This window comes from Nocardia sp. NPDC004568 (assembly GCF_040609955.1).
Lineage (GTDB): Bacteria > Actinomycetota > Actinomycetes > Mycobacteriales > Mycobacteriaceae > Nocardia.
This window is the reverse complement of record NZ_JBEXLL010000042.1, coordinates 1-57,671: the sequence shown is the minus strand read 5'-3', so window position 1 is coordinate 57,671 and position 57,671 is coordinate 1. Positions and strand designations below refer to the sequence as shown.

Annotated in this window: 30 protein-coding genes and 2 pseudogenes (1 of these 32 running past the window's edge); 10 read left to right on the top strand and 22 right to left on the bottom strand. The window is 65.4% G+C overall.

Translation table 11 applies throughout. The features are described 5' to 3' along the window. From ABZV91_RS19480 to ABZV91_RS19470, 3 genes and pseudogenes are all read right to left on the bottom strand, one after another. Positions 1–420 carry the 5' end (the start) of a hypothetical protein gene (locus tag ABZV91_RS19480; protein WP_355243367.1) on the bottom strand. The gene continues 579 nt to the left of window position 1, outside the view, so the window shows 420 of its 999 coding nt (coding positions 1–420); it begins with the start codon at positions 418–420; its stop codon lies beyond the left edge, outside the window. A 121-nt stretch (positions 421–541) separates the two neighbouring features. After that, positions 542–709 (bottom strand): annotated as a pseudogene (locus ABZV91_RS19475) (IPT/TIG domain-containing protein); the annotation flags it as partial. After that, the gene (locus tag ABZV91_RS19470) at positions 694–987 is read right to left on the bottom strand and encodes an IPT/TIG domain-containing protein (protein WP_355243379.1); all 294 of its coding nucleotides are present in this window, start codon (positions 985–987) and stop codon (positions 694–696) included. The pseudogene ABZV91_RS19475 and the gene ABZV91_RS19470, both read right to left, overlap by 16 nt. A 162-nt stretch (positions 988–1,149) precedes the next feature. Here ABZV91_RS19470 and ABZV91_RS19465 point away from each other — a divergent pair, with 162 nt between their 5' ends. After that, positions 1,150–2,694 carry an acyl-CoA carboxylase subunit beta gene (locus ABZV91_RS19465; protein ID WP_355243364.1) on the top strand — a complete coding sequence of 515 codons (1,545 nt, stop codon included), beginning with the start codon at positions 1,150–1,152 and terminating at the stop codon, positions 2,692–2,694. 833 nt (positions 2,695–3,527) lie between these two features. Here ABZV91_RS19465 and ABZV91_RS19460 read toward each other — a convergent pair. Further along, the gene (locus ABZV91_RS19460) at positions 3,528–4,250 is read right to left on the bottom strand and encodes a hypothetical protein (protein WP_355243361.1); all 723 of its coding nucleotides are present in this window, start codon (positions 4,248–4,250) and stop codon (positions 3,528–3,530) included. Positions 4,251–6,688: 2,438 nt separating this feature from the next. After that, on the bottom strand, positions 6,689–7,738 hold the full coding sequence (locus ABZV91_RS19455) for an acyl-CoA desaturase (protein ID WP_355243358.1): 1,050 nt from the start codon (positions 7,736–7,738) through the stop codon (positions 6,689–6,691). Positions 7,739–8,186: 448 nt separating this feature from the next. On the opposite strand from ABZV91_RS19455, the gene ABZV91_RS19450 reads away from it, so the two are divergent. Next, on the top strand, positions 8,187–9,332 hold the full coding sequence (locus tag ABZV91_RS19450; protein ID WP_355243355.1) for a class I SAM-dependent methyltransferase: 1,146 nt from the start codon (positions 8,187–8,189) through the stop codon (positions 9,330–9,332). Between the two features lie 428 nt (positions 9,333–9,760). Continuing rightward, a complete protein-coding gene (locus ABZV91_RS19445; protein ID WP_355243376.1) occupies positions 9,761–11,074 on the top strand; it encodes an MFS transporter in 1,314 nt (437 codons plus the stop codon). A 294-nt stretch (positions 11,075–11,368) separates the two neighbouring features. Here ABZV91_RS19445 and ABZV91_RS19440 read toward each other — a convergent pair whose 3' ends face one another. The 4 genes from ABZV91_RS19440 to ABZV91_RS19425 all read right to left on the bottom strand — a co-directional run bounded on the left by ABZV91_RS19440 (position 11,369) and on the right by ABZV91_RS19425 (position 16,143). Next, complete coding sequence (locus ABZV91_RS19440; protein ID WP_355243353.1) at positions 11,369–11,950, bottom strand: TetR family transcriptional regulator; 582 nt, start codon at positions 11,948–11,950, stop codon at positions 11,369–11,371. A gap of 4 nt (positions 11,951–11,954) precedes the next feature. Continuing rightward, entirely contained in the window at positions 11,955–14,162 is a 2,208-nt protein-coding gene (locus tag ABZV91_RS19435; RefSeq protein ID WP_355243350.1) for an MMPL family transporter, read from the bottom strand. A gap of 161 nt (positions 14,163–14,323) precedes the next feature. Then, positions 14,324–15,250 (bottom strand): ABC transporter permease, encoded by a 927-nt coding sequence (locus ABZV91_RS19430; protein ID WP_355243347.1) that lies wholly within the window; start codon positions 15,248–15,250, stop codon positions 14,324–14,326. Further along, complete coding sequence (locus ABZV91_RS19425) at positions 15,247–16,143, bottom strand: ABC transporter ATP-binding protein (protein ID WP_355243344.1); 897 nt, start codon at positions 16,141–16,143, stop codon at positions 15,247–15,249. The genes ABZV91_RS19430 and ABZV91_RS19425 overlap by 4 nt, the downstream gene beginning before the upstream one ends. Before the next feature lie 122 nt (positions 16,144–16,265). Here ABZV91_RS19425 and ABZV91_RS19420 point away from each other — a divergent pair, with 122 nt between their 5' ends. Next, positions 16,266–17,474, top strand: a complete 1,209-nt coding sequence (locus tag ABZV91_RS19420) for a histidine kinase (protein WP_355243341.1) — start codon at positions 16,266–16,268, stop codon at positions 17,472–17,474. Next, complete coding sequence (locus ABZV91_RS19415) at positions 17,471–18,178, top strand: response regulator transcription factor (protein WP_355243340.1); 708 nt, start codon at positions 17,471–17,473, stop codon at positions 18,176–18,178. Before ABZV91_RS19420 ends, ABZV91_RS19415 begins: the two co-directional genes overlap by 4 nt. Positions 18,179–19,058: 880 nt before the next feature. Here the strand turns inward: ABZV91_RS19415 and ABZV91_RS19410 are convergent. From ABZV91_RS19410 to ABZV91_RS19380, 7 genes are all read right to left on the bottom strand, one after another. Beyond that, positions 19,059–20,144 carry a serine hydrolase domain-containing protein gene (locus tag ABZV91_RS19410; protein ID WP_355243338.1) on the bottom strand — a complete coding sequence of 362 codons (1,086 nt, stop codon included), beginning with the start codon at positions 20,142–20,144 and terminating at the stop codon, positions 19,059–19,061. 5 nt (positions 20,145–20,149) lie between these two features. Then, positions 20,150–20,671 (bottom strand): pyridoxamine 5'-phosphate oxidase family protein, encoded by a 522-nt coding sequence (locus tag ABZV91_RS19405; RefSeq protein ID WP_355243335.1) that lies wholly within the window; start codon positions 20,669–20,671, stop codon positions 20,150–20,152. Positions 20,672–21,198: 527 nt separating this feature from the next. Then, complete coding sequence (locus tag ABZV91_RS19400) at positions 21,199–23,163, bottom strand: TNT domain-containing protein (protein WP_355243332.1); 1,965 nt, start codon at positions 23,161–23,163, stop codon at positions 21,199–21,201. A 623-nt stretch (positions 23,164–23,786) separates the two neighbouring features. After that, a complete protein-coding gene (locus ABZV91_RS19395) occupies positions 23,787–36,620 on the bottom strand; it encodes a GNAT family N-acetyltransferase (RefSeq protein WP_355243329.1) in 12,834 nt (4,277 codons plus the stop codon). Then, complete coding sequence (locus tag ABZV91_RS19390; RefSeq protein ID WP_355243326.1) at positions 36,617–37,282, bottom strand: hypothetical protein; 666 nt, start codon at positions 37,280–37,282, stop codon at positions 36,617–36,619. The genes ABZV91_RS19395 and ABZV91_RS19390 overlap by 4 nt, the downstream gene beginning before the upstream one ends. A 1,091-nt stretch (positions 37,283–38,373) precedes the next feature. Beyond that, a complete protein-coding gene (locus ABZV91_RS19385; RefSeq protein ID WP_355243323.1) occupies positions 38,374–38,775 on the bottom strand; it encodes a hypothetical protein in 402 nt (133 codons plus the stop codon). Positions 38,776–38,785: 10 nt separating this feature from the next. Then, on the bottom strand, positions 38,786–39,397 hold the full coding sequence (locus ABZV91_RS19380) for a cytochrome P450 (RefSeq protein WP_355243373.1): 612 nt from the start codon (positions 39,395–39,397) through the stop codon (positions 38,786–38,788). A gap of 683 nt (positions 39,398–40,080) precedes the next feature. On the opposite strand from ABZV91_RS19380, the gene ABZV91_RS19375 reads away from it, so the two are divergent. The 3 genes from ABZV91_RS19375 (at position 40,081) to ABZV91_RS19365 (ending at position 44,626) form a co-directional block, all read left to right on the top strand. Continuing rightward, positions 40,081–41,736 carry a hypothetical protein gene (locus ABZV91_RS19375; protein WP_355243320.1) on the top strand — a complete coding sequence of 552 codons (1,656 nt, stop codon included), beginning with the start codon at positions 40,081–40,083 and terminating at the stop codon, positions 41,734–41,736. 248 nt (positions 41,737–41,984) lie between these two features. Further along, positions 41,985–43,970: an adenylate/guanylate cyclase domain-containing protein gene (locus ABZV91_RS19370; RefSeq protein ID WP_355243317.1), complete on the top strand. Its 1,986-nt coding sequence runs from the start codon at positions 41,985–41,987 to the stop codon at positions 43,968–43,970. Then, the gene (locus tag ABZV91_RS19365; RefSeq protein WP_355243314.1) at positions 43,964–44,626 is read left to right on the top strand and encodes a Crp/Fnr family transcriptional regulator; all 663 of its coding nucleotides are present in this window, start codon (positions 43,964–43,966) and stop codon (positions 44,624–44,626) included. The genes ABZV91_RS19370 and ABZV91_RS19365 overlap by 7 nt, the downstream gene beginning before the upstream one ends. On the opposite strand, the gene ABZV91_RS19360 is transcribed toward ABZV91_RS19365, so the two are convergent. Both ABZV91_RS19360 and ABZV91_RS19355 read right to left on the bottom strand, forming a co-directional pair. Continuing rightward, a complete protein-coding gene (locus tag ABZV91_RS19360) occupies positions 44,583–44,819 on the bottom strand; it encodes a hypothetical protein (RefSeq protein ID WP_355243310.1) in 237 nt (78 codons plus the stop codon). The genes ABZV91_RS19365 and ABZV91_RS19360 overlap by 44 nt on opposite strands. Before the next feature lie 42 nt (positions 44,820–44,861). After that, positions 44,862–45,503 carry a DUF6875 domain-containing protein gene (locus tag ABZV91_RS19355; RefSeq protein WP_355243307.1) on the bottom strand — a complete coding sequence of 214 codons (642 nt, stop codon included), beginning with the start codon at positions 45,501–45,503 and terminating at the stop codon, positions 44,862–44,864. Positions 45,504–45,675: 172 nt separating this feature from the next. Here ABZV91_RS19355 and ABZV91_RS19350 point away from each other — a divergent pair, with 172 nt between their 5' ends. Further along, complete coding sequence (locus ABZV91_RS19350) at positions 45,676–49,566, top strand: amino acid adenylation domain-containing protein (RefSeq protein ID WP_355243304.1); 3,891 nt, start codon at positions 45,676–45,678, stop codon at positions 49,564–49,566. 230 nt (positions 49,567–49,796) lie between these two features. On the opposite strand, the gene ABZV91_RS19345 is transcribed toward ABZV91_RS19350, so the two are convergent. The 4 genes from ABZV91_RS19345 to ABZV91_RS19330 are packed head-to-tail and all read right to left on the bottom strand — an operon-like array spanning position 49,797 to position 56,436. After that, positions 49,797–50,960 carry a Wadjet anti-phage system protein JetD domain-containing protein gene (locus ABZV91_RS19345; protein WP_355243301.1) on the bottom strand — a complete coding sequence of 388 codons (1,164 nt, stop codon included), beginning with the start codon at positions 50,958–50,960 and terminating at the stop codon, positions 49,797–49,799. A 1-nt stretch (position 50,961) separates the two neighbouring features. Next, on the bottom strand, positions 50,962–54,354 hold the full coding sequence (locus ABZV91_RS19340; RefSeq protein WP_355243298.1) for an ATP-binding protein: 3,393 nt from the start codon (positions 54,352–54,354) through the stop codon (positions 50,962–50,964). Beyond that, complete coding sequence (locus tag ABZV91_RS19335; RefSeq protein ID WP_355243296.1) at positions 54,354–54,968, bottom strand: DUF4194 domain-containing protein; 615 nt, start codon at positions 54,966–54,968, stop codon at positions 54,354–54,356. Before ABZV91_RS19335 ends, ABZV91_RS19340 begins: the two co-directional genes overlap by 1 nt. A 1-nt stretch (position 54,969) precedes the next feature. Continuing rightward, positions 54,970–56,436 (bottom strand): DUF3375 domain-containing protein, encoded by a 1,467-nt coding sequence (locus ABZV91_RS19330; RefSeq protein ID WP_355243294.1) that lies wholly within the window; start codon positions 56,434–56,436, stop codon positions 54,970–54,972. A gap of 274 nt (positions 56,437–56,710) precedes the next feature. Between ABZV91_RS19330 and ABZV91_RS19325 the strand changes: the two are divergent. After that, positions 56,711–57,671, top strand: a pseudogene (locus tag ABZV91_RS19325) (IS3 family transposase); the annotation flags it as partial.

The window sequence follows — 57,671 nt, the reverse complement described above, 5'->3', positions numbered from 1 at the left end:
CCGGCGCGCGAAACCCGCCGGCCGGCCGTCGTCCACCGGGTCGGTCAGCGCGAACGACGGGTGCACGAGAAGCGCTTCGCCGGTGACCGTCTCGGCGCCGAAGAAGGCCTCGAGAACGACGTCGACGTCGGCGGCGTCCGCGGGGTAGGGCCGGCCGGGGCCCGGCGACGAGCTGGCGATCTGGAACAACCCTTCGACCGTCCAGCCCGGGAACATCTTCTCCAGTACGCGGCAGTGATAGTCGCGGGGCAGTCCGATCATCCGGCCGGAAAGCCACTGGTAGTACTGGGCTTTCGCCGGCCCGTGGCCCGGTGGGATGGGCGGGTCGAGCCGGGCCGCGCACCGGTCGTACGCGGCCAAGAAGTCCGGATGGTTCTTCAGGTGCCGTTCGGTCAACAGGACCTTCAGCACAGTGGCCATCGAAACCCCCTTTACCCCTGCAGTCTCCGTCCACTGTGCCGGAGACTCGAGCACCGCTGGTCCGACCACGGCGAGGCCGGGCCGCCGACCGCGAACTGCCGACGATCCGGTCCCTCAGATGTCACATATAGGTGTAGCCGAGTCCGTTACTGGTTCCGCCCGAGCCCGTGACGGTGGCCTGCACCGTACCCACGGATCCGGCGGGGGCGACCGCGGTGATCCGGGTACCGGAGTCGACCGTGAACACAGTCGCGGTATTACCGAACCGCACCGTCAGCGGGCCGGTGAAACCGGTACCGGTGAGGGTGACGTTGTTTCCTCCGGCGGCCGGGCCCGAGGCCGGAGCGACCCCCGCGCCGTGGTGACGGTGACCTGCGCGGCACCGGCCGAACCGCCGGGGGCGATGGCCGTGATCCGGGTGGGGGAATCGAGGGTGAAGGTGGTGGCGGTCGCGCCGAAGCGGACAGTGGTGGGGCCGGCGAAACCCGTGCCCGTGATGGTCACGCTGGTGCCCCCGGTGGTGGGGCCTGAGGTTGGGGAGAGAGAAGTTTTGGTCCGTTTTCCGATGGTCGGCGTGGCGGCGTAACCGGAGCGGCGCCACTCGATCGAACGACGCGAACGGCAGACGGTGAGAGCTCACAAACCCGGACGCCCGCGAGTCCGGGTACGGTGACATCCGCCCGCCGATCACGGCGCGGTATTTCCTGCTGAGAAATGGGGATGGGCTCGATGATCTCTACCGCCGAAAAACTGGCCGACCTGCGTAAGAAGCTGGAGCTCGCGCAGGAGCCGGCCGGCGAGGCGGGGGCCGCCAAACGCGCGCGTAAGGGCATTCCGTCCGCTCGCGACCGCATCGAGATGCTGCTGGATCCGGGCACCTTCGTGGAGATCGGTGCGCTCGTGCGGAATCCTGCGGACAAGGACGCCCTCTACGGCGACGGGGTGGTGACCGGACGGGGGCTGGTGGACGGCCGGCCGGTCGCCGTGTTCTCCCATGATCAGACCGTGTACGGCGGCAGCATCGGCGAGATGTTCGGCCGCAAGGTCGCCGCGATCATGGATCTGGCCGGGCGGATGGGCTGCCCGCTGATCGGTATCAACGATTCCGGCGGTGCGCGCGTCCAGGAGGCCGTGACGTCGCTGCGCTGGTACGGCGAGCTGGCCACCAAGATGGAACCGCTCTCCGGTGCGGTACCCATGGTCTCGCTCATCCTGGGCAACTGCGCGGCCGGCGCGGTCTACCAGCCGATCTGCACCGATGTCGTGGTCGCCACGAAGAGCGCGCACATGTTCGTCACCGGGCCCAAGATCATCGAGGACGCCATCGGTGAAAAGGTGGACATGGAGGAGCTGGGCGGCGCCTACAACCAGGCCGCCTACGGCAATATCCATCATGTGGCCGAGGACGAGGCGGCCGCCTTCGCGTGGGTCCGCAATTACCTGAGCTACCTGCCGTCCAGCGCTGTCGAGTTGCCGCCGATCGTGAACCCCGGGCTGGAGCCGAAGGTCACCGAATCCGATCTGAGCCTGAACACGCTGGTTCCCGACTCGGACAACGCGGTCTACGATATGCACGACGTGCTGTTGCGCATCTTCGACGACGGTGAGTTCCACGAGATCGGCGCGGCCGCCACCCAGAACCTGATCACCGGTTTCGCCCGCGTCGACGGTCACCCGGTGGGTGTGGTCGCCAACCAGCCGACCGTGCTGGCGGGTGCGCTCGACGCGAAGGCCGGGGACAAGGCCGCGCATTTCATCCACATCTGCAACGCCTTCGAGATCCCGCTGGTGCTGGTGGTCGACACCCCCGGCTTCCTGCCCGGTGTGGAACAGGAGAAAGTGGGCGTCATCAAGCGCGGCGGCCGGTTCCTCTTCGCCTACGTGGAGGCGACTGTCCCCAAGGTGACCGTGGTGGTCCGCAAGGCCTACGGCGGCGGCTGGGCGGTCATGGGCGCCAAAGCTCTCGGCTGCGATATCTACCTGGCCTGGCCCACCGCGCGTATCGCCGTGATGGGTGCCGAGAGCGCGGTGGGCCTGACTCAGCGCAAGGTCCTCGACGCGACCCCCGAAGATCAGCGCGCGGCACTCCGGCAGCAGATGATCGACTTCTACAACGCGACCGTCGCGACCCCGTGGATCGCGGCCGAGCGCGGCTATATCGACAGTGTGATCGAGCCCTCGGCCACCCGCCTGGAACTCCGGCGGGCCCTGCACCTGCTCCGCGACAAGAAGGTCATCCGCTACCCGCGCAAGCACCACCTGCTGCCGCTGTAGGGTCCCGGCGACCGTCGGCACAGGGCGGGCGGCGGTCCGGATCCCGGTCGTGCCGGCGTCTCGGGCCGGTGCGACCGGCTGCCGCGGGCCGGCCCGGCCGCGCGGACAGCGGTTCGGGGGCGGGCAATGTAACGAAAACGCATCGGCGGGCGAAAGACGTAGTAGCGCACGCATTTCACCGCGGCGCGTGGGATTCGGCAGTACTCCGTACGCGGATACCGTTCGATGACCAGGACCGACAACCGAGAAAGATCGATATGCCTGGCTTTTTGAAATACATCCTGCTGCTGAACATGCTGGGCATGCTCTCCGGTTCCTATTACTGATCCGGCTGGAGCACGGTCGGATCCGGTGATGGATGCCGTCGCCGGCGAGTAGATGACACTCGATGGGGACGGCGGGAGGCCGCGGATCACCAGTGCGCCTCTCGCCGTCCGTCCGAGCACTACGACCACCTCGGGACAGGTCCGACCGCGAAGCCCTTCGGTGCGCCGGTCCGCGGCCTGAACCTCGGCCGCCCACCCGCGGTATTCCCCTTTCGCACGACACGGCGGCCGCACGACCCCGCCGTCCCATCGCGCGGGGGCACTGTCACGAGGCCGGGTTGTCGACCCCACGGACCCGAGATCGCGGCCACTTCCCGCAGCGCACTGCCCGGTTCGACGTCGCTCACCGGGCCCGAGTTCTCGATGACCGGGCTGATCAGCGGCGGTGTGCGCCGCGAACTCGGTAGCGCCGCACCGGGCCGGCCGAGCGGGCGTCGCCGGTCGCCGGATGCGCGCCGGGCGGGCCGATCGACGCGCTGCGACCGCGGGGGCAGCGCCTTGCGCCGGTCAGACGGGCATGGTCGCGTCACCGGACTCGTCACTCGGCGAACCGGGACCGGCCACACCGGTGCTCGCCTCCGCGGGCCCGGGCGGTTCGATACCGGGCGGACGTCGGAAACCGGCGAACCGACCGAGTTCACCGGCGCCATCGGCCATCACATCCGCGATCGGGGTCAACTCGCCCTTGATGATGACATCCACGACGCCCCCTTCCGGATCGCCTTCCTTACGTTGCACACGTACCAGGCCCGAGCCGTTGTCGAAGGTGATGAGATCGCCGCTCGCCAGATCGTTCGGTTCGACCGGTTCCAAGGCTTTCTCGTCGAGCCATTCGGCGTCCGTACCGGCGTAAGCGGCTTTCCCATCGGTACTTTCCTTGTTGCCGTATGCCGTTTCGTACGCCTGGGCGACACTCGGCCACACCCGCTCGGTGACACCGTCAGCGGTATGGGTGTAGGGGATGCGTCCGTCCTCGTCTCGCGCCTTCTCGCCGGACGGAGCCACCGTCTGCGGTGCGTTCGTCTCGTCCGACGGTCCAGGATCGGCCTCCGCCGCCTCGCCCGGCAATTGCTGGACCGGCGGTGTCGCCGCCGCTTGTGGCGCGGGCTGCGAAGTAGGTGGCGGACTCCCCCGCTGCGGACCGGAATCTTCGTGCCTGTCGCGGTCGTCTTCCCGGTCCACGTCCGAGTCGGGCTCGGTGAAGCCGGGATCCTGAAGATTCGACATCATCAAGGGAAGCATGAGGCCGGACGGGTCGAATTGTTGCCCGCCGCCGGCGGGGACCGCGGCGGACGGCTGGTTCCCGACAGGGCTCGGAGACGCGTTGTCGTGCGCGCGGGGGATTTCCGCCGCCGAGTCGTCCGACGAGTCGCTGCCGGAACCGATGTCCGGGGCGATACCACCCTCGGAACCGAGGCCAGGATCGAGGGAACCTGTTCCGGCGGGCCCCGTGGGACCCGGAGCCGCCACGGCGGCCCACGACCCGGGATTCGAGGCCGCAGCTCGGGAACTCGGAGCCGCGGCAGCAACCTGCGGAGTTGAACCCGGAGCCGCGACGGCGGCCGGCGAACCCGAGCTCGGAGCCGCAGCAGCGGCCTGGGAATCCGACCTACTGCTCTCCGAACCCGAATCCATACTCCCGGAGGTCTCCGAATCCGGATCCGAAGCCGAACCCTCCGAACTGGATCCCTCCGAACTCGCACTGGATTCCGAGTCCACGAAAGTATCCCAGGCGTACAGACCAGCCCCCACGGCGACTGCGCCGCCGGCAAAGGCGCCGACCGCCTGGCGGGTCCGGGCGGCACCCGAACCACTCCCGGACCCGGCACCCGAACCACTGCCGGACCCGGCACCCGAACCACTGCCGGACCCCGCATCCGAACCGTCCCCACGCCTACCAGCATTCGAACCACTGTCGGCGTCCGACGACCTCGCGCGCCCAGCGGCTTCCGAATCCGCAGGTCTGCCGGCATCCGGCGCACTTCCACGTCTACCGGCATCCGGATCCGCACCGGCACGATTGCGGTCGGGGAGACCCGGCTCGTGCATGGCCACCACTTCGTCCCGTGTTCCCCGCGCACTCGTCCGGTTCGCCTCGCTGTCCTGGGGCGCCTGTTCCTCTGCCTCCCTGACCAGGCGCTCCCGCTCCACCCGTGCCTGTTCCCGCGCCTCCTCGTCCAAGCGGCGCTGGCGCTCCTCTTCGAGACGTGCTTGTTCCCGCGCCTCTCTCTCCACGCGTGCCCGCTCCTCCGCCAGCGCCTGGCCGTGCGCCCTCTCCCGTGCCGAATCCAGGCGTGCCTGTTCCTTCGTCACGTCGCGCTCCAACTCCTGGATCTCCCGCGCCACCCGTTGCCGTTCATTCGCCAGTTCTTCGGCCATCCAATGGGCGTTGTTCCGCGCCCCGGACAGATCGCGCAGCGTCCTTGCTTCCCAGTAGCTGTAACGGGTTTCCAGGACCGACCAGCGCGGCTGGGCCGGCACATCGTTCCGGTCGGCGGTGCCGTCCGGCGCGGTGTCGTTCCACTCCCGTTGTCGTTGTCTTCGCACCTCGGCCCGTCGTGTCCTGAGTTCCTCTCGCCGTGTCCTCAGTTCCTCCAGGCTGCATCTTTCCTCGTGCACCCTGTTCTGCGCGCCTCGCAATTCCGCGATATCGCGCTCGCTGTGGTTAGGCACCCAAACCTGCCCATCCCAGGCGAGCCGACGTTCAATGAGCCTGTTCAGCGAGTCGGTGATCTCCGAATGTTCTCGCTCGGCCCGCTCGAGCCTCGTCGTGAGCCCCCGCGATCCCGGTCTCTCCTCCAACCGCATTGCGAGTGTCCACCGTCGTCGCTCCAGCTCCCGAAGCCGGGACCGAAGCGTGAACTCCCGGGTGAGGTCGATGATCGCCCTGTGCGCCGGACTCGCATCGGCCGGGGGCAGGCCGTCGTCGAGTCCTGTTCGCCGAGCCGGGTTGTCGGCGCCCGCAACCGTTGCGGCTCCCCGACGTTCTTGGTCCGCGGTGGCGCGCGTACGACGTGACCACCCCGACGCGAGCCGGTGGAGCGCAGGGTCCAGCCGTCCGAATGTCGCTCGCGCGATATCGTTCAATTTCGACACGAGGCACTCATCAGCCGGACGCCCCACCTCGGAAAAGGCACTTCGGCCGTGTTACTTCCTCATACAAGCAACAGGGCACCCCACCGTGGCCGACACCGATCTCGTTCGATCCGACAGCTGAACCTCGCACCGTACCGTCACCGCGCGAAACACCGCTCATATCAACACTTCCTGTACTGATACCGCTGTTCTCTCGTCGTGCCGCTCCGCCCGGGATACCGAGCGTACTGTCGTGCTTGCGAAGGGCGCAGCGCGGCGCGATCCCACCTCGCCTGCAGTAGCCGATCGACATAGCTTTCCCCTGGTTGACGACCAAACCATACTGACCGAATCGCGGCCGACCCCTCAACTATGGGAATTCGGACCTGGACTACTGTCGGCGCCCGGTTGCTTCGCGCCGGCGGCAATCGAGCCCGGCGGCGTGGGTGGATCGCGCCGTGGCGGCGGCCGGCCGCTGGCCCATCACCGCGCCTTGCGCCGGCTCGCACCGCGCCCGGCAGTGATACGACACCGATGATCCGAGCAGCAGACGGCTCGAGCCGACCGGCGAATGTATGCGAGGCCGGGGTCTGTCAGTCGTCGGCGCGCAGTGGTGCGCCGACGCGGTACAAATGGTTCAGCGCCTCCCGGTACGACGTGATCAGCCCGGTCTCGTGGTAGGGCACACCGATCTCGGCGCAATAGGCGCGTACGATCCGTTGTGCACGAGGAAGATTCGGTGTCGGCATACTCGGGAACAGATGGTGTTCGATCTGATAGTTGAGCCCGCCGAGCGCGATATCGGTCAGGACGCCACCCCGGACATTGCGGGAGGTCAGCACCTGCCGGCGCAGATAGTCCGGGCGGTCGTCACCGGTGAGGGTCGGCATACCCTTGTGGTTCGGAGCGAAGATACTGCCCATGTACAGGCCGAACAGGGCTTTGTGGACGACGATGAACACGACAGCCTTGTCGGCGGGCAGTACCGCGAACACCGCGGCCAGATAGGCGGCGAAGTGGCCGATGAGCAGCGCGCCTTCCACCCCGCGGTGCCCGACCGAGCGATTGCCGAGGGCTCGGATACCCGCCATATGGAGGTTGAGGCCCTCCAGAAGCAGTAGCGGGAAGAACAGGTACGCCTGCGCCCTGCCGATGAGGCGGGGCAGTCCGCGGCTGGCACGCGCCTGCCGTTGTGACCAGACCAAGATGTCGGGCGCGACATCGGGGTCGAGTTCCTCGTGGTTCGGGTTGGCGTGATGCCGGGTGTGCTTGTCCTGCCACCAGCCGTAGCCCAGACCTATGCCCGCATTGCCGACGATGCGGCCCATGAGCTCCGTCGGCCGCCGGAGCCGGAACACCTGGCGGTGCGCGACATCGTGCATGACAAGGGCGACCTGAGCGCAGATCACGGCCATGAACGCCGCCACCGCGAGCGTCCACCACGAATCACCGATCACGACGAACGCCGCCCAACCGGCCACGAAAGCGAACCCGACCAGGCCGAGCCGGACGGCGTAGTAGGCGGGCCGCCGGTTCATCAGTCCCGCGTCGGAGATCCGGCGCAGTAGGCGGGCGTAGTCACCGCGGTCGCCGCGCCGCGCCGCCCGTGGTGGTGATCCCGGAATCAGAGCCGGTGTCGTCATAACAATTCCTTGGGAGTCGGGTTCGGGGCCGCCCGCCCGCTACCGGCGCTGTCCGGTCGATGTCGATCGGTGATCCAGCGGCTACTGCTCGGTGCGGGACAGTGGAGCGATGTCGTCGAACCGACGCTATCGACGGAAATCTCGACGCCGGTAAGCCCACCGTACGGGGTCGGCTCGCACTGTGGGGTGATATTCGCGAGGTGCGCGGTCACGACGATCCCGCGAGCCCGACCGACTGTGGTGCGGCAGCGGATCTGTGCGATGCTGGGATGACGGATGAGAGGAATCGACCGTGATCATGGGCATGGTGTTGGGGCGATCGCCGCTTCCCCGCTTCGACGTGGGCGCGGTCCGGCCGGTCATCGTACTGATCAGCGACTGATTCTGCCGCACTCCCGGGTCGGAGCGTTGCCGCCCGCAGGTACCTTCGTTCCCTCAGGAGTACGTCATGTCCACGATAGGTTGGACCGAGCACGGATCGTCTCTTCTCGCCCGATGGCATTCCGAGAACGGCGCACCCCCGCCCGAACACGTTGTCGTCGTGGACGACCGCATCACCGCCCGGGCCGCTTACAGCCTGGCGAAGGCGGGCACGGGTCTGCTCTGGCGCGGCGATTTCCACAATGCCCGCCAGCTCGTGCAGGCCGTGGAGCGCCGCCGGCAACGGGCTCCGCGCGCCGCGCGTTCCGGCAGCGACCCGGCCGCGCTCTTCCACGATCACCGCGCCGCACGCGCCGCGCGCGCCGAACTGCTCGGCCGGGTGCTCGTCGTGCTGGAAGGCGACCACTCGCTGCTGTTGCGGCGCGCACCGGACGTCCGGCCGGCCTGCGACCACGCGTACGGCGTGCCCACCGCGGATCCGCCGCACGAGCGGATCTGTGTCTCGCTGCCCGAACTCCTCGGTGTCCTCAGCGCCTACCAGTGGCATCGTCGAGGGGTCGACATTCCGGTACTGGGCGCGCGCATCCATCCGGACTACGGCGTCTTCTCCCCCGTTCGCGGCGAGTATATCGATCTGGTCCACCGCGCGCCCTTTCCGGCGGGCGCCGACCAGCCGCTGGTGTTCGATCTCGGTACCGGCACCGGAGTGCTGGCCGCCGTCCTCGCCCGCCGGGGTGCCCGGGTGGTGGCCACCGATATCAACCCCCGCGCCGTCAGCTGCGCACGTGCGAACATGGCCCGCCTCGGCCTCACCGCCCGCGTGCGGATCTCCGAGGCCGACCTGTGGCCGAGCGGGCGAGCCGATCTGATAGTGTGCAACCCGCCGTGGCTCCCGGCGGAGCCGACCTCCGCCCTGGAGCTGGGCGTCTACGATCGCGGATCCGATATGCTCCACCGCTTCCTGGACGGCCTCCAAGACCATCTCACCGCGTCCGGTGAGGCGTGGCTGGTCCTATCGGATCTCGCCGAGCGGCTCGGATTGCGAAGGCGTGAGGAACTTCTCGCCCGCATCGCCGCGGCCGGTCTCCGCGTGGCGGGCCGTCACGACACTACGCCGCGGCATCCCCGGGCCGCGGACACGACCGATCCACTCCACGCGGCCCGGCGGTCCGAGGTTACGTCGCTGTGGCGATTGGTACGGAACTCTCGGTAGGACATTCGATACCGATCGGTATCGTAGCGGGGTTATATCGATGCCCAGGCGGCGCGCATCGGTAACCCGCCCTACTCCACGCATGCGCCGCAATGGGGTGCGTCGGCAGCTGCTCGAAGCGGCCGCGGAGATATTCGGCCGCTGAACTCATCGCTGTGGTGATCCGGGAGCGTGTGCGGGAACCGCGTATTGCTCGACCGGCTGCCCGCACCGGGGTGCCCACGGGCCGCCGACTTCTTTCACCGACCGGAAGAATTTTCCGGCCCCGCCTCCGGGCCGTGCGCCCTACCTGCACACTGAGTGCGGAGCCGTGCGGGATTCCGGTCCCGCGCACTCCGAGTACGGGTGAACGAGAGGGATCACTTATGTCCGAAACCACGACCTCGGATCCGGCCGCCCCCGACGGGCGGGCACCGGCCACCGAATCGATGTCCTCGCGGGCGGCGACCCGCCGCGCGGTCTGGAACACGCTGCGCGGATCGTCGGGCAACCTCGTCGAGTGGTACGACGTCTACGTCTACACGGTGTTCGCCTCGTACTTCGAAAGCCACTTCTTCGACTCCGCGGACAAGAACTCCACCGTCTACGTGTACGCGATCTTCGCTGTCACGTTCCTCATGCGTCCGGTCGGCTCGTGGTTCTTCGGCCGCTACGCCGACCGGCGCGGCCGGCGCGCGGCGCTCACCTTCAGTGTCTCGCTGATGGCAGCGTGTTCGCTGGTGATCGCGCTCGTGCCGGGACGCGAGACGATCGGTGTGGGCGCGGCCGTGATCCTGATCCTGTGCCGGCTGGTGCAGGGCTTCGCGACCGGCGGCGAGTACGGCGCGTCGGCCACCTATATGTCCGAGGCGGCCACCCGGGAACGCCGCGGTTTCTTCTCCTCCTTCCAGTACGTGACCCTCATCGGTGGCCATGTCCTGGCCCAGCTCACGCTGCTGGTGCTGCAGGTGTTCATGGACAAGCAGGAGATCTCCGATTCCGGCTGGCGGATCGCCTTCTTCATCGGGGGTGTGGCCGCGATCGTGGTGTTCTGGCTGCGCCGGAGCATGGACGAATCGCTGACCACCGAACAGCTCGAAGCGGTGCGGCGGGGCGAGGATTCCGAATCGGGCTCCCTGCGCGTACTGCTGGCGCAGTACTGGCGGCCGCTGCTGGTGTGCTTCCTGGTCACCATGGGTGGCACGCTGGCGTTCTACACCTACAGCGTGAACGCCCCGGCCATGGTCAAGACCGCGTTCGACGGCCACGGGATGACGGCCACCTGGATCAACCTCACCGGACTGATCTTCCTCATGCTGTTGCAGCCGGTCGGCGGACTGGTCAGCGACAAGGTGGGCCGCAAACCCGTCCTGGTGTTCTTCGGCATCGGCGGTGTCCTCTACACCTGGTTCCTCATCACCTTCCTCCAGGACGCCACCTCGGTGGCGGCGACACTGGTGGTGACCTGCGTCGGCTACGTGCTGCTCACCGGCTATACGTCGATCAACGCCATCGTCAAGGCCGAACTGTTCCCCTCGCACATCCGGGCCCTGGGAGTCGGTGTCGGATACGCCCTGGCCAATTCGGTGTTCGGCGGCACCGCGCCGATGATCTATCAGGCCGCGAAGAACGGCGGACAGGTGCCGTGGTTCATCGGGTACGTGACGATCGTCATCGGTATCTCGCTGATCGTCTACCTCTTCGTACTGAAGAACAAGACCGAGACCGCGCTGGACAAGGAGCAGGGGCGCGCGTTCGGGTAGCGGCGCCACACCCCGTACGCCGATCGGGTGCTTCTCCGGCGGACCACCTGATCGGTGTACGCCGGGCGGTCCTGTTCGGTTATGGGCCGCTCGGCTCCAGGGGTCCGAGACGCCAGGGGTCCGATCAGGGGTGCGAGTCCGGGTTTCGGAGTTCGGGGCGCCCGAGGTCCGGGGTCCACGGGTCCGGGATTCGGGGCGCCGGCCCCGGGGCCGGGATTGCCGGGGCCGGGTCCTGGGGGCCGATGGTCCGGAACCCGGGGGTCCGGGACGGTGGCTCGACCCGAACGCTCTCTCTCAGAGCGGCATTCCGTTCGCGAGGAATTCCAATGCCTCGTCGACCACGGCGTAGATGTCCTCGCCGCTCTCGATGGCTCGCAGATAGGCCATCAGCGCGACACCCGCCACCGCGCCGCTCCAGTACCGGACCCGGCGATCGTCCGGCTCCCGGCCGGTGCGGCGGGCAACGGCCTCGATGAACTGCGGCAGATCCGTCTCTACTTTCTGTGCCACGGCAGCACGGAGTTCCGGCACGGTGGCGATGAGTTTCATCCGGGTGGTCTCCAGCGCGGCCAGGTCCTGTTCGGTGTTGGCGAGCACGGCGAGCAGCGCATTGCGGCCGGCTTCCAGGGGAGAGAGTTCGGCGGGTTCGGCGAGGAACTTGTCCAGGAAGAGGGGGTCCACACGGTCGAAGAGCACCGTGTCCGGTTTGGTCGGGAAATAGCGGAACAGCGTGCTCGGTGATACCTCGGCGGCCGCGGCCACCTCCTCGAGCGTGGTGTTGGCGTACCCCTTCTCCCGGTAGAGGCGCAGTGCGTGATCCTGGATGGCTTCACGCGTCCGCTTCTTCTTGAGTTCTCGCAGCCCACCGGTGCTCATGGCTTCATCCTGCCGAACCTTCCGCCGGCTGGACAACGCGGTGGGGCGGCGGGCCCGCCGCCGTGCGCAGCTTCTCGCCTTCGACGTCCGGATTCGGCAGTATCCGATCCAGCCGACGCGGCAGCCACCAGGCCTTGTCGCCGACGAGGGCGAGTACCGCCGGGACGATGGTCATCCGCACCACGAAGGCGTCGATCGCGACTGCCGCCGCCAGCGCGACACCGATCTGCACGATATCGCTCGCCTCGCCGGTGGCGAACCCGGCGAACACACTCACCATGATGATCGCGGCCGCGGACACCACGCGCGCGCCGTGACCGAAACCGGCGCGGACCGCCGAGGCGGCCGAGGCGCCGTGGACGTACTCTTCCCGCATCCGGGTCACCAGGAACACCTCGTAGTCCATGGCAAGCCCGAAGACGACGCCGATGATGAAGATCGGCAGCATGCTCACCACGACATCGGTGTCGCGGATTCCCAGCCACTCCAGATGACCCCATTGGAACGTGGCCACCAGGACACCGAAGGTCGCCGCCACGGTGAGCAGGAAACCGACCGTGGCCTTCAGCGGTACGACGATCGAGCGGAACACCGTCATCAGCAGCAGGAACGACAGACCGACCACCACCAGGAGGTAGATCCACAGGGCGTCCGCCATCCGGTCGCTGAAATCGATGATGACGGCGGCGGTTCCGGTGACCGCGATCCGGGCGCCGAAACCGGCGACGCTGTCGGCGATACCGCCGCGCAGCCGCTGAACCAGTTGCTCGGTCTGTTCGCTGTCGGGTCCACTCCCCGGAACCACCCCGATGATGGCCGTATCACCGGCCGGGTTGAATTCCGGCGGTGCGGCCATGGCGACCCCTTCGGTTCCGGCCAGGGCCGCGTGCACCCGCCGCGCGGCGTCCTCGGGCTGTGGCGCGTCCGCGAGGTCGACGACCACCAGCAGCGGTCCGTTGAACCCCGGGCCGAACCCTTCCGCCACCGCGTCGTAGGCCTGGCGCTGTGTCGAATGCTCGGGATAGGTCCCCTGGTCCGGGACACCGAGGCGCAGGTCCAGCGCCGGCAGTGTCAGGACACCGAGTCCGAGGAGCGCGACAATCAATGTCGCCACCGGCCGGCGGGTGGTCAGCATCGCCCAGCGCTGCGCGAGAGTGCGCCGGCCCGCTGCGGCGAGCGCGGCGCTTTCGGTCGATTGCCGGCGCCGACCGCGCGGCAACACCCGCCGCCCGGCGAACCCGAGCAGTGCCGGCAGCAGGGTGAGGGCCACCAGCACGGCGACGACCACGGTCACCGCGGCCGCGACTCCCATTTCGGTGAGCAGGCCGATCCCCACGACGCCGAGTCCGAGGAGCGCGATCACCACGGTCAGGCCGGCGAAGAGAACGGCGGATCCGGCGGTGCCCGCCGCCCGGCCGATCGCCTCCTCGAGGTCGGGGGTGCGGGTCAGCTCATGGGTGTAGCGGGACACGATGAACAGCGCGTAGTCGATGCCGACGGCGAGACCGAGCATGAGCGCGAGGATCGGGGTCGTGACGCCGAGGTCGAGAAAAGCGGTGGCCGCGAGAATCCCCAGCAGGCCGACCGCGACCCCGGTCAGCCCGGTGACCAACGACATCCCCGCGGCGACCAGCGACCCCAGCGTGACCACGAGAACCACCGCGGCGATGAGCAATCCGAGGAGTTCCGTGCTCACATCCGGCATCAGCTCCATCACGTCGCCGCCCACCGCGACCCGCAGGTCGGCCGAACCGCTGCGTTCGACCAGATCCATGAGTTCCTGGCGACTGGAGTCACGTACTGCCTCGAAGGACACCGCGTAGGTCACCTCGGCGACGGCGATGCGCTGATCCGGCGAGATCAGGCCGCTGTCCAACGGGTTGCGCACCGCCGCCACCTCGGCTGCACCCGCGACCCGGTCGACCACCTCGGTGATCTGCCGGCGCAGCGCGGGATCGGTCACCGTGCCGTTCTCGGCGACGAACACGATCTGGGCGGACCCGCCGTCCAGGGGCATCTCGGCGAACCGCTCCGCCAGCAGATCGAAGGCTTCCTGGGATTGCGTGCCGGGCAGGCTGAAGGACGTCGCGGACGGGGAGGCCAGGGTGGCGGCGCCCACCCCCAGGACGGCCACGAGCAGTACCCAGAGCAGGAGTACGAGTCGTCGAGCGCGAAAACCGAACCGCCCGATCCGATACAGCAGGGTCGACATGACAGCCTCTCGAAAATGGTAGCTACTGTTTTATGACAGTAGCTACCATTTCCGTCCTGGGCAATGCCTTCTCCCCGCCGGACGAAATCGGCTGCCACAGCAGCGAACGACCGACCCGAAGTACTCGGATCGGTCGCGCTGTCCCGCGGCATGCGATGGTTTCAAACCAGATCGCGCCGGCGGATCAACCAGAGAGTGGTTCCGGCGAAGACGACGAGGTATGCCCCGAGCACCGCGAACGACTCGCCCCGCGAGAGGACATCGAGGACCCCCGGCGTCGCCGGGCCGTCGACCGTGCGCATCGACCCCGCCAGCGAACCGGCGGCTGTGCCGGGCAGGTAATCGGTGAGCGGGCGGATGGGATCGAAGACGGCCGCGACCCCGCGCAACAGGTTCTCCACCACCAGCACCCAGACCAGGCCCAGCCCGACCGCAAGGGCCGGACCACGGGCGACGGCGCCGATCAGCACGCCGGCCAGCGTCCACATACCCAGGATGGCCGTCCCGGAGACGACTCCTATCAGGGCGTCACCGAGTGTGGGCAGCGCGGTGGACTGTGCTTCGGTCAGCGCGATCAGCGCCGCCACCGCGAGGTCCACCGCGAAGGCGGTCAGCACCAGGGCGACCACCACGAGTGTCAGTGAGACGAAGACCCCGCCGATCGCCTTCGTCCGCGCCGGGCCCTGGGTGAACGCGGTCTTCCAGGTGCCCCAGCCGTACCCGCTGCCGATCACCAGCGCGCCGAGGATCAGCATCAGCGCCCCACCGAACAGCGCCATGCCCTGGGTGAACACCTCCGGGACCGCGGCGGGGAGCAGCTGCCGCAGCAGTACCTCCCGCGGCGCACTGTCGGACATACCGTTGGAGTCGCCGGTCACGTAGGCGAGATAGTTGAACAGGTAGGCGAAGGTCAGGTTCAGCAGAATCCAGCTGCCGAGGATGATCCAGAACGCCGGCCACTTGCGCAGCCGCAGCAGTTCCGCCCTCGTGCACGCCAGGAGATCGCCCAGCACCCCTCGATTCCGCGTGTCATTGTGTGTGCCGGCGTATTTCGCATCGGTCCGGTCGATGGCAGTCGTGGGGTTCATCGCATGTGCTCCGTGATCTCGAAGAAGACGTCCTCCAGGGACTTTTCGTCACTACGCAGTTCGAGCAGGTCGGCACCGGACTCGACCACCGCGCGGGCGATGGCCGGAGCCCGCTCCGGGCCGGCCTCGATCCGGATACCACCGGCGGTCACCAGCGCGGAACGCTCCCCGACCACCCCGCGCACTGCGGAGAATGCCCGGTCGAGCGGGTCGGCCCGCAATACCAGTGACGATCCGCCGCGCAATTCGGCGACCGTGGACTCGGCCAGCAGCCGCCCGTCGGAGATCACCCCGACCCGGTCACAGATCTCCTGCACCTCGCTGAGCATGTGGCTGGACAGCAGGACGGTGTGCCCGTCGGCGGCGAGATCGATGATCAACTGCCGCATATCCGCCATCCCCGCGGGGTCGAGCCCGTTCGTGGGCTCGTCCAGGACCAGCAGATCCGGCCGGCCGAGCAGGGCGGCGCCGACACCGAGCCGCTGCTTCATACCCAGCGAATAGGTGCGGAACTTGTCACCGGCGCGGTCGGCCAGACCGACACGGTCCAGCGCCTCGGCCACTGCGCCCTCGCCCAGGCCACGATAGCGGGCCAATGTCCGCAGGTTGTCCCGGCCGGACAGGTACGGGTAGAAGCCCGGGCCCTCGATCAGCACCCCGACGCGACGCGCGGTCGCCGGGTCGCCGGGCGAACGCCCGAGTACCTTCGCCGATCCCGAACTGGGTCGGATCAGCCCGACCAGCATCCGCAGAGTGGTGGTCTTGCCTGCCCCGTTGGGGCCGAGGAAACCGTAGATCTCGCCGGCGTCGACGCGCATTCCGACGGCATCGACGGCGGTGTGCTCGCCGTACCTCTTGGTCAACTTCTCGGTGACCACGATCGAATGTGTCATGACTCGAGCATCCGCCGCGGCCGACCCGCGCACATCCGCCGCGAGGCGACTGTTCGACTACGCGCCGCGGCGGACGACACGGGCGCCGGACCACGTTAGGTTGCCCATATGGTGAGGCAACGATGAGCGCGATACCGGGGCCGGTGCGCGTTTCCCGGTGGGATGTCGCGATAGCGGTGGGCATCGCGGTCATCCAGCTCGTCGGCGGTCGCGGTGCCAATCTCGCCAACGGCCAGCAGACTCTGGACGCACTCGGCTATGTCCTGCTGCTCATCGGCCCGGTGGCGCTGGTGCTGCGGCGCCGGTATCCGCTGCCGGTGTTCATGGTGACGCTGCTGGCGGCGGCCGGGTACACCGCGCTGGGCTTCGGTTACGGCCCGATCTTCCTCTCGCTGATCATCGGCTTCCTCACGGCCGCGACGACCCGGCCGCGCCGGTACACCTATCCGGTCGTCCCGGTCGGTTACCTGCTGTTGGTGTGGCCACTGCCGGACGTACTCGGGCACCCCACGAACTGGTGGCAGATCTTCGGGGTGGCGGCCTGGCTGGCGATGCTGCTCTCGATCGCCGAGGGACTCCGGCAGCGAGAGGCCGTCCTGGAAGCGCGGCGCCAGCGCGCCGAGGCCGCCGAGCGCAATGAACTCGCCGAACACGAACGCGTGGAGGCGCAGCGGGAGCGACGCGCCACCGAGGAGCGGCTGGCCATCGCCCGCGAACTGCACGATGTACTGGCCCACAGCCTTTCGGTGATCAACGTCCAGTCGTCGGTGGCGCTGGAGCTCTTCGAGAAGAAGCCGGAGCAGGCCGCGACCGCGCTGGCTGCCATCAAGACCGCCAGCCGGGACGCCCTCGGCGAAGTGCATGCGCTGCTGCATTCCATCCGAGCCGGTACCGGACCCGTCACCGCACCGACGGCCCCGGTCGCCGGCCTGGCCGATCTGGACCGGGTGGTGGCGGGCGCCAGAGCCGCCGGACTCGAGGTGCGCACCGAGATCACCGGCGCGGGCCGCCGACTGCCCAGTGTCGTCGATGTGGCCGCGGCCCGGATCATCCGGGAGTCGCTGACCAATGTGCTGCGGCACGCCCCCGGCGCCGCCGCAGTCGTGTGTGTGCGGTACGCGCCCGAACACCTTCGGATCACGGTCGACAACACTGCACCGCAGCGGGTCACCTCGCATGCCGACGGCGGTACCGGCGGCACCGGCATCGCCGGAATGATGGAGCGCGCCGCGGCGCTCGGCGGCGAGGTGGTGGCCGGACCGCGACCGGATAGCGGATTCCGGGTCGATGCCCGTCTCCCGGTGACATACGTACAGGAGGAATCTCGATGACGACAGCGCGCGGCGATTCGCCGGCAGACGAGACCGGCGGGCTCACCCGTGTGCTGGTCGCCGACGATCAGGCACTGGTGCGCGCCGGATTCGTCGCCCTCCTCGACGCCCAGGACGATATCGAGGTCGTCGGCGAGGCCGACAACGGCGAAGAAGCCGTCCGGCTGACCCGGCAGTTGATCCCCGATGTGGTGCTGATGGATATCCGGATGCCGATCCTGGACGGGCTGGGGGCCACCCGGACCATCGCCGGCGAGCCCGGCCTCGCCGGCGTCAGAGTGGTCATCCTGACCACCTTCGAACTCGACGAGTACGTATTCGAGGCGCTGCGTTCCGGCGCGACCGGGTTCCTGGTCAAACACACCGAACCCGCCGACCTGCTGCGCGCGATCCGGGTGGTGGCCGCCGGCGACGCCCTGCTCTCCCCCGGCGTCACCCGGCGGCTGGTGGCCCAATTCGCCTCGCACGCCAAACAACCGGCGTCGGGCGCGGACCTCGCCGAACTCACCGACCGGGAACGCGATGTGATGACACTGGTCGCCGAGGGACTCACCAATGCCGAGATCGCCGGGCGGCTGTACCTGAGCCCGGCCACCGCCCGCACCCATGTGAGCCGCATCCTGCTGAAGTTGGGCGCCCGGGACCGGACCCAACTGGTCGTCATCGCCTACGAATCCGGCCTGGTGCGGCCGGGATGGCAGTAGCCCGCGCGGGCAGCCGTCGGTACAGACGACGGGTACGCGGTCGAGGGAGTTGCGCAGCTCGCGTCCCTTCCCGTACTGCGGCGATGCCGTGGTGAGACAACGTCCCGTTCCGACATCCCATATCCGGAGTACGGGCTGCACCACTCCGACGGTCGCCACCCGACGCCCGTCCCCGCTGAGAGCGGCGGCCCGCAGGCCGACACCGTGATGCAGTTCCCGCAGACATCGGTCACTCTGGATTCCCGTTGGTCCAGCGCAACGGCCCGCTCGCCGTCGAGGACGCGGTGCGTATCGCGGTACAGGCATTCGACGGGCTGGACTACGCCCATCACGTGCCGGTCGATTCGGCCACCGTCGATTACCGGGCCGGCCGCAATCGGAGTGGTGCATTGCGATATCAAGCTCGCGAACATCCTGCTGACCGGTCGCGCCTCGGCGCCGGTGGCCAACCTCGCCGATTTCGGACTCGCCATGGCATTCGACCGGGCCGGGGTTGTCGGGCCACACGATGACCGGATCGAGTGCCGGAACGATGGCATTCATGGCCCGCCCCCAGTTGACGGACTACAGGTTCGCGAAACCGGAGGTCGACGTCTGGGCGCTCGCAGCGACGCTCTATTACATGCTCACCGGGCATACGCCGCGCTAGTTCCCGCCCGGCGCCGATCCGATCGCGGTCGTATTGCGCGAGGATGCGATCCCGATACGAAGCCGGAATCCCGCGATCCCGAAGCGGCTGGCAACAATCATCGTGAACAGACACATGCCCCGCGGGGCGGGATCGGCCCATCACGGCCCGACGATATTCCGGCTCATACATGGACGTGGTCGCCACGTGCTGCCCGGTGGCCTGCGTCGTGAATAGACCATCCGGTCGGAATCACTCTTGGTTGATCTCGGCTGTGGTCAGGTCCGCGAGCCGTTGGGCGCTGTCGAAGTGGGGCGTGAGGCGAGTTTTGGTCATGGCGAAGGAGATGCCGGTGGCCGGGTCGGCATAGACATAGCTGCCGCCGCCACCGACCCAGCCGAATGCGGTCGGTGCCTCGTCGGGCCGAGCACCGAGGCGGCCGAGCGGATAACCCAGGGCCAACCGAGCGGAATTACCGAGAACCTGGTCGGTGCCCTCGAAGGCCACGGCCGTGACCTCGGCGAGCTGGTGCGAGTCGATGAGACGGCCGCCGAGGAGCGCGGCATTCGCGGCGGCCATTCCCCGCGCGGTGAAGGTGCCGACCGACGGGATATCGGCTTGCAGGATCTCGTGACTATTGCCCATGGCCGCGGTTGGTTGCCTTTCCCAGGGTGCGAGAATGTTATCGCCTGCTGCCGGGAGGACCGGTGGCGGTGCGGCGTCCTCGAGGCGGGCCAGTCGGGCCAGGCCGGTCCGGGGCACACCGAAGTACAGGTCATCGTCGAGGCCCAGAGGCGTGGCGATCCACTCGCGGAGGAGTTGCCGCATCGGTTTTCCGGTGGCTCGGCGTGCGATCTCGCCGACGAGGAACCCGAAGGTGAACGAGTGGTACCCCGTCTCGGTTCCGGGACGCCATCGCGGCTCGGCGTCGGCGATCGCGGCGCAGACCCGCGACCAGTCGGGCAGTTCGGCGGGTCCGATGTCACGAGGCATCGCCGGCACGCCGGCAGAGTGTGTGAGCACATGGCGGAGAGTCACGGACTCCTTGCCGTGGGCACCGAATTCCGGCCACAGATCGACCACCGGCGTGTCGTATCCGACGGCACCTTTCCGGACGAGCAGGTGCGCGATGAACGATGCCATGGCCTTGCCGGAAGAGAAGCTGAAGAACGGGGTCTCCGGTGTCACCCGGCGACCGGTCGCGCTGTCGGCAACGCCCGAGACCGCGTCGACGACAAGAGCGCCGTGCCGGTACACGGCGACCTGCAAGCCTGTTTCGGCACCGCTGGCGACGAATTCGTCGATGGCACTGTGAATCCGGTGCTGCAATGCGGGCATGGTCGTCACCGGCTCGGCCATGTGTAGCGGGTCTGGCTCGACGTCGGTAATTTGCCGAACGCGAATCCCACAGTCGGGGCCACTCGATACAGCCTGACGTCGCTGGCGATCACCGCCTCACCCAACCGATACCAGCTGCCCTCGGGATCGGTCAGGTGCGTGCCGTACTTCCGCTCGAAGTCCGCGACGGCCCGTGCACGCTCGGAGCGCTCACCCACGACGGCGGCAACACCCTCGATAACCACGTCCACACCGGTCAGAGCGTTCGTGCCGGTCGTGAGCACACACTGCGGGTTGTGCTCGAGATTGACCGCCTTGCGCTCCTGACCACCGGTGGTGAAGCACAACCCACCCAGACTCCACGCCGCCAACAACGGCGTCACGTGCGGTCGCCCGTCCGGGCGCACGGTGGAAAGCCAGAACACCTCCGCCGCACCGAGGACTGCCGACGCCGACGCCCACGGCGTCGCCTGCGCGTCCGGAGAGGAGAACGGCCCCAGCACAACATCCGGTTCACTGTCCGACATATCACATCCTTCAGGTCGACGAGGCATGGCACACCGACAAATCAGCGACAGTGGCACTCGTACTCTTGAGCAGATCTTCGTGGCTCCTTGTCAATGACGTGAACTCGACGGGAAACTCATCGGTCGGCGCAAGAAATTTCTTGACTCCCGGTGGGGTATCAAACGCCGCAGCGGTTGCCGGGTGATGCCGTGCGCAGACGCCACCGACCGGGTGGCCGAGGGAGCTGAATACCGGATCACCGCAGGTTGGGTCCTGCGACGGTGCATGAGCCGGTGCGCGTGGTGCAGGTGGTCGACCTGCCCGACAGGTGCGGATTCGCGTTCCGAGCTAGGCCCGGTGTGGCATCACAGCCGTGCACACCGGTTCTTCGCCGCCGCCCACTGGAGCCTGACCAGGTCGGTGGGGTGTTCGATGCGTAATATGATGTGCCCGGTATGCACGTGGCGACCCGGAGGGGTCGTGGCCACAGCAGTGATCGGATGCTCCACCGGGACCGGGCAGTTCGTTCAGCGGCGCAGTCGAAGGATCAGGCATCGGTCGGTTCGTCGGTCGAATCGGTGATACTTCCATCAGCCAGATGTTCTGTGATGGATTTGGGTAGCAGATACGCTGTGCCGCCGCCGGGCTGGTTGTGCCACGGCACGGTGTGGCCGGAGAGCGTGCGCAGTTCCCGCACGATGCGATAGCGGTGTGGCCCCTGTTGTTCCCGCTCCGGCCGCAAAGACATAGTGCTGAAATCGGTTCCGTCGGAAAAGGTGAGGTTGCCCGCCGGTGGACCGTACCGGACAACTATCCGACCCGGCATCAGTACCGCCATGCGCTTTTGGGTGAGCAGCGTGAGCGGTGGCTCAGTCGGCAACGGCTGGATGGGCCAGTCGTTCAGCGCCGGTGCGGTGTTCCGGTCGACACCACTGACTCGCAAGCGGGACGGGATGAGGGTCAAGCTGCCGAGGAGGTAGGCGCCGGCATCCCAGAGCCGGGCGAACCGCTGCGGATCGCGGGGCTTACCGCGCTCGTAATCGGCGACCTGCCATTCGTCGCCTACGCGTTCGAGACAGAGCGCGCCTTCGGCCGAATCGAGGATCCGGTAGGCCTGGGCAATCGCGCCCGCCTCGCTCACCTGCCGCCGGATGAAATCGAGAGTGCGGCGCTCGCGCGGGGACAGCCCGTCGGACTCGTCCGGGATCGGAGCCAGAGCCGGCCGTTGTGGTTGTGCGGTGGGGTTCTCGCCAGTGAGTGCGAGGTAGACGGCGGCCTTGGTCTCCTCGTTCGGCTGGGGCGGGGTGAACTGGTTGGCGCGGATATGGGCGACCAGGTCAGGTTCGGGTGGTATGCCGTGTTTGGCCAGATAGTGCGGTACCGATGCGGTCCAGATCCACGTCCCGTCGGTGTGGTATCCGGTCGGTACGTCCGCCGGGCCCGCCGGGTCGAAGAGGTCGGGATCGAATCCGCGACCCGCTATCACCGCATATGCGGTATCGAGGTAGTGCAGTACGCGTTGCACGTCGGCTTCGGCGACCGGTGGCCGGTTGACGACAGGCCGGGCAGCGGAGTCCCGGTGGTCGAAAATCCGCGCGCGCCGGAACCGGCCGGCCACCTCGGCCACTCGCTCCGCGTTCGGTAGTACCGTCTTCATCCAGGCCGGTACGTGCTCGGCAGTACGGGGAAAAAGCTCCAGCTCGTCGAGAACGGCCCAACGGGGTGGTGTGCGGTGCCAACCGGCTTCGCTGCGGTACTCGAACGAGGTCCTGATCGGGTACTCCACTATCGTGGCGGCCTCGGTCCAGGTGCCGACGCCGGTCTTGTACATTCCCGTACGCAGTTGCCGGTAGAATTCGGCGACCTCGCTCGGCGCCTCCCATTCGCGGAGCCGCCCGTCGATCCCCAGGATGTGACCGGTTACTTCTACGTGGTCACCGGCTGCGCGATACATCACCCGGATCTGCTGACGATCGGCCGGGGCGCGCATCACCAGCAGATCGGCGATTTTGCGGGTCAGGTAGCGCTGACCTTCGATGCCCAGCAAATCCGTACGGTCTGCGCGCGTCTCTACCGGGCCGGGGGTGGGTCGAAGCCAGGCAGGAACCGTGTCCACCGGCCGGGGATATGTCTCGAGATCGCGCTGGAACGCAGCCGGAGAGATCGGAGGGTCCCATAGTGGGTCGTGCTCGTAGTTGTAGAAGACCTGGAACGCGCCGGGGGGATCGATCGTGTACCGCGCCGAGAGCCAGGCACCGCGCTCGGGCACATACATCACACTGCGCAATTCCGCGAACACCTCGGCCAGCCGGGGCGGCGGAGGGATCACCGCGTCGGTCCAGTCCGACATGATCACGGTGAGCCCGACGTCCTGTATTTCTGCCACGATTCTCGCGATCAGGTCGATCCGGCGCCATCCCACCGGTGCCACCCCGATCAGCGCCCCACCGATCTGCTGGAGCAGCTCGACGTACCTTTCCTGCGCGGCCGGTGTGACCTGTGGCTCGGACATATGCCTGTTTCTCCTCTCAGCTGTCACACGTCGGGCCAACGCCTCCGCCTCTGCTACCTCCGAGCGCAGCCCGTCCCCCGTCGATCGGAATGCGTCCGTCTCGCTGTCGGCGAAGCTCGCACCCACCGACGCAGGGATCGCAACATCACATCACAGAGGATCGACCATGTCATCGCCAGTTGTTCTCTGTGACCCGGCCGGCTGCAGTTTGCGCTACAGGCCCGCCACCCATACCTCCTCGGGTGTGAACGTCCGGGTGTCGCTGCTGATGTCCCGAATTGCCTACCGTTGCGGGCAAGGGCCAACTGCTCCCGAAATTCGGGCGGGGTGCTCGGTCGCCAGCAGTGATTACCCCCAGCCAGCCAGTGTCCCATGGGGGCGCGACCAGCGCCCGGAGGTGGCACGACCCCGGCGGGCATGCGCGGTCCCCAGCTCTCGGCGCCAGCATCTGTCGATAGGCGAGAGGGAGCCCGGGGTACACGGGCACCTGGGTAACGAAAAACGGCCGTAACACCGGCAACGCCCATTGCGCCGCCAGCGGGACTGGATAATACACCCAGCCTTCCCAAACAATCATCGACCAGCGCAAACAGCGCCAGACAACAACATAACCCGGAAATCAGCTAGAGGTCTTTGATCATGACGTTGGCCTTCTCCGGATCGGGGACGCGACGCAGTGTACCGTCGGGCAGCGTTTCCTTTTCGTAGCACTGCACCGGCCCATTCCCCCAGTCTTGATAGCCGAGTCGGCGGTAGAGACGGGCGGCGCCGGAATTGCTCGGAAAGACGGCCAGCGCGATGCGACGGTTCGCCAGGGTCCGGGCGTGATTCTCCATCATCATCACCAGCTGTGCCCCGAGCCCAATTCCCCGGAAAGCCGGGTCCACAGCCAGATGGGTGATGAGCGGAACGCCGGGAATATGTTCCCGGATCTCATCTTCCTCCGCCTCTTCCAGCCAGAGGTATCCGTGGCCCACCGGCTGCTCACCGATCCGGGAAACGAACAAGACGCCCTTCCCACTTTGCTGCCGCTGGAGAAGATCCTCGAGCAGCCAAGCGGGGCTGCCCGTCCCGCTCAAGCGTGCGACATCCTCGGGCACAGCCCAGGTGATCACCGCTGCTGTCGGATCCGGGGAGGCGCTGGGTGTGGTCGGAAACGGCGTCCTCGGCGACGGGGGGCTCCCAGCGCTTTGTTCGGGTGCGTTCGGTCGCAGGTCAGCTCCATCCGATCGCGGCTGGAAGTCCAGGTCGTCCGACGGCCCTTCGGGATCCTGCCCCGCCGGGCCGTCCGGCGAAGCGTCGACGGTTTCCGGCTCGTCACCAGCGGCGTGTACCTCTTCCAGAATCCGGCCGGCTGCCTCGGTCAGGACGGTGTCCAGTTCATTCTCCAGTTCATCGACCAGCCGATCGTACTTGCGGAATTCCTTCGCGAGTTCGAAGAACCTCGGTTCGCGGAAGGCTTCGTCGGCCGGTCGGATCCCAAACGAATCGGAGCGATCGATCACGAGATGGCCGAGATGGAGATCACGCGGATCGACATTCTTCGCTATCACCCGGCGGACCAACACCTCCCCCGCATCCTCCATCCAATGACCCAGCGCGATGACCGGAGACCGACCCGACCTCGCAACGCCGATCAGATCGATTATATATAGAGCGTAGGTGAAACGGTCACGATCTCGAATGCGAACCCCCCCGCGAGTCGATATCACGTGAGCACGCAGGTCACCAATGGGTACCGACCGAAAATCACGGAACGGACCCGGATCCATATCTTTCTCTTCCATCCACGAGAGCAGCCCGGCCGCCGTTTCTTCGAATAGTTGGTTCAGCCGCGAGCTCGTAGACTCAGAATTTTCGATCTCCCGAAAGATGTCCATGAACGTCACGATCTGCCGAGCCTGATCGATCACCTCATTATCGATTTGCATGGGATCTGCCCATACGTGGTTGATATTCATTACATCGCAGGCAAGTCCGACCACGCGTTCCCGCAACCAGTCGGTGTACAGATCCGGATCTATGTTCCAGCCCATAAATCGGGTACGGATTTTCGTCCGCTCGGATATGGCCTGGTCCCATTTTCGGGCGAGTCGATCGGCCGGCGCCGCCCGTCGACGCAGTTCACTCGATCTCGATTCTCCGATTTCGGTGCCGTCCTTTGCCTGGTCGATCGCAGCGTCCAGCGCCCGAATAGTCCAGACCCACCTGCTGTAGCGGTGGAAGCGGAAAGCTTTGGATTCCGCTGAATGCAGTGCAAGGTAGTATCCGGTACGAGTGGGGCGTGTTCGCTCGTCGGGGCCGAGGCTCGCATGCAGCCTGCGTACCATGTCAGCTGTCACCTCAACGGGTGATATTTCCTGCTCATTGGCAAGTATCCGCCGTTCGGACCGCAGGGCACTGGTTAGCAGGCGCTGTCCTTCCGAGCTCGGTTGAACCTCCCATATCGACACAGGTGGTAGTGCTGATCCTGGCGGGTACGCGCGGGCCGTTGCGATCTCCTGATCGAATGATTCTTCCGTGTAGTAGCACTCATCCCGCGCCCACCTGTACAGTGTCCACACTGATTCCGCTATGTTTGCGGGACGAATCTGGGCCGACTCGGCGTCCCGTCTGGTCAGGTCCAGACCACCGTAAACTATCCGGATCGCGTTCTCCAGAATATGGGAGACTTCTTCGTCCAATGAATTCATTGATTCCAGAGAGCCATGCAGGGTTTCCAGTTCCAGAAGCCCTTTGAGCTCGGCAATGAGTGACCTTACCTGCGCCTCCTCATCGCGAGACAAGGTACGGGTTACCAATCCACCTATGTCGCTACGTATTATTCTCTCCCATCCCGAATCCGACAGAGACGAAACAATGGAGTCCAGTGCCTCAGGCGATCTGATCGGATCGATATGAACTGCGGAACTTATACGCAAGGAGACGGTATTGATCCGGTATATGATTTCTCGCAGCTTGTCTTCGTCCGGCCCGAACTCCAGTTCCGGAAATCCGTGATTACGGCAGAGTTCGGCAAACCGGGAATAATCTTTCCCGGAAGCTTCTGTCATCCTTGCGTGCATTGCGTGCAGGCGATAAAGCTGTTCGGAGAGTCGGCGGATTTTCCACGCGGGAATGCTGGCGGAGTTGGCTTCGGTATCGAATATTTGCTTAATATCGCGAAGAGACGACAGCAGTAGCTCGACACGCGCTGCGATCAGCTCGCATAGATGTCGAGTCTGCTGAAACGATCCTACATACCGGCCTGCGTCCGACTGTGCCCGACTATCGATTGTCATAGTTCGAAGAGAGCGCAGTCGATCGCCGACGGAAATTTTCAGTCTGCGAAGTATCCTGAAGAGATTGTCTTGATTATAGATACTCCGGCTTTCAAGGTAATTGGCGAGTGAGCCGAAATGCATCAGGTTGTCGACGCCGCCAGGAAAAGGGTTGTACGGGCTTCCGTATACATCGGTCACCGACATACCTTCTGCCAGAAATTCATGAAATCGGAACCACTCCGCTTCCGATTCAATTTTGCTTACAAAAGGAGAAAGGTCGTCGATACGACTACTGTAGTATTCTTCTTCGATCACCGCAGCAATCACCCCCTCCAGGGCATTCATCTGCGCCTCGATCGCACCTTCATCCTCGGTCGGCAGGGACGAGTTGGTCTTCCTACTTCGATCACGGCGCTCACGCAGATCCAGACGCAGGTTGTTCAGGTCTATGACGCTCGACTGATGTATCGCTACCGATGACCCACCATGATCACACCACATGGCAATACCGGTACCCCGCGCGACTGCTGCGCCGTCCAATCGCCGCGAAGCATCGCGCCATACTTCGTCCACTTGGTCCAGGAGTCGAAGGTACGCATGCCAACCCTGTCGTCTTGTCGCACTCATGTGCGTTCCGGGATCACTGAGCGACACCTGCGCGAAGGACCGGAACCATTGGACGTTGGGCCCGAACGGAGTTTCGCTGTCGTCCGATTCCGTCGAGGAGCTCTGCGGTGTCGGAATAAGCACCCGCCGTGCGAGAACCTCCACTTTCTCGACGAGTTCGTTCAGGTCACCGTTCAGTTGCCGGAGTTCAGAGTCGAATTCGGTGGAAGTCCCCGGTCCGGCGGCGGGATCCGACGAAACACCGGCGCTGTCGTTGCCGGAGGATAGGGCGCGCACCTGGTCGACCAGGTCCGCGGTCGCCGTCCACCGCGACTGCTCGATCTGGTCGATGCGGCTACCCAGCTCATAGATTCGTTGCGGCCATGCCTCGACTTCTTTCACTTTAGCGGCATGAGGCCAAAATCCGCTACCTTCCGCGCGTCGTGCTCCCGATTCCAGCTCTGAGATCAGGTCGGCCAATCGCTCCGCGTCCACGAGGGCTCGCTGTTGCTGCCGTAAACGGGCAATCTGGCCGATGAGATCGGTCACCTGCAGTACTTCGAGGTATTCGTTTGCGGCAGCGAAGAACTCGACGGACTCCTGCCCGGATCCGACGATTCTGGACACCGATAGGCGGATCACGCCGTCATCGTTGTACGGGCGGTCTGGGCCGATATTCCGCGAATCAGCAGCCAACAGGCGGATCAGCTTCATACGTGCGCCGTCGAGCGCATCGCGCCACAGCGCCGGGTCTTCGTCGAGTACCTGATACGGATTTATATCGTAGGGCGCCACCATGCGCCTCAGATATTCCATTCGATAGTCGAACGGATCCAGCCGGCGGCGCCATATGGTGTGAGTGGCCACAAGTCCGGCCAGCCACAATCTTCGCTCCGTCGTATCCCGCATAGGCGGCCAGACAAACTTCTCCATTCCCCGTTCTATCTGTATTTCCAACCGCTCGGGCATATCGGTTCCCGATCCAGGCGCCCACAGCGCCTCTGCCGCCCGCCGCAAACGAACCATATCCGGCATGGGTTTCCTGAATTCCAGCGTGAATTCGGTCCTCTGATCTCGCCTTTCCGGAGCGTTCCAGAGCCGCTTGACTTCGAGATCCGCTATCGATTTTCTCCACTGTTTCAGCTTTGCCCTCGGCGCTGCTGGATACCATGCGAAATGAAGCGATCCGACGCGGATCCCCAGGAGGCTCATACTGCGGCTCACCAAGGACTGCACAGCGCGGTAATCCATTCGGTTCATCGGGTCGCGGAATGTGTTCGAATCACGGCCTTCGTAACTCTTCGACCAGCTATCCTGGGGGATTTCCCGGTACCAATGCTGTGCGATATCATCAGGCAAGTTGGGTGACCGGCACAAGTCTAAGTATCTTTCGCGAAGACTTCTATATTCTTTATCCGTGCAGAACACTTCGACTCCGATTTCGAGCACTGCAGATGCGACGTCGACGAAATATTCAGTGTGGGTGATTCCCGCGGAGGATATGCCCTGGGTGTCAATAATTCGGTTCAGCATGGCTTCCAAGGTTCCTGAATTTCTCAGTTCTTTCTCGACCGCCTTTTCAGTCTCGTCCACGATCTTGTCCATCACATATTCAGATATGATTTCCCACTGCGTCCGTGCCACGCGAGAATCGGCATCCGAGTCATCCTGCGCCGGGTCGGCGGCGAGTGCCGCGCGCACCGAGACCTCGACCCAGGCCAACAGCATGCCGATCGAGTCGTAAACGCCGCCGCGAAGCTTTCCCAGTGCATAATCGATAATCCGACTATTCGCTGTGGTAAAATCGGTGCGCACCTGCGTGGGCGCGGATACTCCGACAGCCGATATCACGTCCACGGAAGTGGTTCGCTGAGTCATTCCGTCAACCGCAGACACGCTCGTGTCAACGGCAGGGTCCTCAGTACGCTCTATTGCGGGCGAGTTCGATACACCCGTATGCGACGCAGTCGGGTTGGGCGCGGGCGCATCCCATGGCGCCGATATACGGCCGCTACCGACGCCCAGGAAGCTGCGCACATAGTCCGATACCGCACGACTTTTTACGAGATCCGTCCATCCGGTCAGCGACGAGGCATAGTCGCGGAGGTAGGCCTCCGCCCTACCGGCGATATCTTCGACCGCCAGCAACGCGGACACATTGTCCAAGTTTATATTGCCGAATTCATGCTCCCTGACCACAAAGTTCTCCGCCCAGCGCTGGGCAACCTTCCATGCGTATTTATTGCAGTACGACACGGCACTTTCGAGGAGATCGAAAACATCCGCCGGCTCTTGCGAGCCGACTTCCAGGACGGCGAGTAGGGCGACAATTCCATACTGTTGCCGCACCGAGATATCCAATTCAATATTTCGGTCGTCTCCGGTGTGCAGCGGGCTGAAATCCGTGGTATCAAGAGCATTCCCCATAGCCAGCCATATCGCCATGACAAAGTTGTCTTCGCCGTACCAATTAGGAAACGGAATCTCACCCAGCAGTTCGACGTTCGTCAGCAGAAAAGCGTTGCTGGCGTTTATTCCACTGTGGAGATAGCTCTGCCCCTCGATGTCGGTGCCGGCGAGGGCAGCTGCATCCTCCACATGATTGACGTCTTTTTTCCCCGCATAATCGCCACTGATCCCGATGAACGTTTTGCTCGGAACAGAACGAGACAGCAGGTCGGTCACCGCTTGCGAATCGACCGAAACGAATTTGCCTTGGAACATCCCATCCCGCAACCGGATATCGTCGTTGAGCATCAGCACCCGGTCCCCCGGCGCCCCCCACGCGTTCACTATGATTTGCAAAAAGGTCAGCGCGCCCGCCAGGTCCCACTCCGGCCTGCCCAGAACCTTGCACTTCCTCTCGACGAACTCTTCGGCGGCTTCGGAAGGCCACGGCATGCCCGCGAGCAATGCCGTGCGTCGTGCTTCATCGAAGTACACCACGTCGAACGGGGCATTGTCGATGGCGCGCCTGTTTCGGGCCCGATTCTCGGGGTCAACGGAATCGTCGATAATTAAGACCGTGAAGTTTCCTGGAACCACGGCGGCGATATCGTCCAGCAGCGCCGCCACGCATTCCGGTCGGTCTTTGGTGCAGAAAGAGATCAGCAGGGGCGGCAGATCCTCGGCGGACTCACCGGTCTCCGGCGGCACCGGCTCGTCCCCGTCCCGGTTTCCGGCTTCGGCGGAAGGCGCGGGCGTGGATTCGGCAGCCTCCGGGGTAGCAGGCTGTACCGGAGTATTCTTTTCTCCGGACGTGTCGCCATCTCCGTGGTTATCATCGACAACGGAACCCGGACGAGTGGGCCCACTCCGCGGAGGCTCCGATTTACTGTTCTCGGATTGATCAGAGTGCAACCGGGGAGTCGATCCCGGCGAGGGATTCGACAGTCTCCCGGCAAGGACGCGATCTCCGGCCGGCTCGTCAACGGTGCCGGCCGGCTTGTCAAGAGTGTCGGCCACGCTGCCGCGATCCGGTATTCGGCCCGACCACGGTGACGGCGAGGCCGGTCGAGGGTCTTCATTCGACCTATCGGCCGGCGGCGATCGTTCCGGTGGCCGGGTCCCCAGCTGATTCGCGGGCCACTCAGCACCGTGCTTATTCCCCGGTTCCTGACCCGCCTCGAGCCGGGGCCTCGGGATCGCATCAGGTGCGAGCTCGATACCGTGATGTGTCGCAACCGGGGTTGCCACACGCGACGACGTGGGCTCGGCCGACACCGTGCGGGCGGTCGTGGTCGCCGCGGTGGCTGGGGTTTCCGGCGCGGGCTGGTGTAGGTGCTGGTTCGGCATTTCCACCACGGGGATCGTAGCGCCTACTTGTTCCGGTATTCGGATTCGCGGGCCGTAATCGTCCTCGTTGTCGACCGAGGCCGCGGCTGCGGCATGGATGGAGGCGGGGAGCCCTGGCCGGTCGGCCGGGCGTGCGAATCGGTTGGTTGTCGAGTGTGGTTCGGCAGTGTCCGATCCGGCGGGAACAGTATCGGCCTCAATGTGATCCTGGACAGATTTGGTGTGGGTGCTGTGCGTCTGCGAGTGATCGGCGGACGGGAGGTGTCGCTCGGCCGCGCGTGTCCCGGCGGCGGCTGTGTCCTCAGGCGGAATCCCTTCACCTGTGTGGGCCTTGTCCGGTTCGGATCGAGTATCGGGGGTGTTGTCGCGAGCGTGCGCGGCGGGCGGTGTTCCGGCCGGGTCGGTGAACATGACGGTCTGTTCGTAGATGTGGCGGTTCTCGCCTTGCGTATAGAAATCCTCAGGGCACGAGTACTTCACGAGTTCGCCGGGGGTGCCACCTGTTTTTTGGTCCTCGCCTTTGCCGCCGCGGGAGATACGGCCTGCTCCTTGGTCGACGACTCGTTCACCGTAGGAGTCGCCGCCGTCCATCCTTCCGACCGCTCCGCCGAGTGCGATGGCCTCGGGTGTGGGTGTCCAGTCGGTGCCGCGCAGGCGTTCCTTGTTGACGAACGCGAGCGTGCCCTCCGCACCCCACAGATGCTCGACGAGATGGTTGTTCAGTTTGTCGGCGAACAGTTTCGTGCCGGGCCGGCCGGGCACATCACCGTGACCGCAATGCTCGACCAACAGCTTTGCGAAATGCTGGACGAATGTGCGGCTGCCGGGTTCGCCCCAGCCATCCAGCGGCTGACTGGCGAGGCGCTCGGCGAAGAGTCGGCTGCTGCGCTCACCCAGCGTATCGACGACCAGACCGGCGATCGCCTCGGAGTCTCGTTCGCGGCAGAGGTCGTCGTTCCAGCGGGCGTCCATGGCCAGGTAGTCGAGCTTGATCCCCTCGGCGGCCTCCAGGGCGGAGATCGAAACGAATCGCTCTGCTACACTGTGCTTTACCGCTGCCTCGTCGAGGATCGCTTCGATCCGCTCGGCCGGCGGCGCGGTCGCGATATGTTTCCGTAACGCGTCGACTTCCGCGCGTGGGACGCCGGCGCGATCGAGCGCCTCGAGCATGGGGAGTGCTTTGGCCATCGCGTGCACGTGTTCGTGGGTGAACTGATCGACCCAGTCGACCAAGCCCTTCTCCTCGTCGTAGCCGAGTTTGTCCTCCCAATTCCGTAATGGGGTCCGCTTCCCGGATGCATCGATACGGATATCGGCTCCGTGAATGTTGTCTTGCTCGAAATGTTCCATCAGCTGGGGCCGGCCGTGCTGGATCAGCCCGACGATCCTGCCGTTCTCGACGATCGGTTCGAGTTTCAGCTCGGCGAGGATGTCGCGTGCCATGGCCACATGTTTGTCTGCCCTGGTGTCGTATTCCTGTTCGGGTAGGTCTTTTCGCTGCGATTCGTAGTAGGTGGGATTCTCCACGACCCAGTCGACGCCGAACCGCTGGATGAGCTCTTTTTCGACGGGTTTGGCGGTGCCGGAATACCCGGACAGTCGGCCCAGGTCGCGGCTACCGACGATCTGCTCCACCGAGATATACAACGATTCGTCCGGAAGGTCGGCAAGGACCGGTACGCCTTCCTTGATGTTCATGAACTGGCCGACCAGCCCCTGTACCTGGGTCTGGGTGCCCATGGTCCGGTCGGCTTGCACTTGGTCGTTGGTGTCCGAGGACAGCAGTAACAGCTTGTCCGGTCCGTCGGGGGTGTCGCCGAGGGAGACGATGTAGTCGCGATTACGTACGCGGGCCCAGCGGGCGAGCGCGGCACTGGTGTAGATTTCGGCGTCCGCGGCGGTCACCGGCTCCAGCGGCGTCCCCTCGCGGTCGGTGACCCGGTTGAGCCGGTCGATGACATCCTGGGTGAATGTGGCCTCCCAGAACCCGCGGGTCTTTTCCGGTCTGCCGAAGTGCCGCTCGGTCAGCCCATCGGGCAGTGCGCAGGCCGCTTGGAAGCGATCCCAATACTTCTGGAGTTCGGCGACGCGTAGCGGGTCTTCCAGCCCGCTGGCTCCGGGCGACAATACGGCCTCGCCACCATCGACGACGGTGTCCAGTTCGTCGACGGTGTGGACCTTGTCATCGCGACCACCGGGCAACGGCTCGAATTGTTCGGTCAGACCGTGCTGCTGGGCTGCCTCGTCGAGCGCGGCGATGATCTCATCGAGCGGCGGGCGGTCCCCTCTGAGCTTGGGAAACAGTGTGTGGCGCAGCGTGGCGATCTCGGTTGCCGACGCGCCGGCCTGCTCGAGCCGGCCCAGGAACTCGTTACTTCGGCGCAGAATGAGAAATTCGTACTCCTCCGGCGTGCCGACAAACATTTGGTGCCGACGGGGTTTCGCGTCGGGAAACGCCCCGTCCGCGGTCATCTCGGCCAGCCGATAGGTGTCCACCGGCAGCTCGCCGTGTTCGGAGCGCAGCACCGAATGCAGTGAGTCGACCATTTCCAGCACCAGGCAATCGCTACTCGTCCATACGTGCGCGACACCGTGCTCGAGGGCATTGTCGATCGTTTTCACCGTCGTGAGCAGTGTCTTGCCCTCGCCGGTCTTCACATCGGCCACCTCGAGCGCCCACGCCATGCGTTGGGTCACCCGCAAATCTTTACCGGTGGTGAGGTGAGCCCACACCCGCATCGCGAGGTGCCGTTCCGCGCGACTGCCCTCGATGATCATGTGGCGTAGCACTTCCTCGGACAGCGGAACCGCTACCGGATCCGACGGATCCGCCGAGGACACCATTTCCTCGTAATAGAGACTGGCCAGCTCATCAGCGGCGACCACGGCCTGCAAACGCTTGTCCGACGCATGTCGCGCGGCCTCGGCGTAGTCGAGCACTCCCTGCTTGAATGCCGCCATATCGGCTTTGCCGGCTGCATCTACAAGGGTGAAACGCTCGTCGACCGCTGCGGCTGCCTCTGCGGTGAACTTCGCGCGCGCCGCCTGGTATGTCGCAGTGTGTGCATCCAGTTCACGCTGCAAACTCGCCACCCGGGCTCGGGCTCGGCCCTCGTGCTCGGCCAGAGCCCGTTGCCAGTAGCGGCGGTTGGTGGCCACCTCAGCCCGGAAACCGGGTCTGCTCGAACGCGGCAACAAATCGTTGCGCTCTGCCTCGGCCGCTCTGAGCTCCGCGGTGTGATCGCCGGAGGCGGCTCGCAGCAGACCCTCACGCCTGGCCAATGTCTTCCGCAGTGTCACCTCGGCCTTCGCGATGCTCTCCGCCAGCCGGGCGATATGGCTTTGCTCCGGTTCCGCCCCGCGTCGGTAGTCCTCGAGCCGCTGTTCGAACTCGGCCAGGGTGGCCCGCTTGGCGGCGACCTCCTCGTGTGCCGACCGGATGCAGTCGTCCAAGTGCCCGGCCACTTTTGCGTCGAGGCCCGCGACGGCTGCCTTGTGTTCGTCGCGGGTGTTCTCCCACTCGGTGCGCGCCGCGGTCAGTCCCTCCTGGGCCTGTCGCATCTGCTCACCGGTCCGCGACACCATCGTGGCCGCATGCCGGTCGGCCTCGTCGATCCGTTCTTGCGCGGTGGCCTTCTTGTCCGCGAACCGCTCTTCGACCACATCCCGCAGCACGGCATCATGGGCGATTTCGGCTGATTCCAGTGCTTGCGCACACCGTCCGGCCTCTTGCACCAGCGCGGCGCGGTATCCGGCATCCGCCTGCTCGGCCGCGGTGCGCAGCCGGCTGTGCTCATTTTCCAGGGCCGCGGCGACTGCACGGTCCCGCCGGGCGCGTACCACATCACCGACCGGATGCGACGGATCGAACCGTTCGGCATAGATCTCCCGGCGACGGCCTTCGGCTCCGGCCAAGGCTGCCTCCAACCGTGCCGCTGCCCGCGCAGCGGCGTCCCGGGCATGCACCACGGCCGGATTCGATACCCTCGGCTGGTCCGCAACGCCCGGTGCGCTCGTGCCGGAGCGGACTACGGAATCGAGTTCGGCCACTGCGTTGTCCCGATGGTCTCGTGCCTGCGCAACCTGCTGCTGGGCATGGCGCACCCGGGGATCCTCGAACGCTTCGGCTTCCAGACGTTTGCGCAGGTCCAGATCATGCGGGCCCGGATCCCCGGCATGTTCGCCGAACGCGGGCGTCCGGCCCGGCTGTGCTTCGAAACCGGTCTCTCCCACCACGGATTCACGAGCACCCGGCGGGGCTTGATGCGCACCCGCCACAGGCTCGGCGACATCCGGTACAGGCTCGTGCGGGCCCGGCCCGGCGTGCCGGGGCAGGGCGCTGACCTCGACGCCTGCGCCGCCCAGTGCAGGGCGGTCTCCGTCCATACCGGTTGTCAGCACGTGGCCCGGAGCGGTATGAGGCGTTTCGTGACGACCGGCCACCGCCGGTGCGGCACCGGTCCCCTGGCTGCCGGTCGTACCCGTGAGGGCTCGGCCCGATCCGGTGGAATCCCCGTGCCCGGGTTGCGGTCGTCCGCCCGGCGACTCACCCGGTTCGTGCACCACCCGGTGTGCGCGAGCGGCATTGTGCTCGGCCGGAACCGAAGGAGCAGCGGATACACCGCCGCCGGTCGCGAGCGCGCCCCTGTCTCCAGTGGGTGACAGAACCTGCAGCTCGGCAGGTCGACCTCGGTGCAGAGCCTGTTCGGGCGGGCTCTCCATTGTCCGGGGACCGTGCAGCACAGTGTCTGTCGGAGAAGGCGAAGGAAACGACTTCCCCAGGAGAGCCCCGACTCGTTGGACCAGCCGCCCGGTCGAACTCGGTGGCGACGCGGCACCACCCGGACCCGGCTGCCCGCGAGGCGTTCGCTGCCCGCCGGCCCACACGCCGACAGCGCCACCCGCCAACGCGTTGGCAATCATCCCCCACTCCGTCTGGAAATGACCTGTCGCCATGGCTCCCGCAGCCGCACCGGCATACGCTCCCGCCACCCCCTCCACTCCCTTGACCACCAATCGCGACCACACCGATCCCATTGCCTGCGGAAAGGCTGCCTCCACTGCCCGGCCCACCACGAATCCGCCCGCTCCCGCGCCGGCGCCCATCGCCGCAGCACCACGCACCAACGACCAATCGACCTCCACAGGCTGATCCAGCAGCTCGCGAGCAGCGATCTGACTCCCCACATTCGCCGCGGCCATCAACCCCGCACCGCCCACCGAGGCCCGCGCCGTACCACCTACCAACCGCGCCCCCGCCAACCCTGCCCGGCGTGCTGTCGCGGCCGCCCCCTCCGCTGCCGCCCGCTGCGCGAATCCCCGCATCATCTGCAGAAACGACGTTCGCCCCTGCTCCAGCACCCTGATACCGGCCACCGGCCCCGAGGGCGTCATCAAGGCCGAATAGAACTGCACCAGCAGTATCACCCCGAAGAATGCCGATTCCAATTGGCTCGTCAGGATATTGAACGCCTCCGAGTCCAACTGATCGGAAAAGGATCGCGACCACTGCGGTACCTGGTCCAACGAACGCTGCAATTCCTCGGCCGCAGCGATCGATGCCGAAAACCCCTCTCCTCGCTCACCGGAACTGCGCATCTCCGATACCAACGCACGTAATTCCGACACGGCCACGGCAGAAACGGCCTCGAAATCGCGCCACGCCTGCGAGACCGCGCTCACCTGTCCCGCATCTCCGTTCGGAAAGTCCTGACCGAAAACCACCGATGGGATCGGCTCCGGAAGTTCCCCGACCAATCCCAGCGCAGCCGTCAGATCCCCCGGTGAAGTCATCTGGGCTGCCCCGAAGGCGAGACCATCTCTCCGCGCTCGTCGGGGGCCGAGGTAACCAGCAGCCGATACAACACTCGCGCCGGGTCACTTGCTCGGCCACCGTTGATCACGACGTCGGTGAAGGCGTCGACAATCGCGGCATCAGGGTCGAACTGCCCACGATCGACACTGCGTTCGCCGAGGCGACTGCGCCACTGCTTGTACCCACGCACCAACCTGCCCAGGGTCGCTCGGCGCTGGTCGGCATCTACCGAATCCAGATAGGCCGCGATCAATGCCCGCTGAGCACCGGTCTGCGCGGCTCCGCCACCTGCGAAATCCAACACTCGACCGAGTTCACCGACCGTCGCCGTGTAGACCGGCCGCGCGGCAGTCGTCGCCACAGCCTGCGCCCACGATGTCATCGCCGACCCGAGTGCGTCGGCCACATCAGGGTCTTTTGCCGCCGCGGCGGAAAGGATGAGCTCGACCGGGGCGCTCTCGGTGCCACCGGGGTGGTCGGGCGCAGCTTGCTGCGCGAGTACCACCTTGTCGCCAGGCAACTCCGCTATGACGACACGATGCAGCACCAGGACCGGGTAGCGCGTGAGCAGGTCGTCGATCGCGGCAACGAAGTCGCCGACGACACACTCGTCCAAACCGCTTGCCTCGAACCCGACCACCTCCAGGCCGTACCGGTCGCTCAGCATTCGAGCCAGCCGCATCAACACCTCACTGGAGGCGAGAGCCGACGCGCGATCTCGCTTGTCAGAACTCGATCTACCCGGCCGCTGATCTTCACCCGGTACCGACTTGGGCTTGTTACCTGGAGGGCTGTGCCCAGGTGACCGTGGCGCCGGTTCGTCCGGTCCCGACGTTCCGGGCGGCCTACGATCCGCAGGCGCATCCACGGCGGGTCGCGGATCTGCGGTCGGTGCTGTCACCGCGGGGCGCCCGGCGCCGGCTGTCCCCGCACCGGGAGCCTGCTCTGGGATCGGCCGGTTACCCGGACCGTCGCCGCTTCGGGTGGCACCGTTGTCGCCGCCGGCGGGAACTACCGTGGCCCGCTGCGGCATGTCGGGTCGGGCCCACGGCGTGGGTGTGCCACCGGACTGCTCCTGCTCCGGGCTACCGTCGCCGCCGCGCGGCTCCCGTCCCGGTCCGTCTCCGCCGGGCTGCGCCTGTTGCGGGTCGGCACGGTCGGCAGTTCGAGCATCGGTTGCGGAAGAGGTCCCGGAATCCGCTGGCGAGGCATCGGTACTCGTCCCAGTGGGCAATTGTCGGACGTGGCCGGCTGCGATACTCGGCACGGTCGGGGCAACCACCTGTGCGGGGACAGCCGCGGCGTGGGGTACGGGAGCAATGGGCGAGCCGGTATCGACGCTCGAGTTCATCCGGGATACCGCCGCCTGATCCGCTTCTCCGTAGCTGTCGGCAGCTCCGCCCATCTGCGCACCCAGGCCGTGCAGAGTTGCGGCCAAGCCGGCGATATAGCCGACCGACTTATCGGCATCCGGAAGATACTGCCGCTCGAATTCTCTGGCAGCCTCGTCACTGCCCCACGGACGTCCGTGTGCCTCCATCACCGCATGTAATTGTTCCAGAGCTTGCTGGACCCGCGCGCTGATCGCCTGCAGGGCCGCACCACGCGTCCGCATGGCGTGGGGGTCGACCTTCAGCGGCTCACTCATTCCCGTACCTCGGGCCCGAACCGGGACTGCAATTCTGTGTAATCAGTCCGACAAGCGATGACCGGTCGTATCACGCCCTCGATTCACGAGTTCACCTCGTTGCGCAGACAACACGACAGCAGGTCGGCCCCCGCTTGCGAGTTCACCACCATATCGATCACCCAATTCTGCTCCCCGGCAAAGGCATTCGGCGAATAGGTACTGCGGTTCGGGCCGCATCCGAGATCGGCGCTTTTCATACACCACCCGACAACACAGCACGAACCGCCGACAACGGACATCAGGACGACTTCTTCCAGCCCGGCTTTCAAACCATCACAGCGATGGAAGCGGCCCCCGAACCGATCGCGACGAAGAGCGCCGACAGCATTACCCACCGGACCCACATCGACGGAAGGCCCAAGAGCGAGTCGGTTACCGGCACGCAGCAGGCGGGCTGTACGGTCGGAACGCACATCGGCGGCAACCTGCCGAACAGTGCGCACCTGTCGCTCCTCATGGCCCGTATCCGCTGCCACCCACACGTTTCACACGCTCCGACACCCGTACTGCGACCAGTGAATTCCTCCGCTCATCGTCGGGGCTGCGGCACATCCGTGTAAGACGCAAATCGCCAGTCATCGCGGAGGCGCAGCGGATGCCCGGCGCCGCGCTGCTCCTCGACCGAGCAACGACACCGGCACCGATGGCCGCCAGCACCCCATCCGTGTCGCGCGATCGCGGCTCGGGCGTTTCCGATTTCGTGGCCAGCAGCCGCCGCCGGTTCGCGGCGCCTCCGAAATAATCGAAGCCGGCCAACCGATATGCCTCCTGCGCTCCGGGACGACCTGCCACCCGGAGACGCAGTTCGTGTGGACGCAATGCCATGGCCACGGCCGGCCGGCCGGGTTGGTTCGAACTCGGCCATAGCTGCCACTGCCGGGCAATCGTGGCGAGCGTCAGGGTCGCTTCGGCCACCGCGAACTGTTCGCCCGCGCAGTGCCGAGCCCCGGCGCCGAACGGAAGATAAGAGGGGCAGCCGCCGAAGCCGGGATCGGCTTCCCGGCGATTCGGATCGCATCGGGTCGGGTACCGTGCTGCGGAAGCAGTGCAGCAGGCACGGGCTATAGACCACGGCGGTACCAGGCGTCAACCGATACCCGCCGAGGATTGTTTCGGTGGTCACCGTCGGCGTGAACAGCCACTCGGGAGGGTAGAGCCGCATGCTGCCTCGGTCAGCAGACGACGCGTCATCATCAACTCACCCAGGTGTTCGTATTGCGCGGGTCCATCCGCAGGATCCGGTCTGCATATTTCTCACAACCCAGAGGAGTCGGAGAATCGGAACTGTTCGCCGACGGCTTCGGCTGGCTCTACGATACCCGGCAACCCGAGGACCTCGTCCGGTTCGACAGCAACCAACGGCCGGGCTTTTTCGGCTCGGTCGCCAGCGGTCACCACCTGACAGACTATTATCGTTCCCGGAGCCCCACAATAAGGGCCGCTGACCCCAGGACCTCGATCCCCGGCCGGGCCAGCCGCCCGGGGGCCATGCGGTCGAGAGAGTGTGGTCAGGCAGGCGGGTTCGATGTCGATACGTCCCGTGACCTGAGCTGCTGGGTTTGCTCGGGTCCCGCCGCAAGCGGTCGAGTCGGCATGCCGCGAGGCCGGGCTTGTCACCGCCGATTCCGCTCGCGACCACTTCGCCCCTTCCCATTCAGTGGCATACCGGTACAAATGGTCGGTATCGATCCGCCTGCCGGTCTGCGTCGAGGTGCAGGTCGAGCGGTGTCAGTCACCGAGGAGGAGCCGTGGGCGGCACTGTGAACCTGCCGAGCAGCCGACTTGCCGACGCATTGTCGTTCTGCATCGACAAGGGCCCCTACCGATACAACGCTTTCCGCCTCGATGCACGCTCGATACATGAACTCGCCACCACCGACGACGAATCGGTCTCGACCAGGACAGGCCCGGTCCTACCTGTCGGGCACGAGCTGGAATCGGAATCGGTTCATCAGGCTGTAAGTCTGATGGCCGTCCCGGAGTACCGGCTGATATACGAACTGTTCTGGTTCTGGCCGGCGATCCCGCAGGACCAGGCTCTGGACCATCTTGCCGAAGGCGATATTGCCGCGGCGCGGCGGATCTGGGAAGAACACCGCGGTGGTTCCGGACCGGCAGCGGCGATCGCAGTGCACAATCTCGCGGTCCTGACGCAACTCGAAGCCTCGGAATCGTCGGCCGGGGATACCTGGCATGCGTGGTTGAACGCTGTCGAGTTATGGGACGAAACATTGCGGATGGATGCCTTCTGGCAGCATGTGGCGGCGCGGATGTCGGCAATCGATGAATTCCTGGGCCGCAGCGGCGACGCAGAGCTACGACGCATTCTTCCCGGCGCGCTGCTCAGGTTGTTCGCACAATTCATCCTGGAATCGATTCGGCAGAATGAAGAAGAAAGGCTGAATGCGCAGATAATAGCTTTCGACGAGGTGGCAGTACAGGACAGCGATCCGGCGAGCGCTTTTCCGAAAGACCTCATCGAGGCGGCCCGGCAGAGGCTCGCGCGCGAGATCGCCGACGAGTTCGTGGGCGCGGTAGCACAAATTGCCGACCTCTACCGTGCATTGACCACCGATACCGGCCGCATCGGACAGGCAATCGCGGACGCGAACTTCGTGGGCGCAAGCATACGCGGAGATCTCGGCTTCATCGAGCGGGAAATCACCGGGGTTGCAGATCTTTTCGATCGGGATGCCTTGGAAAAATTGACTGCGATGGTTCTCCTGGACATCGGCGATGCTTTGCTCGAGCGTGCCAGAATGGTTATCGAAGCAGTCACATGCCTGAGTGGGCGTGCCACCGCCGTCAGCGTATATCGGTGCGTGTGGCATATGACCGTCTGGTGTAACTCAGAGGCATCCCATTGTGACGAGGTTACGGTATTTCGGGAAGGGCTGATGAACCGCGCCCGGTCTTTGGTCGCCGGGATGATCACCGACCTACCAACCTACCCGGGCGAAGCTACCCGCGCGCCGCTCGATATCGTCTTCCACATCGCCGCCATCGATTCCGTGGCCTCGATGACGCGCAATATGTATGTACACGACCCGGACGGTACCGCGCGAAATGCCGCCCAAATTATCGAGCTGGTGGCCGAATCCTGCACGATCCCGGTCCGGGAGTTGCGTGCGCTCGGCCACCCGGCCGATGAACGTATCCGGCGGATATTTCAAGACCTGGCCCTCGATATGATGGTGACGCTCGCCGGTCATCTCAGGATCGTCGGAAACCGCCGAGAATACGCACGACTGTATCGTCAGGCGGAATTGGTTTTGGATGCCGATCTGATGCGGGAGGCACTGGAAACCCTGAGCGATATGTTTCCCTGGGGGCGCGGGACCTCACTGGTCGAGGTGCATCGCCGGGCAGTTCGCGGTGGAATGACCGGATTGTTCCACCGGTAGGGCGACCAGCGGCCCGACACCGTCCACGCCGACACCTCAGGCCCGTGGCTGCCGGTAACTCACCTTCACCCTCCATCCGGCACAGCACATAGCCTGAGAACGCCGCAGCAGCCTGGCCGCCACTAACTCACCGGCATGGTCCACGGCGCCCGCCACCCTCGCGAGTGGGCCTGCGCCCACCTCGGTGGGCCGAGGTGATCAGCTTCTTTCTGTTTCCCTCGGGCGGAGGACGCGGTAGCGTTCGGATGGTGTCGAAGGTCAAGGTTGTGCTATGGCTTGGACACGTCGCGCTGCCCGCGCTCGGACTGTGGCTGCTGGTATCCCGTCCCGAGCTCGACATGGACTACGAACACCGTGGAATACATTTCTGGTTGGTGCTCGCCACTGCCGCAATCGCCATGGCGTTGGGCGTTGTGTTGTTCCGGGCCGCTCGGATGCGTGGAGACGCCAGGTTGATCCTGGTATCACTGGTGTGCCAGTTCAGCGCGGGGTTTCTCGGATTACACGCATTGACGACGCCCGGCGTGATCCTGCTGACACCGAACGCCGGCTTCGTCTATTCGGTACCTGTCGGGCTGGGGCTCGGCGGTGTCGCCGCCCTCGCATCGTCGATGGAATTCGGGCCTGGGGCGGCGGCGCGGTTGCATCGGTTCGCATGGATGCTGTCTGTACTCCCGACGCTGCTGCTCCTGGCGTGGGCATTGGTATCGATGGCACAATTGCCACCGCTGCATCACGCACCCGATCCGGCGGAGGCCAGGGGACCGCTGGTCGGTCTGGCCTTCATCGGGTCGGCGTGCTATCTCGTCGCAGCATTTCGCTATGGTCGTGAGTACCTGCGTCGCCGGGGTGTCGTGCTGCTCAGCGTGCTCACCGCCTTCGTGCTGCTGGCCGAGGCGCTTTTCGCCGTAGGCTTCAGCCGTAGTTGGCATACCTCCTGGTGGGAATGGCATGTGCTGATGCTGGCTGCCTTTGCACTCATCTCCGGTAGCGCACATCTGCAATTCCGGCGCGAAGGTTCGGCACTCGGGCTCTTCGACAGCGTAACGCTGCGCCAGACCGTTTCCGGGCTGGAGCGCGACTACACGCACGCTCTCAACGAGATGGTCGATGCGCTCCGTGCGCGCGCCGAAGGCGGCGTCGCCTCGACCGAGCCGTTGGGAGCAGTCGGGGCCCGGTTGTCCAAACGCTTCGGGCTCACCGAACGCCAGGTGGCCGTGTTACAGCAAGGCGCCTACGCGTTGGGTAGCGAGCGTGAGCAGGTCCGTAGACTGGGCCTGTTGGCGGCGATCGGTGGGCGATCGAACGTGATACGCGGCGAACAGGACCTACTCGATGAGGTGCTGCACCTCATCACGGCGGCGTTCGAACGGGATCGATTTCGACTCGGGCTGGTACGAGGCCACGAACTGATCTTTCCCGACGGCGGGCCCGCGAATTCGCAGTCATTGGCGTTCCCGCTGGTCGTCAAGGGAAACCGTGCCGGTATTCTCGAGGCACAACGTGCGGGAGGCCGCTTCACCGACGCCGAGTTGGCGATCTTGCGATCGTTCGCCGACCGGACATCGGTCATGCTGGAGAATGCCCGCCTGTACCAGCAGATCGACGGGCTGTTCCGGTCCTATATGTCCCCCACGGTGGCGACGGCCCTGATCGCCGACCCGTCCCAGGCCGGACTCGGCGGACGGATCGCCGAGGTCAGTGTACTCATGGCCGACCTATCGGGGTTCACGCCGTTTTCCGAATCCTCGGCCCCGGAGGCTGTGGTGCACATGCTGAACACCTATTACGGCGTGATCGTGCCGACGATTCTGGACTACGGTGGGACAGTCGTCCAGTTCGTCGGCGACGCCGTGATGGCTCTCTTCAACGCGCCCGCCCATCAGCCGGATCATGCGTTGCGGGCAGCCGGCGCGGGGCTCGCCATCCAGCGCGTAGTCACCGAAACGGCGATGCGACATCCTGGCTGGCCACGTTTCCGGGTCGGAATCAACACCGGTCCGGCACTGGTCGGCAATATCGGCGCACCGCAGATGCGCAACTACACGGCAATCGGTGATACGACGAACCTCGCCGCCCGGCTGGAGAGCTTGGCGGAGCCCGGGACCGTGGTCATCAGCTCAGTGACCTACGCACACCTCGGCTCGCGCGCACAGGTACGCAGCCGTGGCACAGTGACGGTCCGAGGCCGCAGCGAACCGGTGACCTGCTATGTGTTGGATGGACTATGGTGACCACCGAATTCGAGATTCTCCGTGGATTAGGTGAATCGGAGCGGCGCGAAATTCTGGCCACGTGCACACCCCGCCGGTACAAACGCCGGGAAATCCTGTGCCATGAAGGCGATCCCGGCGACTGTTTGCATTTGATCAGGTCCGGCCGGCTCATCGTCCGGGTGACCACCCCGTTCGGGAACACCGCAACGCTGACGATGCTCGGTCCCGGCCACTCGTTCGGCGAATTGGCAGTGCTCGACAGCAGCTCGCGCCGGACCGCGACCGTCGAGGCGGTCGAGAACGTCGAGACATTGACGTTCAGTCGCGAACAGTTGACGGCCCTGCGTCGGAGGTACCCGGATATCGACCGGGTCATGATCGCCACGTTGGCCGCTCAGGTGCGGCGGCTTTCCGCGCAGGTGCTCGAGGCCCTGTATCTACCGGTCGAAACCCGGGTTCTGCGACGTCTGGTCGACCTTGCCCGTATCTACGGTGGATCGGGTGCGGTTGCAGAGATCCGGCTCAATCAGGAGGATTTGGCATCCATGGCGGGAACCACGCGGGCAACGGCGAACAGAGTGCTGCGCGACCTGCAGGAACACAATATCCTGACGCTGACCCGTGGCCGTATCACCGTGGTCGACCGCGCGGCACTGATCGACTCCGCAAGCTGAAACCATTTCGCGAGTGCCCTACCGCCGGGTGGATGCGAGGCGAACCATGTGCCGCCGACGCCCTGCCCCAGCAGATCTTCGGTCTCCCGTCCTTCGCGAAGTGGTACACCGGCCGGCCGCCGATGGCGACCTGGCACGAACCGTCCGCACGCTCGACGCACGAACTCGTGTGGCGACCATTACCGGCGCGCATTACCTACGCCACCGGCAACACCGCAACTACGTGCCGGTACGGCTACGACGCGATCCGCTCGGCGATACCGGTTCGAACCGTCGATGGCACGGCCGGTGCGAACTGCTTCAGATACGCGCTCAGGTGGTTCTGCCGTGACGTCAGGAACGGGTAGTCGGTGCCGACCATCTGCCGCACCGCCAAGATCGGTAGCGGTGCATCGAGCGGGCGGAAGTCACTATTCCACAACCCACCTTCGGCGCAGCCGGGATAGAACTGCCCGAGCATGAGACCCACCTCGACGAACTGGTCCTTTCCTGCCTGCTGGACCGCGTCGATCATGGCGTAGTCGGTGAGATCGGGAAAGACCGCCACGATGGTCCGCAACGCCGAGCCGGTACCGTCCCGAGGCGCCAGCGTCGGGAAGATGTCGACCATATCATCGACGACGCTCCGCATCCGGTCCTGATCGATGTCCGTGCCACCGACTATGCCGGCCCAGACCACGCGTTTCGCAATCGCCGGACCGGTGAATGGGCAGACCGGGCCAGGCCGGCCGAGCTGCGGATGCGACCGGCTCAGATGTCCCTGCATCCACCTCCGCAACGTCCAGCGAACCGTGTCCGACATCGGGTCCGGGCACGGGTCGAAAAGACTTTCGAACTCGACGCCGGACACCTTGGCGACAATACGCTCGGATTCCATGGCCCCGGTCTCCCTTCACGATCGTTGTTGATAGGGGTCATTGTTCGACGGAAACCGCAGCCTTACTGCCATGCCGGTGACGCTACAAGTGTGTTCGCGGTGACATACAGGATCGCTGGGCGGCCGAATCATCGATAGTGCGAAACAACCTGCTGACGACAGGAGATTGTCGATGATGCAACGACCGGACGGCGCCTTCGAGCTGACTGCGGCGCAACGCGGGATCCTGTATGCCCAGCAACTCACTCCCGCACCGATTACCATCGCGCATTTCGTCGAGATCGAGGGCGAGCTGGACACTGCGGCGCTCTCCGCCGCGATCGTGCAGGAGGCCCGGGAGTCCGGGTACCGCTGTCTGCGGCTCGGCATAGCCGACGGACAGCCGTACCAGGTCATCGACGAGACCGTCTGTGACACCGTCGGCCTGCACGATTTCCGTGACAGCGATGATCCCGAGGCCACGGCACGGGAGTGGATGCGCGCCGAGTACACCGCGCCGCTGGACGTATTCGACGACCAGCTTTCGACGATGGCGGTGCTCCGGGTCGGCGCGCGGCGGTACTTCTGGTATGGAAGGGCGCACCACATCGTTCTCGACGGTTACGCCGCGAATCGCTCGTTTCGGCGGGTTGCCCAGCTGTACACCGCGATCGTCGAAGGCACCCCGCCCCAACCTACGCCGTTCGGTGAACTCGCTGCGGTTGCCGAGGACGAACGCGCCTATCGGAACTCGCCCGAGGCCGACACCGACCGGGAGTACTGGCGCCGGCACTTGGCCGGTGCGCCCGAGCCTACCGGCCTCACCGGCCGATCGGTGCCGCCGCCGGCGCATCCTCGGGTCGTCGGTTCGGTCCTTTCACCGCGGATCACCGCACTGCTGGAGACGGTCTCGGGTGGTCGGCGCGGCATCGCGTCGGCCCCGGTGCTCGTGGGCGCCTTCGGCGCTTTCGTGGCACGGATGCTCGGACGTGACGAGGTTCTGCTGACACTCCCGGTCACGGCGAGGACGACGAAGACGTTGCGGTCCTCGGGCGGTATGGCCGCGAATGCCGTGCCCCTACGAGTGCCGGCACGACCCGCGACAACCGTCGGCCAACTGATCCGGGCCACCAGGCGCGAACTCGTCGATGCGCTGCCCCGGCAGCGTTACCGGATGGAGGACGTGCTGCGCGACACGGGCCGCAACGTCGGCACGCCGGGGACGTTCGGACCGCATGTGAACCTCATGATGTTCAACGGCGCACTGGATGTGGGTTCGCTCGTCTGGCGCCTGCACGTACTGTCCACGGGACTGGTCGAGGATCTGTCGCTCGTGGTCTATACCGGCTCCGGTGACGACCGGGTGACGCTCGACCTCCAGGCCAACCCGGGCCTGTACAGCGACGCCGAGGTGCAGCGGCACCACCAGCGGTTCATATTGTTTCTGGAGCGGTTCCTCGCGGCCGGACCCGACGCCGCCCTGACCACGATCGACATTCTCACCGACGCCGAGCGCGCGATGCTGCCGCACGCGCGGCCATTGGACGCTGCGATCCTGACGATGCCGGACATCCTTGCGCGGGCCACCGCTACGAGTCCGGCTTCTGTCGCGGTCCGGTTCCAGGGGCGGTCGGTGACCTACACAGAACTCGACGAGAGCTCGAACAAATTGGCTCGCATGCTCATCCGCCACGGGGCCGGACCGGAAACGGCCGTTGCGTCGGCGCTGACCCGGTCCGTCGAATCAATCGTCACCATGTGGGCCATCGTCAAGACCGGCGCGACGTACGTGCCGATCGACCCGAACTACCCCGCGGCGCGAATCGCCCACCTTCTCGACGACTCCGAGACGATGCTGGGTGTCACAGTCACCGCCCTCTGCGCTTGCCTACCGCGGTCGGTGCACTGGGTGGTCCTCGACGACGATTCGGTTGCTCCGGTCATCGACGCGGAGCCGGCGGCTGCGATCACCCAGGCCGATCGTTCGGTGCCGCTGCGCCCCGACCACGCCGCGTATCTGATCTACACCTCCGGATCGACGGGAGTGCCGAAGGGCGTGACGATCACCCACACGGGCCTGGCGAATCTGCTCAGTGCGAAACAGGAATCCATGCGGGCACAGCCGGATGGGCGGGTACTGCATTTCGCCTCGCCCAGTTTCGACGCATCCATATCGGAGATCCTGCTCGCGTTCGGCGCCGGTGCATGTCTCGTTGTGGTGCCGTCGACGGTGCTCGGCGGCTGCGAACTCGCGGGCATCGTCGCCGACGAGCAGGTCACACACATGCTCGTGACACCATCGGTGCTGTCTACGATGACTCCGGCGGCACTGGCAAGTGTCGAGATGCTCGCGGTCGCTGGGGAATCACTGCGGCCCGAAACTGCTCAGCGGTACGGTGCCGGTCCGAGCCTGCGCAACCACTACGGACCCACCGAATTCACGATCTGGGCCACGTGTTCGGATGTGCTGGACGGCGATCGGCCGATCACTATCGGATCCCCGCGGCGCGGTGCTACGGCCGTGGTGCTCGACCCATGGCTGCGCCCCGTCCCGGTCGGCGTCGTCGGCGAGTTGTATCTGGCGGGTGCAGGTCTCGCCCGCGGTTATCACAACCGCGCGGACCTCACCTCGTCCCGGTTCGTCGCCGCCCCCTTCGGCGTCCCCGGTGAGCGCATGTATCGCACCGGAGACCTGGTGTGCTGGAATGAGACCGGCTCGCTCGAGTTCCGAGGGCGCACCGATCACCAGGTCAAGATCCGTGGGTTCCGTATCGAACTCGACGAGATCGACGCGGTGTTGGCGCATGAGCCCGGCGTGGAGTTCGCGACGACTGTCGGCCACGACGGGCCGGGGGACACCGCTACGCTCGTCTCATACGTGCAGCCCGCCCCGGATACCGAGATCGACGTCGACCGATTGCGTGAGGCGGTCGCCCGGGTGCTGCCCGCATATATGGTCCCGGCGACCGTGGTGGCACTCGAGCAGATTCCGCTCACGCCGGCGGGCAAACTGGACCGGGCGGCGCTGCCGAAGCCGGAATTTCGTTCCGGGCGTCAGAAGTTCCGCCCGGCGGTGACTCCCACCGAGCAGAAGGTCGCCGAGGCATACGCAGAGGTACTCGGTGTCGAGCGGGTTGGCATCGACGAATCCTTCATCGAGCTCGGAGGCAATTCGCTCACCGCCGCCCGACTGGCGGCCGACCTGGGCACGATGTTCGGTAAGCAGGTATCTGTCATGCACATCCTCGCCGACGCCACGGTCCAGGCCCTTGCCCGCCGGCTGGACGCCGACGGCGAGGCGTCGGACTCCTCCCCGTTCGCCGTGCTACTGGAAATCCGGCCGGCCGGTACCGAACCACCCCTGTTCTGCATACATCCGACCTCGGGGTTGGCCTGGTGCTACGCAGGCCTGGTGCCACACCTCGATTCCCAGGTGCCGATCTACGGACTACAGTCCCCGTGGGTGGACGACGTCGCCCCACGGCCGCAGACGATCGACGAGTTCGCCGACCTGTACACACACGCTGTTCGTTCGGTTCAAAGGGAGGGCCCGTATCGCCTGCTGGGGTGGTCGCTCGGCGGAATCGTCGCCCATGCGGTCGCGGCCCGTCTCCGCGCTCTCGGTGCCGAGGTGTCGCTGCTCGCACTGCTCGACGCCGATACAGCCTTCCTCGGTATGGAGCCGCCCGCGCCGCTGAGCGTCGCCGGGTTCGTCTCCGGGTACGCGGAGGCGAACGGGATCGACTCTGCACCGGTGGGACTCTCGACCGAAGACACGGTCACGCTGAACCGGCAACCTCGCGACACAAGCTTTCTCGAACCACGTCACCTCGAGCGGATGGTTGCGGCCGCGCATCACACCGGCCGAATGCTCGCGCAGCACCGTCCGCCGGTCGTCGATGCGGAGATGATCTACTTTGCCGCCGCGCCGAACGGCATTGCCGACCGGCCGCACGCCGCGGCGAATTGGACCCCGTACGTCGCGGGGCCGGTGCACAACCACCCGATCGACGCCGGCCACGATGACATGATGTCGGCGACGGTGATACCCGCGATGGCACGGGTGCTCAACAAGCATCTGTAGGTCGGGACGAACCCCTGCCGGACCCGGCTGATCCAGAAGCTACCCCGACCCGACAAGTCCGGCGCCGCCACCCGTTGAGCGACCCAAACCCCGGCGGGCACGGCACCTCGACGCCGAGGAAGTCGCCGAGCTGACCACCGGTTACCGGGCCGGAGCGACAGACCCACGCGAGATTCCCAGGGACGGGCCAGGGCATGACCGAACGTCATCCAGCGAAGAGATGTGCCAGGTCAGCGGAACTGCCGGGTGGCCTGCTCGATGGCGGTGTAGGAGATGCGTTCTTGCTCCAGCCGCACGGACCTGCCCAGAACCCCCTCCACTAGGTCGGTATAGAGGCTCGCTTCGTCCGGGGTGAGTGCCTCGAGGTGCTCGCTGGTGGGGTTCGGCTCGGCGATCCAGTGGCTCTCGTGGGCGAGGAGGCTGGCGCGGTCCATGAGCATGGACCGCGTACCTTCGAATGAGCGGCGCACGCTGTTCAGGATCGCAAATCCGTGGGTGTCGATGTCACCCCAGTAGACGAGATTTTTCTGATCCAGCCACTTCAACGGGCGCAGCCGGGATGCTGCGTAGCCCTCGCCGAAGATGACGACAGCGTCCTCCACAGGTGGGAAAGCGAGGTAGGTGATCTCGTTCTCCACAACGAACACCGTGCGCTCCGCCAGCGGCATGTCGGCCAGCTCGAGTACTCGGACGGCGAGTTCGCTGAATTCAGGGCCGTCGGACAAGTGCCGGTAACGGATGTAGGAAGGCTTCTGGCGAAACCCGTACCGGCCGGCGAAGTCGGATGCCGACTTGCTGCGGTCGATGCGCTCCTCCGGTAGCAGGCAGTCCAGCAGCGCCGCCAGGACGGTGCGAAAACGTTCGATGAACTTGGTGTCGACTCCAGGCACGTCGATCTGCCGTACGTACATGTCAGGACGTGCGTGTGAGTCGATCCACAGGGCGGTGTTGACCAGCCGGAGCCACTCGTCCTGGTACTCGATCACTTCCATCGGTTTTGCGGACATCCAATCGGCGATGGCAGGAGCTCTGAGCGCGGTCGCGTCGAGCAGGACGGTGAACGTTTCCACGGTGGACTGGACACCGAGTACGGCCCAAAGCTGCTCGTAGGAGTCGACCCAGACACGGCCGGGGATCGTGTTCGTGCCGACGACTCGACCTCCGACGGTTCTCATCTCGACACGAAGTTGGCGCGTTCGACGCCACTGCTCGACCCAGGCACGTGCGCCGTCCAGGTGTGTAGCGATGTCCTGCGCGCTCGGCCTCCGTAATCCGATTGCCAGCGGCTCCCAGGGGATTCCGGCGGCGAACTGGGACAGGAACTCGCCACGATCCCATCGCCGACGCAGTGTGCCCAGCACATCGTCGGGTACGGTCCAACTGGCCGATGCCACGTCAGGCGCCTTGATCGGAAGCGGTGGCGAGAGTGTGAGCGAGCTGACGATGCTGATACTCTTCGATGGTCAAGGTCTGCAATCTCGAGCTGTCACCGGTCTTGTTGTCCACGAATCCGACTGCCGCGACATAGGGTTCGATGACGTGGATCTTCTGCAAGGGGGTCACGATCAGCAGTTGCAGTCCCAACCGCCGGAAGAGACCGAGGGCGAATCGGGTTGACTCATCGGAACCGCGGCCGAACGCCTCGTCGATCACTACAAACCGGAAGGTCTTCGACTTGCTCACGCCCCAGTCGAGCTTGAACTGGTAGGCCAGCGACGCCGCGAGGATCGTGTAGGCGAGTTTCTCCTTCTGACCGCCGGATTTGCCGCCCGAGTCGGCGTAGTTCTCGTGTTCGGTGTCATCGGCGCGCCACCGTTCGGACGCGGAGAAAGTGAACCAGTTGCGCACGTCGGTGACGCGGCGGGTCCACTGCCGGTCCGGTTCGGTGTGCCCATCCCGTCCCCGGAACCGTTCGATCAGCGCCTTGACCTGGAGGAACTTCTGTTCGGAGTACTGGTTCGAGTCGTCGCCGCTCAGTGATCCGCTGGTGCACTCCCGGAGGTCTTTGCGGAACTCTCGGACCTCGACATTTACCGTCGGATGTGGCTCGAGCCGGATGAACCGGTCGGGGTTGTAATCGATGTCGACCAATGAGTCGTTGATGGTTTCGATCCGCTGCTTGATCAGCTCCGCCTGCTTGGTCAGCTGAGAATGGAAACCCGCGATGTCGCGAATGGTGTTGGTGTTGAGGTAGGTCTTGAACTCGGACTCGAACCGGGGCAGGTCGTCGGATGAGATCCGGTCGTGCAGCGAACGGTATTCACCTGCCGTCTGCACCGAGTTGTCGAACTCCGCCGTTTCCAGCGGGTACTCCTTGCGGAAGTCCCCCATTCTCGCGACTACGCGCGCCGCGGCCTTGTTCTGCCGGCCGGTGAGCCGATCGATTTCGGTGGTGATCTCGTCGTTCACCGCGATGTGGCAGGTGTCGCAATCTTCCGGAGTAACGAGGTTCCTGGCTCCGACACGTTCGTCTACCGAGGGAAACGATGCCCTGGCGGATTCGGCCGCCGGTTCGTCCAGAGTAGCCCTCGTGTCGCGCAGCTGTCCCGCCATGGCTTTGCGCTGACCATCGAGGTTTCCGAATTCTGTCTGCGCCTTCTTCTGTGCGGCCTCGGCAACTTCGATCTGGGTAGCGACGGTTTCCAGCTCTGCGGTCAGTCGCTTCAGCTCGTCCGACTGCTGTTCCAGCCGCGTCTTTTCGTCGACGAGTGCGGCTATGCGGTTGACCGACGCCTGCCAGTCTACGTCGTCGAACTCGTTGAACTGTTTCAGCAAGGTCAGGGTTGTGGCGAGCCCCCGTTTGGCGCTCAGTTCGGCGTTGACCTTCTGCACCAGCCCGTCCATGTCACGCAGTTGACGTTGAAGGCGCTCCGCCTGGTCGATCAAAGCGTCGATCTTGGCCTGGTTGTCCCAGCCCAGGACGTAGTGGCGGCGGTCGTCGATTCGGCGGGCATCGTCTTTCTCGTGCCTGCCGCGGGCACCTTTGACCTGCCCGGCCTGGGTGACAGCCTTGGCTGCTCGCCGGAACTCGGCCATGGTGTCGACACACTCGTAGTCGGCACGGTATGCCAGCTCACGTTCCAGCCACTCCGAGAACGACGAGTCCTTGATCTCCAATTTGGTGAACAGCGACCGTTCTGGCAGTGAAGGAGGCGGCGTCCGGCCCAGCCGTTCCGGCACTCGGTAGTAGACGAGCTTGATCCCGAGGTGCCGTTCGTTGATCCACTCGGAGACGGCATCATAGTGCTCGCCCGAGACCAACATCGACAGCCCGAAGCTGTGTAGCAGCCGCTCAGCAGCCCCTTCCCAAGTAGCGCTGTCCACACGGACCTGGACGAGCTCGCCGGCGAACGGAAGCTCGGCGGTATCAACTTGTATTGCAGCGCAAAGTGCCTCCCGTATGTCCAGGCTGCGCTTGGGAATGTTACTGCGTCGCTGCCGCAGGCTCAGCAGCTCGGTGTTGATGTGCCCGGCTTCTGCATCGAGCTCACGGCGCGAGACGACAAAGTCGGTGAGTCGGTTTTGCAGCTCGGCCTGTACTTGGTCGAGACTGCTCTGCCTTTCGGATACTGCACGCCGCCGGGCGGCGAACTGGGCGGCGTCCACGACTGCGGGCAGCTCGGCGGCCGCCAGTAGCAACTGATACTGGTCGTGTTGTTTGCGCCGCCGGTCGCGTTCGGTCTCCGCGGAGCCGATCTCGGCTTCGAGCCGACTGATTCGGTTACCACCGCAGCCCGCCCGCTCGATCTCGAGGTCTCGCTCCTTGCGCCGCAAGCGTTTCAGGTCGGCCTCCGCGGCAGCGCCGGCTGCCTCCTGCTCACTGAGCTCTACGTCAAGACCCGACAGCCGGTTGACGAGCAACGTCACCTTGCGATCCGCACAGTAGAACCGAAGTGCTTCCCGTTCGGTCTTGCCCGCCATGATCCGTGCGTCGAGGTCGTCGTAGGTGTCGCACTCGGCGAGCAGGGGTTCGAGCATGGTGAGCTGTGTGCGTGCTTTGAGCACCGCTTCGTGCGCTTTGGTCAGGTCTTCGAAATGGTGTACAAGCCGGCTGGTCCAATCAGCCGCGTCGAACGGCTCCAGCATGTGGGAACGGACGAAATCGTTCAGGTTGCCCACCGATTTCATCGATACCGTCTGGTGGAACAACTCCATCGCCTGCTCGGACTCGATCCCCAGCAGACGGCGGAAATCCTTGCTGTACTGAGGAAAATGGTCGCGGACACCAGCGCCCTGCTTGCGCAGCCGGCGCTTGAGCGTCGCAATGTCCCCACCGAACTCGGCGAAATCCTCCGCGATCGTCAGGCTCCGATCCGCTGTCACATAGAACCGGTCCGGCTGACCGACAGAGGCGTCGCGGAACCAGAACACCTGGGCCAGCGTCACCGTCGAGTCACAGCCGACGTTGCTGAAGGTAGCGAGGACAACCGAAAACGACCGGCGATCTCGCAACCCGACCGGCCTGGCCGCGCCGGTCGCCTCGTTGCGCTCGGACTTGTAGTAGCCCAGCACATACGAGCGGAGGTCCCGCTCCTTCGTGTCGGCCCCCGCCGCCTTGTTGTAGGAAATGCGATGTGCGGGTAGCAGCAATGTGGTGATCGCATCGACGATGGTCGACTTTCCGGAGCCGATATCGCCGGTCAGCAGGCTGTTGCGCCCCTCGGGACGGAACAGCCACACCCGCTGGTCGAAGGTCCCCCAGTTATAGACCTCCAGTCGTTCCAGCCGATAACCGGCGAGCCCGGACTCCTCGGTGTCCAGGCCCGCGGCGCTGAACAGGCCACCCATCAGTCCGCACCCCCTACTCCATCGAGTTGCGCGGCGTATTCGCCGAGCCGCTGGTCGAACTCGGCCAGCCATTGCCCGTCCACGAACGCCTTGAGGATGCGCCGCACCTCGTACGCGGCGTCCTGCCCGGCGATCCGCCGCAAGAACCCGAGTTCGACAATCTTGCCGAGCAGGGTGTCGATCTGATCGACCAGCCGAGCTTCGTTGCTGCTCTCGGGCAGGAACATCCGCACCATCTCCACAAGCTGATGCCTTGTGAGAATCAACCGGGTCTCCGCTCCGGAAGCATCGAACTCGGCAAGTTTCTTCCGCAGCAGCGCCAACAGCAGGCTCATGTGAAACGAAAGAGCACGCCGCGGGATCAGCCGGGGCAGTTTCGCATCCTCGTCCTCATCGCCCGGCTTCGACCGCAGGAAGGCATATCCCTCGGTCTCGTCGACAACAACGGTCAGGCCGATCACACCGACGTAGTCACGCACCTGGGCCTGCAACGGCAATAGATGCCGCCAAACCTTCTCGTGACTGTCCGCGTAGACCACACCCTTCATCAGGTGCGTGATGACCAACGGCAGATCGAGCTCGTCGCGGCGCAATGACGTAGACACGCTGCCCATGCTAAAGACGCCCACCGACGATGTGGTCGCCGTCCGAGGCCCGAATAAACGTCACCCGCGGTATCGTCGCCACCCGCACCACACCACCGTCATCTATCCAGCGCACCTGCTCCCGCGTCGCCTCGTCGAAGACGATCTGGAACGCGGAGTCGGCGAGCGAGAGATAGGCGACGAGCTCAGCCATACCCTGTTCCAGTGGCCGGCGCCCCAATACCTCACGCAACCCGACCTGGGCACGTTCGCGCAGCTCGCGGCGCACAACGCCGCACAACAACTCACGGTCCACATGGACCTGCTCGAACAGCGCGGACGCATCGACATCCTCGTCGGCCGCAGCGATGCCCGCACTATCCAGCGAGACTTTCTCGTTCGGCGTGTAGAGCGGCCGTTCCATCGGCAGACCGATCACCGGCGCGGTGCCGTCGAGTTCGCAGGTGAGCGCGGGGGTGGGCTGCTCGCGGAGTGCGAGCGCGGAGGACTCGATGCTGTACAGGATGTCCATCACACGACGATTCTCCAGCCACACCTGGTCGTCCAGAAACCGCCGCAGCTGCTCCGACAGCAGCCGCACTGTCGCCTGAGTGCGTTCGGCCGCGTCGAGCCAGTCGTAGTGAATGTGCCGCATACGCGGGTCGGTTTCGCCAACCGCGTCCAGAGACTGGACTTTCTCGAGCAGTTCGGTGAGCTCGGATTGCCGTTCATGCGAAAGAAGGAAGTCGTAGAACGCTTGGAAGCTGCGTCCCTGGTCCGAGTCGGTGATGGTGGTGCGGTTGCCGACCACCTCCTCGAGCAGTTGCCCCTTCCTTCCCGCCCACCCGGCGATGCGCGCACGAAGGGACCGATCCAATCCCCGGAAGTTGGCCTCGACCTCGCGGAAGTCGGCCAACAACTGCCACGCGGTCGCAGCGAACTGCTGGTAGCGGTCCCGCTGAGCCGAATCGTCGAGCACGGCGAAATCACCACCGGCGACCCGGTCGATCTCGTCGTCGATTTCGCCGCGGCGCCGGTGGAGCTCGGCCAGCCGGATGTCCGGATCGGTTTCGGCTCCGTAGGCCATCTGACGCAGCAGTTCGAATACGGTGTTCAGGCGGGACTCGGTACCCACAAACGAACGTTTCCGGAGCGAATCGACCCAGGTAAGCGCCTTCTCCACGGCTGGAGTCGCATCGAAATGCACCTCGTCGGTGCCCGCGGGGTAGTACTTCCGAAGCCACCCGTTCATCGGAGCCGCCCAATCGTCCAGGTATGCCTTGGCCATCTTGGGAAACGCGCCTTCGCCGAGCCGCTCGTTGAGCGCATACAACTCGTCGTCGAGACGATCGGTCAGCTCGGTGGCCGAGATCGACCGGATGTTGTCCTCGACGAAGACCTTCCGGAGGAACCCCAGCACCAGCGGCGCGTTGTCGGCACGTAACAGCCGCCACGCCGGATCACTGCGGCGCAGAAAGTCGAGTTCGTCGAAATCCATCAGCAGCTCTCACGGGTCACACAGGCTCGGCGGGCACAACGACGACGCCGTCCACTTGGTGACGTCGGAAATCAATCGATCTCCGTTGGCGCGGTTGCGCCTACGGCTCGAACCGATCTAACACACAATAGTTTCTCTGCCCCCTCATGGCATCAGGACCTGCCGGTCCGCCACGAAGCTGCCGGGGTCGACGTGACTGGAGCCCGGTGGGTGGGTCCACCGGTTGTGAGAGTTCTGATGCACCAGAATGGGTGCAGAAGGAGACGATCACACCATGTCACGACGTCGGCACACGCCCGAGCAGATCATCCGCAAGCTCCGCGAGGGAGAGCGACTGCTCGGTGAGAACTTCACGATCGAGGACGTGTGCAAGCACCTCGAGATTTCGGATGCGACCTGGCATCGCTGGCAGAACCAGTACGGGGGCATGAAGTCCGAGGACGCCAAGAGGCTCAAAGAGCTCGAACGCGAGAATGCCCGGCTCAAGAGAATGGTCGCCGACCAGGCGCTCGATATCGACATGCTCAAGGAGCTGAACCGGGGAAACTACTGAGCCCGGACCGCCGCCGCAGGGCCGTGCAGGTGCTGCGGGACCGGTTCGGGGTCTCCGAACGCCGAGCATGCCGCCTCGCCGGGCAACCCCGCTCGACACAGCGCCGCCGACCTGCGGTTGCCGAGACCGAGCGGGTCTTGACCAGGCGACTTCGCGAGATATCGCGGGCGCATCCGCGGTGGGGATGGCGCAAAGCTCACGCTCTGTGTCGGTCCGAGGGGCTGGTGGTCAACCGGAAACGCACCCGCCGGCTGTGGCGAGAACACGGATTGAAACGACCTGCCCGGGTCCGGAAGAAACGGCGGATCGGTGCGGGCCGGCATCAACGACTTCGTGCATCCCGGCCGGATCAGATGTGGGCACTGGATTTCCAGGTCGACGTCACCGCCGACGGACGCCAGGTCCGGTTCCTCAATATCGTGGACGAGTTCACCCGCGAAGCCCTCGCGGTGACCGCGTTCCGGTCGTGCACCGCTGACCAACTCGTCGACGTACTCGACGAACTCGTCGCTTCGACCGGCCGCAAACCGGAGCATATCCGGATGGACAACGGCACCGAGATGACCGCACACGCGATGACCGACTGGTGCCGGTTCACCGGGGTGGACCCAGCGTTCATCGACCCGGCCTCGCCGTGGCAGAACGGGATCTGCGAGTCGTTCAACGGCCGATTCCGCGACGA

What these genes read in the sequence shown, in the direction of transcription:
- ABZV91_RS19465 (WP_355243364.1), top strand. Translation starts at nt 1,150, where the DNA reads ATGATCTCTACCGCCGAAAAACTGGCCGACCTGCGTAAGAAGCTGGAG.
- ABZV91_RS19460 (WP_355243361.1), bottom strand. Translation starts at nt 4,250, where the DNA reads ATGATGTCGAATCTTCAGGATCCCGGCTTCACCGAGCCCGACTCGGAC.
- ABZV91_RS19455 (WP_355243358.1), bottom strand. Translation starts at nt 7,738, where the DNA reads ATGACGACACCGGCTCTGATTCCGGGATCACCACCACGGGCGGCGCGG.
- ABZV91_RS19450 (WP_355243355.1), top strand. Translation starts at nt 8,187, where the DNA reads ATGTCCACGATAGGTTGGACCGAGCACGGATCGTCTCTTCTCGCCCGA.
- ABZV91_RS19445 (WP_355243376.1), top strand. Translation starts at nt 9,761, where the DNA reads ATGTCCTCGCGGGCGGCGACCCGCCGCGCGGTCTGGAACACGCTGCGC.
- ABZV91_RS19440 (WP_355243353.1), bottom strand. Translation starts at nt 11,950, where the DNA reads ATGAGCACCGGTGGGCTGCGAGAACTCAAGAAGAAGCGGACGCGTGAA.
- ABZV91_RS19435 (WP_355243350.1), bottom strand. Translation starts at nt 14,162, where the DNA reads ATGTCGACCCTGCTGTATCGGATCGGGCGGTTCGGTTTTCGCGCTCGA.
- ABZV91_RS19430 (WP_355243347.1), bottom strand. Translation starts at nt 15,250, where the DNA reads ATGAACCCCACGACTGCCATCGACCGGACCGATGCGAAATACGCCGGC.
- ABZV91_RS19425 (WP_355243344.1), bottom strand. Translation starts at nt 16,143, where the DNA reads ATGACACATTCGATCGTGGTCACCGAGAAGTTGACCAAGAGGTACGGC.
- ABZV91_RS19420 (WP_355243341.1), top strand. Translation starts at nt 16,266, where the DNA reads ATGAGCGCGATACCGGGGCCGGTGCGCGTTTCCCGGTGGGATGTCGCG.
- ABZV91_RS19415 (WP_355243340.1), top strand. Translation starts at nt 17,471, where the DNA reads ATGACGACAGCGCGCGGCGATTCGCCGGCAGACGAGACCGGCGGGCTC.
- ABZV91_RS19410 (WP_355243338.1), bottom strand. Translation starts at nt 20,144, where the DNA reads ATGCCCGCATTGCAGCACCGGATTCACAGTGCCATCGACGAATTCGTC.
- ABZV91_RS19405 (WP_355243335.1), bottom strand. Translation starts at nt 20,671, where the DNA reads ATGTCGGACAGTGAACCGGATGTTGTGCTGGGGCCGTTCTCCTCTCCG.
- ABZV91_RS19400 (WP_355243332.1), bottom strand. Translation starts at nt 23,163, where the DNA reads ATGTCCGAGCCACAGGTCACACCGGCCGCGCAGGAAAGGTACGTCGAG.
- ABZV91_RS19395 (WP_355243329.1), bottom strand. Translation starts at nt 36,620, where the DNA reads ATGACTTCACCGGGGGATCTGACGGCTGCGCTGGGATTGGTCGGGGAA.
- ABZV91_RS19365 (WP_355243314.1), top strand. Translation starts at nt 43,964, where the DNA reads ATGGTGACCACCGAATTCGAGATTCTCCGTGGATTAGGTGAATCGGAG.
- ABZV91_RS19360 (WP_355243310.1), bottom strand. Translation starts at nt 44,819, where the DNA reads ATGCGCGCCGGTAATGGTCGCCACACGAGTTCGTGCGTCGAGCGTGCG.
- ABZV91_RS19355 (WP_355243307.1), bottom strand. Translation starts at nt 45,503, where the DNA reads ATGGAATCCGAGCGTATTGTCGCCAAGGTGTCCGGCGTCGAGTTCGAA.
- ABZV91_RS19350 (WP_355243304.1), top strand. Translation starts at nt 45,676, where the DNA reads ATGATGCAACGACCGGACGGCGCCTTCGAGCTGACTGCGGCGCAACGC.
- ABZV91_RS19340 (WP_355243298.1), bottom strand. Translation starts at nt 54,354, where the DNA reads ATGGGTGGCCTGTTCAGCGCCGCGGGCCTGGACACCGAGGAGTCCGGG.
- ABZV91_RS19335 (WP_355243296.1), bottom strand. Translation starts at nt 54,968, where the DNA reads ATGGGCAGCGTGTCTACGTCATTGCGCCGCGACGAGCTCGATCTGCCG.
- ABZV91_RS19330 (WP_355243294.1), bottom strand. Translation starts at nt 56,436, where the DNA reads ATGGATTTCGACGAACTCGACTTTCTGCGCCGCAGTGATCCGGCGTGG.